General features: G+C 49.8%; 53 protein-coding genes and 2 riboswitches (1 of these 55 only partly in view). Of the genes, 19 read left to right on the plus strand and 34 right to left on the minus strand.

Annotated features, from left to right (window positions below; all coding sequences use genetic code 11):
* Positions 1-133 precede the first annotated feature (133 nt).
* Complete coding sequence (locus CZ379_RS22530; protein WP_110933666.1) at positions 134-2194, plus strand: glycosyl hydrolase family 18 protein; 2061 nt, start codon at positions 134-136, stop codon at positions 2192-2194.
* 89 nt (positions 2195-2283) lie between these two features.
* On the opposite strand, the gene CZ379_RS22535 is transcribed toward CZ379_RS22530, so the two are convergent.
* The 3 genes from CZ379_RS22535 to CZ379_RS22545 form a co-directional block, all read right to left on the minus strand.
* A complete protein-coding gene (locus CZ379_RS22535; protein WP_110933667.1) occupies positions 2284-3279 on the minus strand; it encodes a zinc-dependent alcohol dehydrogenase family protein in 996 nt (331 codons plus the stop codon).
* Between the two features lie 88 nt (positions 3280-3367).
* Positions 3368-5335 carry a serine hydrolase domain-containing protein gene (locus tag CZ379_RS22540; RefSeq protein WP_110933668.1) on the minus strand — a complete coding sequence of 656 codons (1968 nt, stop codon included), beginning with the start codon at positions 5333-5335 and terminating at the stop codon, positions 3368-3370.
* 17 nt (positions 5336-5352) lie between these two features.
* The gene (locus tag CZ379_RS22545; protein WP_110933669.1) at positions 5353-5925 is read right to left on the minus strand and encodes a TetR/AcrR family transcriptional regulator; all 573 of its coding nucleotides are present in this window, start codon (positions 5923-5925) and stop codon (positions 5353-5355) included.
* 401 nt (positions 5926-6326) lie between these two features.
* Between CZ379_RS22545 and CZ379_RS22550 the strand changes: the two genes are divergently transcribed.
* Entirely contained in the window at positions 6327-6920 is a 594-nt protein-coding gene (locus CZ379_RS22550; RefSeq protein ID WP_110933670.1) for a 50S ribosomal protein L25, read from the plus strand.
* A gap of 69 nt (positions 6921-6989) precedes the next feature.
* On the opposite strand, the gene CZ379_RS22555 is transcribed toward CZ379_RS22550, so the two are convergent.
* A complete protein-coding gene (locus CZ379_RS22555; protein ID WP_110933671.1) occupies positions 6990-7556 on the minus strand; it encodes a GNAT family N-acetyltransferase in 567 nt (188 codons plus the stop codon).
* Between the two features lie 172 nt (positions 7557-7728).
* On the opposite strand from CZ379_RS22555, the gene speD reads away from it, so the two are divergent.
* Entirely contained in the window at positions 7729-8538 is an 810-nt protein-coding gene (speD, locus tag CZ379_RS22560) for an adenosylmethionine decarboxylase (RefSeq protein WP_110934515.1), read from the plus strand.
* 60 nt (positions 8539-8598) lie between these two features.
* Here the strand turns inward: speD and CZ379_RS22565 are convergent, their stop codons facing one another.
* From CZ379_RS22565 to CZ379_RS22580, 4 genes are all read right to left on the minus strand, one after another.
* Positions 8599-9894: a metal ABC transporter solute-binding protein, Zn/Mn family gene (locus CZ379_RS22565; RefSeq protein WP_234404981.1), complete on the minus strand. Its 1296-nt coding sequence runs from the start codon at positions 9892-9894 to the stop codon at positions 8599-8601.
* 30 nt (positions 9895-9924) lie between these two features.
* Positions 9925-10743, minus strand: coding sequence for a metal ABC transporter permease (locus CZ379_RS22570; RefSeq protein WP_110933672.1), 819 nt, complete (start codon positions 10741-10743; stop codon positions 9925-9927).
* Positions 10680-11396, minus strand: coding sequence for a metal ABC transporter ATP-binding protein (locus CZ379_RS22575; protein ID WP_110934517.1), 717 nt, complete (start codon positions 11394-11396; stop codon positions 10680-10682). Before CZ379_RS22575 ends, CZ379_RS22570 begins: the two co-directional genes overlap by 64 nt.
* Positions 11397-11502: 106 nt before the next feature.
* Positions 11503-12720, minus strand: coding sequence for a GTP-binding protein (locus CZ379_RS22580; RefSeq protein ID WP_110933673.1), 1218 nt, complete (start codon positions 12718-12720; stop codon positions 11503-11505).
* A gap of 205 nt (positions 12721-12925) precedes the next feature.
* On the opposite strand from CZ379_RS22580, the gene CZ379_RS22585 reads away from it, so the two are divergent.
* A complete protein-coding gene (locus tag CZ379_RS22585) occupies positions 12926-14029 on the plus strand; it encodes a permease (RefSeq protein WP_110933674.1) in 1104 nt (367 codons plus the stop codon).
* A 33-nt stretch (positions 14030-14062) separates the two neighbouring features.
* Positions 14063-14926, plus strand: coding sequence for a TIGR03943 family putative permease subunit (locus CZ379_RS22590; RefSeq protein ID WP_110933675.1), 864 nt, complete (start codon positions 14063-14065; stop codon positions 14924-14926).
* Between the two features lie 14 nt (positions 14927-14940).
* Here CZ379_RS22590 and CZ379_RS22595 read toward each other — a convergent pair whose 3' ends face one another.
* The 5 genes from CZ379_RS22595 to CZ379_RS22615 form a co-directional block, all read right to left on the minus strand.
* A complete protein-coding gene (locus tag CZ379_RS22595) occupies positions 14941-15348 on the minus strand; it encodes a NusG domain II-containing protein (protein ID WP_110933676.1) in 408 nt (135 codons plus the stop codon).
* 329 nt (positions 15349-15677) lie between these two features.
* Positions 15678-16472, minus strand: a complete 795-nt coding sequence (locus CZ379_RS22600; protein WP_110933677.1) for an ABC transporter ATP-binding protein — start codon at positions 16470-16472, stop codon at positions 15678-15680.
* The gene (locus CZ379_RS22605; RefSeq protein ID WP_110933678.1) at positions 16472-17389 is read right to left on the minus strand and encodes an ABC transporter permease; all 918 of its coding nucleotides are present in this window, start codon (positions 17387-17389) and stop codon (positions 16472-16474) included. The genes CZ379_RS22600 and CZ379_RS22605 overlap by 1 nt, the downstream gene beginning before the upstream one ends.
* 31 nt (positions 17390-17420) lie before the next feature.
* Positions 17421-18485, minus strand: coding sequence for an ABC transporter substrate-binding protein (locus CZ379_RS22610; protein ID WP_234404982.1), 1065 nt, complete (start codon positions 18483-18485; stop codon positions 17421-17423).
* A gap of 314 nt (positions 18486-18799) precedes the next feature.
* Positions 18800-20185, minus strand: a complete 1386-nt coding sequence (locus CZ379_RS22615; RefSeq protein ID WP_234404983.1) for a copper amine oxidase N-terminal domain-containing protein — start codon at positions 20183-20185, stop codon at positions 18800-18802.
* Positions 20186-20470: 285 nt separating this feature from the next.
* Positions 20471-20514: riboswitch (PreQ1 riboswitch) on the plus strand.
* A gap of 140 nt (positions 20515-20654) precedes the next feature.
* On the opposite strand from CZ379_RS22615, the gene queC reads away from it, so the two are divergent.
* The 5 genes from queC (at position 20655) to CZ379_RS22640 (ending at position 24169) form a co-directional block, all read left to right on the plus strand.
* A complete protein-coding gene (gene queC, locus CZ379_RS22620) occupies positions 20655-21323 on the plus strand; it encodes a 7-cyano-7-deazaguanine synthase QueC (RefSeq protein WP_110933680.1) in 669 nt (222 codons plus the stop codon).
* Positions 21320-21814 (plus strand): 6-carboxytetrahydropterin synthase QueD, encoded by a 495-nt coding sequence (gene queD, locus CZ379_RS22625; protein ID WP_110933681.1) that lies wholly within the window; start codon positions 21320-21322, stop codon positions 21812-21814. Before queC ends, queD begins: the two co-directional genes overlap by 4 nt.
* The gene (queE, locus tag CZ379_RS22630) at positions 21807-22547 is read left to right on the plus strand and encodes a 7-carboxy-7-deazaguanine synthase QueE (RefSeq protein WP_199925737.1); all 741 of its coding nucleotides are present in this window, start codon (positions 21807-21809) and stop codon (positions 22545-22547) included. Before queD ends, queE begins: the two co-directional genes overlap by 8 nt.
* A 44-nt stretch (positions 22548-22591) precedes the next feature.
* Entirely contained in the window at positions 22592-23089 is a 498-nt protein-coding gene (gene queF, locus CZ379_RS22635; protein WP_110933683.1) for a preQ(1) synthase, read from the plus strand.
* 108 nt (positions 23090-23197) lie between these two features.
* Positions 23198-24169: a 2-hydroxyacid dehydrogenase gene (locus tag CZ379_RS22640; RefSeq protein WP_110933684.1), complete on the plus strand. Its 972-nt coding sequence runs from the start codon at positions 23198-23200 to the stop codon at positions 24167-24169.
* A gap of 160 nt (positions 24170-24329) precedes the next feature.
* Here CZ379_RS22640 and CZ379_RS22645 read toward each other — a convergent pair whose 3' ends face one another.
* Both CZ379_RS22645 and CZ379_RS22650 read right to left on the minus strand, forming a co-directional pair.
* The gene (locus tag CZ379_RS22645; protein WP_110934518.1) at positions 24330-24569 is read right to left on the minus strand and encodes a hypothetical protein; all 240 of its coding nucleotides are present in this window, start codon (positions 24567-24569) and stop codon (positions 24330-24332) included.
* Between the two features lie 61 nt (positions 24570-24630).
* The gene (locus CZ379_RS22650) at positions 24631-26154 is read right to left on the minus strand and encodes an MDR family MFS transporter (protein ID WP_267890524.1); all 1524 of its coding nucleotides are present in this window, start codon (positions 26152-26154) and stop codon (positions 24631-24633) included.
* Between the two features lie 346 nt (positions 26155-26500).
* Between CZ379_RS22650 and CZ379_RS22655 the strand changes: the two genes are divergently transcribed.
* A complete protein-coding gene (locus tag CZ379_RS22655; protein WP_110933685.1) occupies positions 26501-27586 on the plus strand; it encodes a M24 family metallopeptidase in 1086 nt (361 codons plus the stop codon).
* A gap of 202 nt (positions 27587-27788) precedes the next feature.
* On the opposite strand, the gene CZ379_RS22660 is transcribed toward CZ379_RS22655, so the two are convergent.
* The gene (locus CZ379_RS22660; protein ID WP_110933686.1) at positions 27789-28490 is read right to left on the minus strand and encodes a queuosine precursor transporter; all 702 of its coding nucleotides are present in this window, start codon (positions 28488-28490) and stop codon (positions 27789-27791) included.
* 223 nt (positions 28491-28713) lie between these two features.
* On the opposite strand from CZ379_RS22660, the gene CZ379_RS22665 reads away from it, so the two are divergent.
* Positions 28714-30402 (plus strand): methyl-accepting chemotaxis protein, encoded by a 1689-nt coding sequence (locus CZ379_RS22665; RefSeq protein ID WP_110933687.1) that lies wholly within the window; start codon positions 28714-28716, stop codon positions 30400-30402.
* A gap of 74 nt (positions 30403-30476) precedes the next feature.
* On the opposite strand, the gene cobS is transcribed toward CZ379_RS22665, so the two are convergent.
* From cobS to cobD, 11 genes are all read right to left on the minus strand, one after another.
* The gene (gene cobS, locus CZ379_RS22670) at positions 30477-31298 is read right to left on the minus strand and encodes an adenosylcobinamide-GDP ribazoletransferase (RefSeq protein ID WP_110933688.1); all 822 of its coding nucleotides are present in this window, start codon (positions 31296-31298) and stop codon (positions 30477-30479) included.
* Complete coding sequence (locus CZ379_RS22675; RefSeq protein ID WP_110933689.1) at positions 31295-31930, minus strand: bifunctional adenosylcobinamide kinase/adenosylcobinamide-phosphate guanylyltransferase; 636 nt, start codon at positions 31928-31930, stop codon at positions 31295-31297. Before CZ379_RS22675 ends, cobS begins: the two co-directional genes overlap by 4 nt.
* Positions 31927-33006, minus strand: coding sequence for a nicotinate-nucleotide--dimethylbenzimidazole phosphoribosyltransferase (cobT, locus tag CZ379_RS22680; protein WP_110933690.1), 1080 nt, complete (start codon positions 33004-33006; stop codon positions 31927-31929). The genes CZ379_RS22675 and cobT overlap by 4 nt, the downstream gene beginning before the upstream one ends.
* 159 nt (positions 33007-33165) lie before the next feature.
* Positions 33166-33951, minus strand: a complete 786-nt coding sequence (locus CZ379_RS22685) for an ABC transporter ATP-binding protein (RefSeq protein WP_110933691.1) — start codon at positions 33949-33951, stop codon at positions 33166-33168.
* Positions 33948-34994, minus strand: coding sequence for a FecCD family ABC transporter permease (locus CZ379_RS22690; RefSeq protein WP_110933692.1), 1047 nt, complete (start codon positions 34992-34994; stop codon positions 33948-33950). Before CZ379_RS22690 ends, CZ379_RS22685 begins: the two co-directional genes overlap by 4 nt.
* The gene (locus CZ379_RS22695) at positions 34991-36007 is read right to left on the minus strand and encodes an ABC transporter substrate-binding protein (protein ID WP_110933693.1); all 1017 of its coding nucleotides are present in this window, start codon (positions 36005-36007) and stop codon (positions 34991-34993) included. The genes CZ379_RS22690 and CZ379_RS22695 overlap by 4 nt, the downstream gene beginning before the upstream one ends.
* Positions 36008-36201: 194 nt before the next feature.
* Positions 36202-36456: riboswitch (cobalamin riboswitch) on the minus strand.
* A 69-nt stretch (positions 36457-36525) separates the two neighbouring features.
* Complete coding sequence (locus tag CZ379_RS22700; protein ID WP_110933694.1) at positions 36526-37482, minus strand: TRM11 family SAM-dependent methyltransferase; 957 nt, start codon at positions 37480-37482, stop codon at positions 36526-36528.
* Positions 37483-37646: 164 nt separating this feature from the next.
* Positions 37647-38249 (minus strand): histidine phosphatase family protein, encoded by a 603-nt coding sequence (locus tag CZ379_RS22705; RefSeq protein ID WP_110933695.1) that lies wholly within the window; start codon positions 38247-38249, stop codon positions 37647-37649.
* 123 nt (positions 38250-38372) lie between these two features.
* A complete protein-coding gene (cbiB, locus tag CZ379_RS22710; RefSeq protein ID WP_110933696.1) occupies positions 38373-39344 on the minus strand; it encodes an adenosylcobinamide-phosphate synthase CbiB in 972 nt (323 codons plus the stop codon).
* Positions 39341-40264, minus strand: coding sequence for an adenosylcobinamide amidohydrolase (locus CZ379_RS22715; protein ID WP_110933697.1), 924 nt, complete (start codon positions 40262-40264; stop codon positions 39341-39343). Before CZ379_RS22715 ends, cbiB begins: the two co-directional genes overlap by 4 nt.
* The gene (cobD, locus tag CZ379_RS22720; protein WP_110933698.1) at positions 40261-41355 is read right to left on the minus strand and encodes a threonine-phosphate decarboxylase CobD; all 1095 of its coding nucleotides are present in this window, start codon (positions 41353-41355) and stop codon (positions 40261-40263) included. Before cobD ends, CZ379_RS22715 begins: the two co-directional genes overlap by 4 nt.
* 252 nt (positions 41356-41607) lie before the next feature.
* Here cobD and CZ379_RS22725 point away from each other — a divergent pair, with 252 nt between their 5' ends.
* From CZ379_RS22725 to CZ379_RS22735, 3 genes are read left to right on the plus strand one after another with little or no spacing between them, the layout of a single operon-like run.
* Positions 41608-42612 carry a lipoate--protein ligase gene (locus CZ379_RS22725; RefSeq protein WP_110933699.1) on the plus strand — a complete coding sequence of 335 codons (1005 nt, stop codon included), beginning with the start codon at positions 41608-41610 and terminating at the stop codon, positions 42610-42612.
* A 21-nt stretch (positions 42613-42633) separates the two neighbouring features.
* Positions 42634-43626, plus strand: a complete 993-nt coding sequence (locus tag CZ379_RS22730; RefSeq protein WP_234405075.1) for a DMT family transporter — start codon at positions 42634-42636, stop codon at positions 43624-43626.
* A gap of 50 nt (positions 43627-43676) precedes the next feature.
* On the plus strand, positions 43677-44480 hold the full coding sequence (locus tag CZ379_RS22735) for a Cof-type HAD-IIB family hydrolase (protein WP_110933700.1): 804 nt from the start codon (positions 43677-43679) through the stop codon (positions 44478-44480).
* A 47-nt stretch (positions 44481-44527) separates the two neighbouring features.
* Here CZ379_RS22735 and CZ379_RS22740 read toward each other — a convergent pair whose 3' ends face one another.
* The 7 genes from CZ379_RS22740 to CZ379_RS22770 form a co-directional block, all read right to left on the minus strand.
* A complete protein-coding gene (locus tag CZ379_RS22740) occupies positions 44528-45349 on the minus strand; it encodes a carbohydrate ABC transporter permease (protein WP_110934520.1) in 822 nt (273 codons plus the stop codon).
* A gap of 78 nt (positions 45350-45427) precedes the next feature.
* Positions 45428-46303 (minus strand): carbohydrate ABC transporter permease, encoded by an 876-nt coding sequence (locus CZ379_RS22745; protein WP_110933701.1) that lies wholly within the window; start codon positions 46301-46303, stop codon positions 45428-45430.
* Between the two features lie 39 nt (positions 46304-46342).
* A complete protein-coding gene (locus tag CZ379_RS22750; RefSeq protein ID WP_407668711.1) occupies positions 46343-47647 on the minus strand; it encodes an extracellular solute-binding protein in 1305 nt (434 codons plus the stop codon).
* 278 nt (positions 47648-47925) lie between these two features.
* Positions 47926-49473 (minus strand): response regulator transcription factor, encoded by a 1548-nt coding sequence (locus CZ379_RS22755; RefSeq protein WP_110933703.1) that lies wholly within the window; start codon positions 49471-49473, stop codon positions 47926-47928.
* Between the two features lie 22 nt (positions 49474-49495).
* Positions 49496-51265, minus strand: a complete 1770-nt coding sequence (locus tag CZ379_RS22760; protein ID WP_110933704.1) for a sensor histidine kinase — start codon at positions 51263-51265, stop codon at positions 49496-49498.
* A 245-nt stretch (positions 51266-51510) separates the two neighbouring features.
* On the minus strand, positions 51511-52293 hold the full coding sequence (locus CZ379_RS22765; protein ID WP_234404984.1) for an MBL fold metallo-hydrolase: 783 nt from the start codon (positions 52291-52293) through the stop codon (positions 51511-51513).
* A 187-nt stretch (positions 52294-52480) separates the two neighbouring features.
* Positions 52481-53545, minus strand: coding sequence for a sulfate/molybdate ABC transporter ATP-binding protein (locus tag CZ379_RS22770; RefSeq protein WP_110933705.1), 1065 nt, complete (start codon positions 53543-53545; stop codon positions 52481-52483).
* Between the two features lie 321 nt (positions 53546-53866).
* Here CZ379_RS22770 and CZ379_RS22775 point away from each other — a divergent pair, with 321 nt between their 5' ends.
* From CZ379_RS22775 to CZ379_RS22790, 4 genes are all read left to right on the plus strand, one after another.
* Positions 53867-54916 carry a LacI family DNA-binding transcriptional regulator gene (locus tag CZ379_RS22775; protein WP_110933706.1) on the plus strand — a complete coding sequence of 350 codons (1050 nt, stop codon included), beginning with the start codon at positions 53867-53869 and terminating at the stop codon, positions 54914-54916.
* A 116-nt stretch (positions 54917-55032) separates the two neighbouring features.
* Positions 55033-56286, plus strand: coding sequence for an ABC transporter substrate-binding protein (locus tag CZ379_RS22780; protein ID WP_110933707.1), 1254 nt, complete (start codon positions 55033-55035; stop codon positions 56284-56286).
* Positions 56287-56385: 99 nt separating this feature from the next.
* Positions 56386-57276, plus strand: a complete 891-nt coding sequence (locus CZ379_RS22785) for a carbohydrate ABC transporter permease (protein ID WP_110933708.1) — start codon at positions 56386-56388, stop codon at positions 57274-57276.
* A 2-nt stretch (positions 57277-57278) separates the two neighbouring features.
* On the plus strand, positions 57279-57671 hold the start of the coding sequence (locus CZ379_RS22790) for a carbohydrate ABC transporter permease (protein WP_110933709.1). The gene runs 426 nt beyond the window's last position; the window shows 393 of its 819 coding nt (coding positions 1-393); the start codon lies at positions 57279-57281; its stop codon lies beyond the right edge, outside the window.

The following is a 57671-nucleotide window of genomic DNA, read 5'->3' on the forward strand; positions in this document are numbered from 1 at the left end:
CCCCCCCCCCCCATTGACACCTATATTTGGATGATTTGCTGATCACTTTGTGAAGGAGGTGATAGACTCATAGATTTGCCGTTTTGCATGGTATATGCACTAAAAAACTATGAGAAAGAGGTGGATTTAAGTAATGACACTGCGTAAACAATCAATTTCAAAAGGTAGTATTGTCCTGTTGGCACTTGCCCTGATTCTATCCATGTTTTCCTTCCTGGCCTATGGAGGGCAAAAAGCGGAAGCGGCTTCGGATTACAAAATCATCGGGTATTTTCCATCTTGGGGGGCTTATGGCAGGAACTATAACGTCACGGACATGGATGCCAGCAAAGTAACGCATATCAACTATGCGTTTGCGGATATTTGCTGGAATGGAAGACACGGAAACCCAGACCCTACCGGGCCAAACCCGGTTACGTGGACCTGTCAGGACGAGGTCGGAACGATCAACGTTCCGAACGGCACGATTGTGCTGGGCGATCCCTGGATCGATGTCCAAAAATCATTCCCTGGCGACACATGGGATAAACCGATAAAAGGAAATCTTGGACAGCTTATTAAGCTGAAGCAACAAAATCCGAGCCTGAAGACGATTATTTCCGTCGGCGGCTGGAGCTGGTCGAACCGCTTCTCCGATGTAGCTGCAAGCGCTCAGACCCGCGAGAATTTCGCCAATTCGGCGGTCGATTTCCTGCGCAAATATCAATTTGATGGCGTTGACCTGGACTGGGAATACCCGGTTAGCGGCGGCTTGGCCGGCAATAGCGTCAGCCCCGCGGACAAGCAGAATTTTACGCTGCTGCTGCAAAAAATCCGCGAAAAGCTTGACGCCGCAGGCGCACAAGACGGCAAAACCTACCTGCTGACGATCGCCTCGGGTGCCGGCCCTTCATTTGCGCAAAACACCGAACTCGGCAACATCGCCTCGATTGTTGACTGGATCAACATCATGGGCTACGACTTCAATGGCGGCTGGCAAACGGTCAGCGCGCATAACGCCCCTCTCTATTATGATCCTGCTGCTGCTGCCGCAGGAGTGCCTAATGCTGCTTCATTTAACACAGCAGCTGGTGTTCAAGGCCACTTGGACGCAGGCGTTCCGGCCAGCAAAATCGTACTGGGCATGCCGTTCTATGGCCGCGGCTGGGCCAACTGCGGCTCCAGCGGCAACGGTCAGTACCAAAGCTGCTCAGGAGTGTCGAACGGAACATGGGAAGCCGGCCTCTTCGATTTTAGCGACCTGGAAGCGAACTATATCAACAAGAACGGATATACCCGATATTGGAACGACACGGCCAAGGTGCCGTACCTGTACAACCCCTCAAGCCGTATTTATATTTCGTATGATGATGTCGAATCCTTTGGTCACAAAACCGACTTCATCAAGAGCAAGGGCTTAGGCGGAGCCATGTTCTGGGAGTTCAGCGGCGATCGAAACAAGACGCTTTTGAACAAGCTGGCGAGTGATTTGTCCACCGGTTCGGGAGGCACGGATACTACGCCGCCAACGGTGCCGACGAACCTTCAAGTGACTGGGAAAACATCGTCAAGCATAAGCCTTTCATGGACCGCCTCTACCGATAACGTGGGCGTTACTGGCTATACGGTCAGCTATGGCTCCAACGAGGTGAACGTCTCGGGAACAAGCACTACGATCGGCGGGCTTACACCGAATACGGCTTATACCTTGACGGTGAAAGCACGGGATGCGGCGGGCAATGTATCCGCTCCTAGCAGCCCGCTCTCCGCAACGACGGATCCGGCCTCAAGCGACACAACGCCGCCGACAGCGCCGGAGAATCTTCAAGTGACTGAAAAAACTTCGTCGAGCATTAGCCTATCTTGGATCGCGTCTACCGATAATGTTGGGGTAACAGGCTACACGGTTAGTTATGGCTCGAATGAAGTGAACGTTTCGGAAACGAGCGCTACGATCAGCGGACTTGTCCCAAATACAACGTATACGTTCACCGTGTCAGCCCGTGATGCGGCGGGCAATGTATCGGATAGTGCATCGGTGACGGAGACGACCGAAGCAGGCAGCGGAAGCGCGGATCCTTGGGCGCCCAATGTCAGCTACAAGGTGAACGATCAGGTTACCTACGGAGGCAAAACGTACTATTGCATCCAGCCCCATACATCCCTGCCAGGGTGGGAACCAGCCAACGTCCCTGCATTATGGGGATTGCTGTAGAATAGAAGAAAAGCAGACCAAAGCAGCAGCCAAAGAGGTGATCTCTTGGGCTGCTGCTTTTTTTTATCTATCAAACTATCATTTCAATATTACATAAGAAAGCATTTCCCTTGATTGCCTTCATTGCCTTCATTGCCTTCAGCTGCACGCACGGCCTCGCTTATCTTTGACAGTTCAAAGCGCGACCGCGGCGGCGGCAACAACAGCTTCTTCGCTTGCACTAAGGAGATCAGTTCCCGGAAGGTTCCCTGCCAGCCTTGGACGCTGACCGTCTCATTCCAATGCCGAAGATGGAACATGGTCGCCCTTGCATTCGTTTTGCGCTTTATTTCAGCCCAATCCAAAGGAACCCCCGACAATAGCCCCAACGTTACGAAAATGCCAGTTGCGCGTACGCAGCAAGCCAGCTTCGTGCCAAGCTCTCCCCCGACCATATCGACGGCTGCGTTCGCACCAAGGCCGCCGGTCAGCTCCATTAGGGCTGGCAGCAGAGCAGTATCCCTCGTATTGATCACAGAAGCTGCCCCGAGCTGAAGCAGCTCCTTCGCGTGCCGATCATTCCTCGTCACGGCGATGAGTCGTAAGCCGAAATGCTTGCATAGCTGCGCAAAGATCCGGCCAAGCGATGAGCCGCAAGCGTTGACAACAAGAGTGTCTCCGGGCTTCAGCCCCAATACACTGCGACAAATCACCCAGGCGGTAACCGGGTTAATATATAGCTGTGCCGCGGTATCATCCGCGACGGAATCCGGGAGCGGCACAGCCCATGACGCCGGCGCCTTGACGAATCGCTGCCATGTGCCTTCCCCTCGCAAGGGCAACACGCGCTGCCCGATCAACTCTTCAGCGACGTCATCCCCTACAGCCTCAACGATACCAACGCCTTCATAACCGGGAATGCTAGGCAGCGCAATTCGATGCGAATAAGCTCCCCGAATTGGAATGAGATCGGATGGATTAATAGGTCGTGCCAACATTCGCACAAGCACCTCCCCGCGCTCTGGATCGGCAATGCTCCTATGCTCGACCTTTAGGACATCGCTAGGACTTCCAAATTTGTGAAAAGTGATATATTGGTTATTCACGCTAACGCCCCTGTCCCGCTTTATCCTGCCGCGGTTGTTCACTTCTACGTCATCCGAAATATACTATCATTCATTAAATGTAAATTTATTATGAAATGAGCTGCCAGTACATAAACAGCAATAACACGATCCAGGCCGAGGCAGTAAACAGAGTATAGTGAATACGCCCGGAAATTTTCCAATATCTCTTCCACAAAGCAAATAAAGTGAAAATAATCAAAGCTGCCCCGATTACGATCATAAGCCATGGAAGCACATCCAGCACAGGATTCCACGAAGGTAAAATGCCAAGCGCGGCATTTGGCAGACCGTATACCGGGTCAATTTGGCCGTTCAGGGCGACTCCGACCAGGCTGGCGGCAGTCAGCACGCCGAAACCAATCGCTGCTCCTACTCCCGCATTGGCCCATCTAGGCTGCTGAATACGGGAACGTCTCATCTGGCGATATATCGCTCGAAGCATCCAAAATATAAGGGAAATGATAATAAATAGTAGAGCGGCAATCAAGGTCAGAAATGTAAAGGAACTCGTGCCATACCAAGGAGCTTTTGAATAAGTCATCGGGCCGTCGGACATCAGCATCGTATTCCCCATGGGGTCGGTGCCAAACACGATCGTCTTGAAGGCGCCATAATAATCCTGAGTCCGGTGCTCCCTGAGATTGCGGTAGATGCCGGGTTCTATTTCCACAAAGCGATTGGCTTCTCCTGCATGGTTCACAATCAAATAGCCCTCTTTATCCAACTGCACATGAATGAGACCCATCGTCAAGCTCAGAAATCGCTCCGAGGTCGTAAAGCTGCGGCGGTTCTGCTGGTATTCCCCGACATATTGACGGGAGCGCTCCATCGTACCTTCGGGAGGCGTGAGACTTGGATCATGCGTTGCGGCTGTCGGATAGTATTGATCCATAAAGGCTTGAAAAAGCCCGGTATGCGCAAGGTAACTGCCCCCGCTGAAGGAGACAAATAATCCCACCTCGTGCTCGGGAATTAAATACAGCCCCGTATCAAACAGCATGGTGCTTCCGCCATGAAAAAGCGTTCTCTCCCCGTTGAAGCTGCCCTCTATAAAACCAAATGCAGTCCCGCTCAGCAGCGGATGTTGGGTAAACTGCTGATTCTGCATGGTGCGAATCGTTTCGTCGGCAAGTATCCGCCCTGCCTGACCACGTCCCCCTTGCAGATAGGCCAGCATAAACCGGGACATATCGGAGGCCGAGCTGCTCATGCCGCCAGCGGGCTCCGGCACATATTCAAATCGCCCCTCCTTGTATTCTTCTTGAACAAAGCGATAGGCCCGAGCCATATCGGGCTGCAATTGTGCCGGGAGCGGTTGGCGAAAGCTGCTATGTTTCATCCCCAGCGGGGAAAAAATATGCTGTTCGATATAGTCCGCGAAGGGCTGACCCGATACTCTCTCAACAATGTACCCGGCCAGAGCTGTGCCGTAGTTGGAATAGGCCGCTACCTCTCCTGGTGGGAATGCCCGCTTCGGCATATAGGCCTGCAAATAATCGGCAAGGGGAAGCTTTTGCTGCTCTTCCAGCCTGAAAATAGTGTCTGGATAATCCTCGAATCCGGCGGTATGCGTCATCAGATGAGTTAATGTGATAGGCGCAAGCTGCTCTTGGGATGAGGCATGATGGAGCTGGCCGGGAATTTGAAAATCCAAGTATGTACGGATATCCGCTTCCAGATCCAGCTGCCCCTGTTCCACAAGCTGCATGACGGCGATCCATGTGAATAGCTTCGAGGTTGAACCTATCCGAAAAAGCGTACGCTCTGGATCAACGGGAGTTTGCTCCTGCAAATCCGCATATCCGTAACCTTTGCTGACAACAACGCTTCCATCGGCCACGACGGCTACAGCGGCGTTCGGGATGTTGAATCGTTCCATTTGTATTTTCATTTCTTGATCGATAAAAGCTTCTACATCTGTATCTGCAAAATTTGCCTTACTCTCCTGATCGCCAGCCTGAACAGCCCTGCCGGGAAACAGCACCATGCCAAGCAATAAACTGAATAAAGGAACAAAAGTCCACAGCCTCCGCATATCGAACCTCCCTGAAATCAAAATCCTTGTCGCAAGCGAGCGCCTGCAATCACATCAGCAGCAGCACTGTCCAGCATCGCAATGGCCTGCTCTTCGCTGAAGGAATCGGGAAGCAATCCGTTTGCGATCATGACCGACAGTCCTAATTGGAATATTTTCATTTTTAATAAAATAAGTCTTAATTCCTCGTCTGTGAAGCCGGCTAGATCAGAATCTCCCCTCATCTGCTCGACGAGGAGCGTAGCCATATCTTGATCTGAATCCTTCATGTGATCGTTTCTCTTCATCACCAGATCCCTGAACAGCACACTGTATTCTTTAGCAAACCGCAAGCTGGCTACGCCAATGTCATGAAAGGGATTGCCCGTGTCCTGTTCCCGCAGTATTTCCCTGCTAAGCTCGGAAATTTTACCGATGACGGCCTGAATGAGCTCTTCCACGCTTGTAAAATTGACATAGATTGGAGCAATGGAGCTGCCCAGCCGGTTGGCTACTTTTCTAATGGTGATTTGATCCAGCCCTTCCACCTTGGCAATTTCAAAGGCAGCCTGAATAATTTCTTCTTTGGAAAATTTCGTTTGAGGCGGCATGGCCTGCTCACTCTCCTTTCGCCACCATGTATAACACACGATACATATCACTTGATATATTAAACGCAGATGATGGTAAACGTCAATATTTTCCTTTAAAAAAACGATAATCTTCTTAATAGGGAGTATAATACTGGAAGTTGAGACAATTTGATGAATTACAGCTAACAGTTGTCGACATACCACCGGGTTTATGCTATCGTAAAATAACTAGGCATTTCGCTCCGCCGGAGCGAGATGCCTTCATGTATATACGCATCTATTAACATTTAATGTAACCAAGGCGGTGATGTCATGGTGCTCTTTATATCCCCCGAGCAGGGGGCGAAATCAATGTTCACTGACGGATAGAGATTTTGGGAGCACAAATATTATTGTTGAAATATAAGGAGTGTTTTGTGATGAGAGCATGTTTTGTAGCGGAACAAAGATCACCATTGAATAAGTCGGGTCTTAAGCGTCTACGCAATGAAGGGCGTCTTCCAGGCGTAGTTATGGGATTGAACAAGGAAAGTGATATGATTCATATTTCATCGCTTGAGTTTCAACGCTGGGTTAGAGGCGGGGGATCGGGACTATTGGAGGTTCAAGTAGGAGACTCTAAGAAAGTCCCTGTACTGCTCGAAGGATTACAGCGGGATGCGGTCACACGTGAGTATATTCATGTAGACTTCCTGCGCGTCAGAACAGATGAACTTGTTCGTACGAGAATAACGCTTGATTACGTTGGTACCCCTAAAGGTACGAAGCTGGGCGGCATTGTACAAACGCAGAGCACATTCATCGAGGTCGAAGCATTGCCTCAAAATTTACCATCATCCATCACTGTTGATATTAGTGAACTGGAAATTGGCGATTCACTTCTAGTTGGAAATATTGAGCTTCCTCCTGAAGTAACGTTACTGTCTTCAGATAACGAGCTCCTGGTTTCGGTAGTTACTCCGAGAATTCAAGCGGAAGATCTCGAGACTGAGGAAGAATCAGCGGAAGAATAACATAGATTGGCAAGTGATAACAGCGCGCCCAGCGTTATGCTGAGCGTGCTGTTATTTTATTATAATGTATTAAGAATATTCCCCTTTCAGGATACCGTATATCTCAAGATCAATTACGCCTTTGCCGGACCATAGATGCGCTTGCCGCAGGACGCCTTCCTTTTTGAAGCCGTTCTTGAGCAGCACCTTCTTCGAGGATTCATTGGATGGCATCACATCCGCCTGGATTCGGTTTACGTGAGCGATTTCAAAAAGAAATCTAACTAACCTCTGAACCGCTTGTGTGGCGATCCCTTGTCCCCAATATGACTCTGACAAAAAGTATCCGATAGTTACCATGTTCACCTTCTGATTGAAATCAAAGGCCTCCAAAATACCTACCAATTTGGTGTCATCCTGTCTTCGGAAAATACCCCATTTAACCCGGGTACGCTTCGTAAAATCCCGTTCGAAATGTCCGATCATCGATTTCACCGTCTCTTTATTATGCTTGGGAATAATTCCGCAATATTCGAACACGTTGTCGTTGCTATAAATGGAATATACCTCATCAAGATGACTGAGCTCGATCTTCTTCATGATCAGTTCGCTGGATTCCAGCACCGGAAATGAGTCAAAAATATCGTAAAGCTTCATTGGATCTCCCCTTTTCCAATTAAAGTACCTCCATCCAATTATAATCTTTGGGCAATTGATCGGCAAAAGGTTTTGGTCAAGCTGGGAGTTTTCCTTCGATCGTTAGGGATGAGGAAGAATGGGTATAAAGATAATTAAAGCATCAGCATATTTTATTAAAATGGAGGATACTATGAAACTGACACCCGAGCAGCGAATAGAATTGCATGAATTCAACAATTTGACGAAATCTTTAAGCTTCAATATGTACGACATTTGCTACACCAAAACAAAAGAAGAGCGTCAAGCCTATATTGAATATATCGACGAGCAGTACAATTCCGAAAGGCTCACCCAGATTCTGATGGCCGTTTCCGACATTATCGGGGCTCATGTACTCAATGTGGCGAAACAGGACTATGTTCCGCAGGGAGCGAGCGTAACCGTCCTTGTATCCGAGGGGCCCGTCGTAGAAGTGCCTACGGAATCTTTTGAGGAGTCGCCCGGTCCTTTGCCGGACAACGTAGTATTGCAGCTCGACAAAAGCCATATTACCGTCCACACATATCCTGAATATCATCCGAATGAAGGAATCAGCACGTTTCGGGCGGATATCGATGTCTCGACTTGCGGCGAGATTTCCCCCCTCAAGGCGCTCAATTACTTAATCCACTCCTTTGACACGGACATCATGACAATCGATTATCGGGTTCGCGGGTTCACACGGGACATTAACGGGCAAAAGCTGTTTATTGACCACGAGATCAGCTCCATCCAAAATTATATCCCCGATGAGGTCATCGATGCGTACCATATGATTGACGTAAACGTATATCAAGAGCATATTTTCCATACAAAATGCAAGCTAAAAAAGTTTGATTTGAACAATTATCTGTTCGGCTACACGAAGGACAAATTGAGCAAAGAGGAGCAAGCTGAAATCACCGATCGGCTCAAAACCGAAATGGATGAGATTTTCTATGGCAGAAATATCTCATCCTAGTGGCTAATTAGGGCTAGTCAATTACTGTCATTGCTGATCAATTCGCTGGCGTTCCCTATCCTACTCATTAAGTGCTGTCTGTAGTGCCGCCAAATTTTGGCGCATGATGGCGATATAGTCCATATTATTGTTCAAGTCTTCCTCCGTCACCCCTTCGAGAGTGTGAAGCACAGCAGCCTTGGCGCCGATTTCTTTCGAGATCGTTTCAGCTACTTTGGAGGATACCAGAGTCTCAAAGAAAATAGTCTTCACCTTATTTTCACGTGCAAATTTGACGATCTCCGCCATTTTTGCCGCTGACGGTTCCAGATCCGGCGACAGCCCTGCGATCGGCACCTGTCTAAGTCCGTATTCTCTCGCCAAGTACCCGAATGCTGCATGCTGCGTAATAAAATCCTTGCGTTTAGCCGTAGTCAATGTGTCTCTGAATTCCTGATCCAATGCCTCCAGCTTGGCGACATATGCATCCGCATGCTGATTAAACTGTTCTATATGCTCTGGGGCGGCCTGGGAAAGGCCAGCTTCAATATTGCGGACTTCCTTAATCGCCAAAGCCGGAGAGAGCCATACATGCGGATCCAGCCCGCCATGGCTGTGATTATGGCCGTCGCTGTCCTCTGCATGCGCATGATTGTGTCCTTGACCATGGGCGTGATCCTGCGTATGATCGTGTTCGTGACCATCGCCGTCCCCTGCATGCTCATGCGCATGATTGTGTCCTTGACCATCGGCGTGATCATGCGTATGATCGTGTTCGTGACCATCGCCGTCCCCTGCATGCTCATGCGCATGATTGTGTCCTTGACCATCGGCGTGATCATGCGTATGATCGTGTGCCTCACCTTCAGCATGCCCATGCTCTCCGTCATCATGGTGATCATGTGCTTCCATTTCTTCAATGATATCGAGTCCATGACTGGCTTCGATTGTGATGAGCTTGTCACTACTGACAGCAGATAGAACCTGCTCAACCCAGCCCTCCATGCCAGCGCCATTATAGATGAATACATCGGCATCCTCCAATTTTGCAATATCCCGCGGCGCAGGCTCCCAATCATGCGGCTCAACGCCACTCGGGACGAGCATTTCCACCTCAGCCAAATCTCCGGCAACCTGTCTCGTAAATTCATACATGGGATAGAAGCTTACCTGAATGTTCAGTTTGTTCTCCGAACCGGAGGTACGAACGCCCGACGATACAGCTTCCGATTTTTCAGCACCGTTAGAACCGGAATTCCCCTTTGCCCCGCAAGCCGATATCACCATCATAATGGCAAGCAGCAATGAGGCGGCAGCGATTCCTTTACTCCCTATCCTTTTCCTTGTATTCCTTGCTCTGCTTCCTGATTTATTCACAGACTCCACTCTCCTTCAATATTTTCAATCTTATTTAGATTTGGCCCGCCATCTCCTTAACTTTTGCGCAAGCATGGCTGATAATAGCAAAAACAACAGCATTAGCGAGATCGTTCCGCCCGGCGGAATACTAACGTAATAAGAAATAGTCAAGCCGCTGAAAATCCCCACCCATCCGACCAAGACCGAAACCAGCAAAGCCATCGCGAACCCGCTGGCTACTCGGAGCGCGAGAGAGGCTGGCAGAACCATAAGCGCCGATACGAGCAGAACGCCGACGATCGGCATCGCCGCCGCTACCGTCATCCCCGTTAACACGGCAAATGAAAAGGATAACCATTTTACTTGCAAACCGCCGATTTGCGCCGTTTCTTCATCGAAGGTCATATTATAGAGCGATCTTCGCAACACAAAAAAATAGGCTACGCCGGCTAATGTTACTCCGCCGATCCACCACAATCCCGTATTATTCACCGCTACGATCGACCCGAACAAATAGGAGCTGAAGCTTTTGCTTAAATTGCTCTGCAGACTCATAAGAACAATGGCAAGGGCAAGTCCAGAGGTCATAACAATCGCTACAGGCACTTCGCTGTATGTTCGATAAGCCCGTCTTAGTCCATCCACAAGTACTCCGCCTAACACAGCGGCAGCGATACCCGTAATGACTGGATGTAGCCCAAGAATGGAACCAAGTGCTACTCCCGCCAAAGAAACATGCGACAGCGTATCTGCCATCAGCGCCTGACGCCTGAGCATCAAATAGACGCCTAGAACGGGAGCGATTATTCCAAGGAAAGCTCCGGCCCAAAACGCACGCTGCATGAATTCGTACTCAAACATTGCCATCCCTCGCTCTCCTGCTGTTCCAGCGAAATAATGCGATCCAAATATTGGCCTGACTCCTCTAGTCCATGCGTAACCATAATCACTGTCATCCCGTGTTCGGATACATAGTGGCGCATAAGGTGGTAGAAGCCCATTCTTGCCTGTTGATCCATTCCCGCCGTAGGCTCATCCAGAATAAGCACGTTAGGCTGTCCCGCCAAAGCTCTGGCGATACATATTCGCTGCTTTTGCCCTCCCGAAAGCTCCCCGACTTTACTCTGCCGGTACTCCCACATGCCCACCCGCTTTAAGCTCTGCTCGACGATATCGTGCTGCTCCGCCGTAAATCGCTTGAACAGCCCTAGCCGAGAATAGCAGCCCGACCTGACCAATTCCAGCACCCGGCTGGGAAAGCCGCTATTGAAAGAAGCCACGTTCTGCGGTACATAGCCGATATTCAAGCTTTGACCCTCTAACGCTTCGGCATAGATTCGCACTGTCCCGCTCCACGGCTTAAGCAAGCCGAGCAGCAGTTTCAGCATCGTTGTCTTAGCAGCTCCATTAGGCCCGGTAATTCCGACAAACTCTCCTTTGTAAATATCCAGAGAAATACCGCTCAGCACAGGGGTATCCCCGTAGCCGAACACGACATTTCGCATGGAAGATAAAATCATTCTATCCCCTTCTTTATACGTAATAATTACGATTAATAAAAACAACACTACGACCATGCAATTTTCCTATCTGGCTTCGCAATAAAACGTATTTTTCGATCTCTACCTAGTCCATGCTGGCGGCCAGGTATTCCTCCTCATTGATCCAAGGAAGCGGGTTATGAAAGACAGCCCAATCCAAGTTCATCTCTTCTTCCGTCAAAAGACAACGATCCAGCCATTTCTCTACTTTCGGACGGTTCATATCAATGCCAATAAAGACAATTTCGTTGAGCCGATCCCCCCATACTTCATCCCATCGCCGTAAAATCTCCGGCTCGCTGCGAAAGACCTCCTGCTGCTCCTCCTCGGAAAAGGAAGCCAGCCACCGCCCGGCAGGCCCAAACTGAATCGATGATCCAGCCTGACTTAAGCTCGCCGCCAAATCCGCCTTTGCCGCGATCCAGACTAATCCTTTTGCCCGTACGACCTCCTCAGGCCAATCGCCCATAAACCCAGCCAGCCGCTCAGGATGGAATGGCCTAGCTCTACGATATACGAAGGAGCTGATGCCATATTCTTCGGTTTCAGGGGTATGGCTTTCTTGCTGCAGCTCCTTAATCCAGCCGGCGGATGTGCTCACCCGTTCGAAATCAAACATACCCGTATTCAATATTTCTTTAGGATCAATGCTGCCATTCTGCGTTCTAATGATTTTGGCGGTCGGCTGCAGCTTCCGCAATACGCCCTCCAGCTCATCCAGTTCCTCGTTTAAGACTAAGTCGCATTTATTCAACAGCAGTACATTACAGGTCTCGATTTGGTCGATTAACAGATCTACGACATCTCGCGTATCCCCTTCCCCGCTGGCCTCGCCCCGCTCCAGCAGCGTCTCTCCACAAGAGAAATCATGCCAGAAACGATATGCATCCACGACGGTCACCAGGCAATCAAGCCTAGCCAGGCTGCGAAGATCTATTCCTGTCTCCGTATCCTCATAGGTGAATGTCTGAGCAATCGGAATCGGCTCACTTATGCCGGTAGATTCGATAAGTATGTAATCAAATCTCCCCTCCTTCACCAGCTTCTGCACCTCCTGCAACAAATCATCGCGCAAAGTACAGCAAATGCATCCATTAGACATCTCCACCAGCTTCTCTTCCGTGCGCGATAAATTAGCTCCTGCGCCCACTAGCCCTGCATCGATGTTAATTTCGCTCATATCGTTGACAATAACGGCAACCTTCAGCCCCTGGCGATTGTTCAGCACGTGGTTTAACACCGTAGTTTTCCCGGAACCCAAGTACCCGCAGAGTACAGTAACCGGTATTTGTTGATCCGTCATTCCTTATCTCCCTTCGTTCATCAATATGATCCAGCACGATTAATCGTAATTATTACGATTAGCAAACCCTAATATAATACCCTGGCTGCCATTTGTCAATCGAGCACGCCCATTAAATATCATGAAATTATGTTCTGAACCCCGATTTTCATTAATAGTAATTATTATGATTAAGCTAAACCTATGAAATATTAAGGAGATTGCTATGAACCAAATGAACCCATCGCGGTGGCTTCCATTTCTGCTTCCCGCCGCCTTTGTAGCGGCCTGCCTCATCGTTATCGTTCCCCCTCTGCTGGCCTCGGTTTCGATGGACTTTAATTACATACAATTGTTCAAGACAAACTTTATCGGCATTTTGCTGGAGGCACTCCCTTTCGTGCTCATCGGGGCACTGCTCTCCTCACTTGTGCATCATTATATTTCTGAAGATACGTTAAGCAAATGGATTCCGAAAAATCCTGTCTTCGGCATTTTATTCGCTTGTACGTTGGGCTTAATATTTCCTGTATGTGAGTGTGGAATGATCCCGCTAATTCGCAAGCTTATTCAAAAAGGAATGCCCGTATATATCGCAGCCGTGTTTATCCTAGCAGGCCCTATCGTCAATCCTGTCGTATATGGCGCTACTTATATGGCCTTCCGCCTCCATCCTGAAATGGTATATGCCAGAATGGGACTAGCATTTCTTGTCGCCGCCGTGATCGGCTGGATGATCTATGCCACTTGGAAAGGTAGCCCGCTTAGAGCTAAGTCCCTTCCCAATTCTTCTATTCAGCACCGTAATCACCTGCATGCTTCCCAGCACAATCACCGCCAAAACTATCAACACACGCATTCTCTTGATCACACGCGCCTTGACCATCATCACAAGCACAAGACTGGGCATTTCGAGCAAAGGAGGCGGGTGACCTCCATATTCGTGCACGCGGCTGACGAAGTATTCGATATGGGAAAATATTTGATCATGGGCTGTCTCATTACTGCCGCTATTCAATCCTTCATTCCAAGGGAAAGCCTGATCGCTATCGGCGGCGGTCCAGTCAGTTCCTATGTTTTCATGATGGGATTCGCGTTTTTATTGTCTCTATGCTCGACCTCTGACGCTTTTGTAGCCTCCGCGTTTACACATACGTTTTCTTCTGGCTCCCTGTTAGCCTTTCTCGTGTTCGGCCCAATGCTGGATCTCAAAAACGTCCTCATGCTCTTATCCGTCTTCCGCGTCAAATTCGTGCTTTATTTCGCTTTTCTCATCTGCACCGTCGTATTTATCGGCTCGGTAGTCGTGGGCAAGCTTTATTTAAGTTAATGTCCATTACTTAAACGAAGGAGGTTTACAGAAATGAAGGAGACCCCAAGAGCACAGCGGCGGCAGCAGCTAGCAAAAAGCTTTATTCTGCTCGCCTTTGCCTTGTTTATCGCCCATCTAGCCAAGAATGGTGCACTTCATTATTACATCGCTCCAAAAATGGAGCCTTGGATACGCTATAGCGCCATTCCATTAGCCATTATGTCCTTGTGCCTCGCCTGCCAGGCACTACTTAACAGGGACAGCACTGCTTGCGGCTGTGAACACCATTCGCCTAGTTCGAAATTGAAAAATACCGCCGTCTACGCACTCTTCCTTTTTCCACTCCTGCTTGGCATATTTTTACCAGATCACGCCATGGGAAGCATGGCTGCTGACAAAAAGGGCATGCTGCTCACCTCTCCCCTCTTGAACTCGGAGCATCTTAATGACGTATTCATATCTCCGGACAAGTACAATACGGAATTCGCTGAGCTGGCCAAGAAATTATATTCTGCCGAGGTCATTGAAATTAAACCGGAAATTTATTCTGAAACGATAGGCGCTATCGAGCTATTTAAGGACAAATTCAAGGGAAAAACCGTTAAACTGAGCGGCTTCGTTTATAACGATCCCAGCCTAGACCAAAAGGAGTTTATTGTTGGAAGATTTCTTGTACAATGCTGCACGGCGGATGCCTATCCTTTTGGCGTCGTCGTCCATTCCGCTCAGCCTTCCCTCCGGTTCGAACGGGATGCCTGGATTGAAGTGCAAGGAATACTGCAGACAATCATCCGTGACGGCAGGGAAATTATCGCGGTCTCGGCGGAGGAATTACGCGAGATTCCTCGTCCTGACACTCCCTACGTATATCCGAATGATCATCCGCTCGAAGCTTGGGATTCAGACATAAATTAACGAGCTTCACTGTATCAGCGTACGTAAGCATCTACCTCCTCCTCGTCCAGCTCTGTCGTTCCGTCGTTTATGATTTCTACGAAAATTCGGTTAGGCACACATACAATCGTCTCGTTAGGTCTGGAAACAAACCCCATGGCCATCGATATTTTCTTAGGACAATCCGCGTAAACCATTTGAATCCCATCATTATATTTTCTAAGAATGTTATGTCCCAATGCCGTTTTAATCTCAATTTCCTCTTCTTCTCCGCTTAGAGGAATGGTTCGGTAAAGCTCGCCGTCGACCGTAATAACCGCACTCAATTCATGTGGGTTGTACGTCCGGTTCTGCTCAAGAACATGGCGAGCCCCCAGCCAAATGAAACCAACCGCGAACAGCAGTACGATCAATCCAATATCGCCTCGTTTCAACTTAAGCATGCCTGTCTTCTCCCTCATCCTTTTAGTATAATTTAGAATTCAAATTCTATATTCGAGCACCATTCAGTAATCTGTAATAATTACGATTTATCATAAATAAATATTAAAAATTCCCCCTCCGGTTTGTCAATCTCTTTTGATACAGCTATCTACTAACGTACTGACCCTCTGCAACTAAAAAAAGCTGCTGCACCATTACGCAATGCGTAGTGATACAGCAGCTTCTCATACAAAACTGCGAATGCCGAGTTCTCCCGACAGCTTGTCCTTTTATCTCAACTATAAACAATTATTACACCCGTGCTCGCTTCGTATAGTTGTAGTTACCTTTACCCGAGCACGACACGGTCGTCGGATAGCTTATGACCGCTGATTCTCTCGAATTCGCCAATCAGCTCTTCCATCGTCAGCGTCTTCTTCCTTGCTTCATTGACATCGAGAATGATACGGCCTTTATCCATCATGATGAGACGATTGCCGAGACGTATGGCCTGCTCCATGTTATGCGTCACCATCAGCGTCGTCAGCTTCATCTCCTCCACGATGCTCTGCGTAAGCTTCGTCACGAGTTCGGCACGAGCGGGGTCTAGCGCGGCGGTGTGCTCATCCAGCAGCAAAATTCGCGGCTGGGTGAAGGTTGCCATCAGCAGGCTAAGCGCCTGGCGTTCTCCTCCAGACAGCGTACCGACCCTGGCCCGCAGCCTATTCTCCAGCCCGATGCCGAGGCGGCTAAGATGATTGCGGAACATGTCGCGTTTGGAGGAATTGATGCCAAGGCCCAATCCTCTTCTTTTGCCCCGCGAATACGCCATCGCCAAATTTTCCTCGATCGTCATATTCGGCGCCGTTCCCGCCATGGGGTCCTGAAAGACACGGCCGATCCAGCGGCTCCTCTGGTGCTCAATCAAATGGCTGACTTCGCTGCCCGCAATGCGGACTTCGCCAACGTCAGGTTTAAGCACGCCGGAGATCATATTCATCAAAGTGGACTTCCCTGCGCCATTGCTGCCGACTACGGTAACGAAGTCGCCTGGATGCAAATGCAGGCTGACATTAGCGAGCGCAATCTTCTCATCCGGCGAACCGGGATGAAACAGCTTGGATACATTTGATAGCTGCAGCATTAACGCCCACCTCCGAAACCTACATTTTCACCAAGCGATTCCGCAACTTCTCTTGAACGTCTCCGACCAAGCGACCGCTGCTTCGATGCGCGGCGCACGGATGGAAGCACCAATGCAACGATGACGATCACTGCGGTAATCAGCTTCAAGTCCGATGACTCGAACCAAGGGATGCGCAGAGCCAAAGCGACGACCACACGGTATACGATCGAACCAATAATTGCAGCCAGCGTAGCAAAGAATACGGTTCTCGCCCCAAGAATCGCTTCCCCGATAATGACGGAGGCAAGGCCGATGACGATCATGCCAATCCCTGACGTGATGTCGGCAAAGCCGGACTGCTGGGCAATCAGTGCACCCGACAATGCGACAAGGCCATTCGACAAACTTAGGCCAAGGATAATTGTGTTATCGGTATGCGCGCCAAAGCTGCGAATCATTTGCTTATTGTCGCCAGTTGCCCGTAGGGCCAGCCCGAGATCCGTTTTGAAGAACAAATCCAGCAGCAGCTTGATCGCAATAACAACGAACGGCATCAGCAGCAGCGGGGAGATGGAGCTGAAGATCGTTCTTTCGCCAAGCAGCGCAATGTTCGGCTTGCCCAAAATCCGCATATTAATCGAGTACAACGCGATCATCATCAATATCCCGGACAACAACCCGTTGATGCGGCCTTTCGTATGAAGCAATCCGGTAAGCATACCGGCGATAATCCCGCCAAAGCAAGCAACCAGGGTAGCCGTTACCGGATCTGCTCCCTTGGTTATCATAACCGCAGCGATCGCGCCGCCTGTCGTAAAGCTACCATCCACCGTTAGATCCGGAAAATCCAAAATCCGAAAGGTAATATATACTCCAAGCGCCATCAACGCATAGAGTAGGCCGGATTCAAGAGCTCCGATTAACGAGTTTACCATGATGAGTACCTCCTAAATGATTGAAACCAGCCTATTCCAGCAAGTTGTTCTCCTTGTCGTTAACCATGTCTTTCATAGCGTCCGTAACCTCGATTCCTTGCTCCGCAGCAGCCTTGAGGTTCAGGATCAGGTCAAGCTTGTCGGGGAAGGTTACCGCCATATCGCCGACTTTCTTGCCTTCCTTTAACACTTCAACAGCCATTTGACCGACTTGGTAGCCATGATCGTAATATTTGAAACCGACTGTGGCAAAAGCACCTTTCTCTACCGTATCGCGGTCGCTGGAGAAGAATGGGATATCATGCTCATTCGCAATTTGAATGACAGTGCTTACCGCCTCGACAACCGTATTGTCCAGTGTCGTATACAGAGCATCAGCGCGGCCGACGAGCGACTCTGCCGCCTGCTTCACTTCGGAAGTATTCGTTACCGGCGCTTTGATCAGCTTGATGCCATGCTTCTCAAGCGCTTTCTCCGCATGATCAGCCATAATGACGGCGTTCGGCTCGCCTTGGTTAATGACGACGCCCACTGCCTTCACATCCTTGAAATTCTCAGCGATAAAATCCATCAATTTGACAATTGCTTCCGGATTCGTATCGGACGCGCCCGATACATTGCCGCCCGGCTTTTCCAAGTTGTCAACCAGCTTGGCATCCAATGGATCAGTAACGCTGGCGAACAGAATCGGCGAGCTCTTAACCTGGCCTACAAGAGCTTGAGCTGGAGGCGTAGCAATCCCCAGAACAAGATCGTATTTATCTCCGGCAATTTTTTGCGCAATCGTCAAGTTATTGGTTGGATCTCCCTGCGCGTTGTTATAATCGAGCTTCAAGTTCTCGCCCTCCACGATGCCTGCATCCTTCAGTGCGGCAAGGAACCCTTCGCGAGTTGCATCGAGAGACGGATGCTCGACGATTTGCGAGATCGCAATTTTGTAGCTCTCCTTACTTGTGTCCGCCGGAGCTTCTGCTTGTGCATTGCCTTGGTTAGACGCAGCTCCAGAGTTGTTGCCCCCGGCATTATTGCTGCCGCAGCCGATCACCGTAACTAGCATAGCTACAATAGCCAAGAGTACCCCTAATTTCTTTTTCACTTCGATAACCCCTCTCTCAAACAATAATAGATCCCCCATAAAGATTTAGGCCACGAAAGCATGATCTTGCTAACGCTTTCCCAGGTGAAAGTGTTAAAGCGAAAAATCATGACTGGCTTCTCTTTTTGAAGTAAAGTATTATTCCTATCTTAAATGGAGGTTTATTGTACGTCAATTATTAAATCACGGTCAATTTTTCGTTTGCGGGAATCTGCGATATGTGAAAAAAAGGACTGCTCGCTTATTGGGTAGAATAAGCTGCAGTCCCTCTTCAAATATCCATGTATGAAGCACAGTTCGTTATACTCAAGCAATTAATCGCGAGTTACTGTAATCCATCCGTCGCCGTCTACTTGCACCTTCGCTCCTAGAGCCTCAGCGATAAAGCGCAGCGGCACATAGGTCTTGCCGTCTTCATGAATAAATGCCGGCTCGGATAACGTTACTGCCTTCCCGCCTACTTTCGCTTGCTTGGAACCGACAGTCAGCACGATTTCCTCTTGCGTAATATCGTCAATGATCGTGATCGTCTTCGTTTCCTTATTCCATTTGATCTCTGCGTCCAGCTCAGCGGACATATAACGGAGCGGAACAAAGCTTGCGCCGTTCTTCTTAATCACCTCATAATAGTCGCCCGGATAGCCGATCAATACATCCTTGGAAGTGATCTGCATCTCTTCCTTCAGCAGCTTATAAATGATAGAACCCGGTTCAAAATTGCGCAGCACCTGTCCCGGAGTAATTTCTTCATCGGTAACTTCCAGCTTGCCTGTGCTTAAATTCACCTGATCCACGGCTACATTTCCGCCGATATTCCACATTTCGGCTTCGCTGCGCACCGTGAATGACTTGACTGGCACACCTTCACTTTGAGGGATAGCTACCGTAAGCTCCATGTTCTGCTTGCGCGTGTTCAGGCTGCTATCGAAGTACATATCCATTTTCAGCACAGTATCTTTGCCGAAAACAGTATGCAGTTCAGGCATTTCTTCGAACATAGCGTCAAACTGCTGATCGTATTCCTTCAGCGCCTCAGCCAACGCTTCTTGAACTACGCCATACATTGCGGCAACAGCAAACTCTTTAGAAGAAGCCGGGCCTTCGCCGAGCGCGTCACTTCCAAATTGAGCGCTAAGAATCGGATAGAAGGCATCATAGAACGCCCCAATAAGCTCCTTCAAGCCCTCTTCGTCTTTAGCCGCATTCGTTAAAAGCGGCTTCACGAGCTTCACCAGCTCATCACCGCGAATTTCCGCATGCAGTTGTGTCAAGCTAAGCGATTCATCGTTGACTTTCTCCTGCACCTTTTTCACGGAAATCGTGGATGGATTCGGCATATGCTTCAGCAGGAAGCCGACAGCCTTAACACCAAATTCTTGCGCCTGCTCATTGTACTGCTCCAGATCAATATAATCTAAAGACGCATCCTCCAGAGATATGTACAGCGGCTGCTTTGCTCCTTCAAGCTGGATGGCCATCCCTTTCTTATCCATGGAAATATGGTATGGCAGCTTCTCGCCGGAGTAACCGATCGAGCCTTTGATCGACATCGTGGAAGCATCCTGAATCTTAGCATGATCAACAATCAAGGATAAAGAGTTGATTAGTTCGATTATCTCCTTATCTTCTGCAGATACTTTATCTGCTGGTATAATTTCAATCGAAACCGATTGTCTGGATTCGCTAGCTTGAACCTCCAAATTTTTCAACATAGCTTTGTTGATGTCAAATCCCCCTACCGCCTAGCATCCCGTTAGGATAACTAGCAGCAGCACTAGCGGCAGTGATAGCCATTTGCTCATTTTCTTCAAAATATTACCTCCCCGTAATGATATATTCTATTATCCTGTATCCATCTCTCCTTGTAAATAAGAGAAAACAACTAGTTGACATCTCTTGGCACAACAGCTTCGGCTTCATTTATGCTATAATGGCATCGAAACTATCAACACAACATAATTGAAGAAGATCCATGCTATCTCAGCATGGAAGAGGTTCGCGAACTCCCTCTATAAAAAACTAACGGCGCTCTGCGCCCTTTTTGCCGTGCCCTTTTGCGGGCTGCGGTATGTTTTTTCATAGTGTTCCAGTTCAAGAACTCTCTTTCTTCTATGTAAATGGTGCCGTACGCACCCTTTAACTAAATTCAGAAGAAGAGAGGTTTTTTTTATGCTTCAACACGAGAAGGCCGTCGTCGTATTCAGTGGCGGCCAAGATAGTACCACCTGCTTGTTCTGGGCTTTGAAGCAATTCCGTGAAGTCGAGGTCGTGACCTTTGATTACGGACAGCGCCATAAGCAAGAAATCGAGTGCGCCCGCGGAATAGCCGAAGAGCTCGGGGTCAAATTCCATCTGCTCGATATGGGGTTATTGGCTCAATTAAGCCCGAATGCGCTGACTTGCCATGACATGGACATCGTCCACGAGGACGGGGCGCTGCCCAACACCTTCGTTGAAGGCCGCAACCATTTGTTTCTCAGCTTTGCTGCCGTTCTTGCCAAAGGAGTTGGAGCAAGGCATATCATCACCGGCGTATGCGAAACGGATTTCAGCGGCTACCCGGATTGCCGGGACGCCTTCGTCAAATCGCTGAACGTAACGCTGAACCTGGCCATGGATCACAACTTCGTTATCCATACCCCGCTTATGTGGCTCGATAAAGCCGCCACCTGGCAGCTTGCCGATGAGCTTGGCGCCTTTAATTACGTCCGAGAACGGACGCTTACCTGCTATAACGGTGTAATCGGCGATGGCTGCGGAGATTGTCCTTCCTGCAAGCTAAGGCTTGCCGGAATGGAGGCCTATCTTGAAGCACGTGCAAAGGGGGAGATGTCATGAGCTTCGTTCCTGGCGAATTTCGTATCGTTGACAAGCTGCAGAAGCTGGGAGAGGACATTCCTCGTTCCCAGTTAAGATACCATGAGAGACGGGTGCTGGTGAGCAAAGAATTCACGTTTGATGCCGCCCACCATTTACATGCCTATGAGGGCAAATGCAAAAACTTGCATGGGCATACTTATAAAGTTGTTTTCGGCATTAGCGGCATACCGGATGAACTTGGCCTAACGATCGATTTTGGCACGATTAAAACGATCTGGAAGCAGGAGATCGAAGGATATCTCGATCATCAATATTTAAACGAGTCGCTGCCGCTGATGAATACGACGGCGGAAAATATGGTCGTATGGCTGTACGAGCAAATGGAACAGGCGCTTCAGTCCGGCACCTATCGTTCACCTTCTCTACAGGCCAGGACGGAATTCGTCCGCCTGTACGAAACACCAACCAGCTACGCTGAAGCGAGACGGGAGTGGATGAGTGGTGAGTAATCATCAGCAGCCTATCCCTGTCCTGGAAATATTCGGGCCGACCATTCAAGGGGAGGGCATGGTCATCGGCCAGAAGACGATGTTCGTCCGCACCGCGGGCTGCGACTACCGCTGCTCCTGGTGCGATTCCGCTTTTACCTGGGATGGCAGTGCCAAGGATGACATCCGGCTGTTAACAGCCGAGGATATCTATGCCGAGCTGCGCTCTCTGGGGGGAGACCGATTCTCCCATGTTACGCTTTCTGGCGGCAATCCTGCCCTCCTGGGAGGACTCGGTGCGCTAGTAACACTGCTTCATGAGAAAGGGATCATCGTGGCAGTAGAGACGCAAGGCTCCCGTTGGCAGGACTGGCTCGCGGAGGTCGATCAGGTAACCCTGTCTCCGAAACCGCCGAGCTCGGGCATGACGACCGACTGGGACGTGCTTGACGAGGTAGCGTCGAAGCTGTCGACAAGACCTTATCCTCTAGATCAAAGCCTTAAAGTCGTCGTCTTTGATGATCAGGATTTAGCCTATGCCAAAAAAGTCCACGTCCGCTATCCGCATATTCCTTTTTACTTGCAGGTGGGCAACCCGGATGTGAGCAGAATGGATATTCAGCATCATACCGCTGATCTTCTGGAGAGATATGAGCAGCTAATCGACCAAGTTGTCTCCGCACCGGAATTGAATGATGTGCGTGTGCTGCCCCAGCTCCATGCCCTAGTTTGGGGAAATAAACGCGGCGTGTAGCTTTTTGTAAGACTAGAAACGACCTAATATCAGGAGGATTTATAATGACTGGAAGACAAAACGATGAGCTTCAGGATCTAACGCTGCTTGGCAATCAAAAAGTGCAATATTCCTTTTCCTATGATCCCGGCATTCTCGAAAGCTTTGATAATAAACACCCCTACCGCGATTATTTCGTGAAGTTCAATTGCCCGGAATTTACGAGCCTGTGCCCGATTACGGGCCAGCCTGATTTCGCTACGATTTACATCAGCTATATTCCCGACATTAAAATGGTAGAGAGCAAATCGCTTAAGCTGTACTTGTTCAGCTTCCGCAACCATGGCGATTTCCATGAAGACTGCGTAAACATCATCATGAATGATCTGATTAAGCTGATGGATCCAAGATATATCGAGGTCTGGGGCAAGTTTACGCCTCGAGGCGGCATTTCAATCGATCCATACTGCAATTACGGCCGACCAGGGACCAAATACGAGAGCATGGCTGAGCAGCGGCTAATGCAGCATGACATGTATCCGGAGAAAATCGATAACCGTTAAACCATATTCATAAACCGAATACCGGAGATTCAAACGGCTGCAATCTGTTACAATATATAAATAGTTGAGTTGAAATGATTGCAACCTATTCCGGAGGGAGAGACTGCCTTGAAGCCGAAAGTATTCATTGCCCGCAACGTTCCTAAAGAAGTGGAAGATTATATCGCTGAACATTGCACTTATGACAAATGGGATCGCCCCGAGCTCATCCCGAGAGACGCCCTGCTGGCCGGTCTGTCCGATGCAGAGGGACTGCTCACCTTTGGCGGTAAAATTGATGCTGAGCTGCTTGATCACGCTCCGAAATTAAAAGTAGTCAGTACGATGAGTGTAGGCTACAATCACTTTGATCTTGCGGCGATGAAAGCCCGCGGGGTTATGGGAACCAATACGCCCGATGTATTGAATGAAACCGTGGCCGATTTAATATTCGCGCTGATTCTAGCTTCGGCCCGCCGGGTTACCGAACTCGATCGCTATGTGAAGGATGGACAATGGAAGCGCGGCAACAACCAGAATCTGTTCGGCCTGGACGTCCATCACAAGAAGCTGGGAATCATCGGTATGGGCGGCATCGGGGAAGCCGTCGCTCGCCGGGCGAAATGGGGCTTTGAGATGGATGTCCTCTATCATAACCGCAGCCGGAAGCCAGCCGCTGAGTCGGAGCTTGGAGCCCAATATTGCTCCATGGACGAGCTGCTTCAAGAAGCCGATTTCATCGTGCTGATGACGCCGCTGACCCCGGAAACGCAGCGCCTGATCGGCGAACGGGAATTCGGGCTAATGAAGCCATCAGCCATCTTCATTAATGCGTCCCGAGGGCAGACCGTAGATGAACAAGCACTCGTCAAGGCATTGGAGCAAAGAACAATATATGGCGCAGGCTTAGACGTTTTCGAACGGGAGCCTATTTCCCCGGACAATGCTTTATTGAAGCTGCCTAATGTCATTACCCTGCCTCATATCGGCTCGGCAACGAGTAAGACGCGATTCGACATGGCCATGCTCGCGGCGCAAAACATGGTTGCTGCCCTTAGCGGCCAAATTCCGCCGCAGCTCGTCAAGGAACTGCGGACTTAAGTAAGGCTTGAGCAGGTAATGCAACTGTAAGGTAAACATGAATTCCCAGATATTCAAACTTCTCTGGACTATGTTACCCTGGCATTTGCATACAATGAAAAAGGGATGGATTAGGGGGCAGCCCCCAATCCATCCCTTTTTTTCTGTTCATGCCATCCGTTTACTTCTCTTCAAATCCGGTAAAGTATTTACCTTCGCTGGAGGATCGGTGCTTGGTAGCATCTTTATCTCTTTCCTCCTGCACCTCGAGCTTCAAATCCTCGACGGGAATCGGATCAACATGCATCTCGCTCTCATGCAGATCAAATAAGCTTGGCTTGCCCGTCGGATATTGCTCGGGGTGATTCCTATCTTTTGCCTGATTAGCTTCCAAACTAGCGTCACGTTTCGATTGGGCCATGATCATCACCTCGCACACGTTGTTATCTCTTTATACCTCAAAAGTGCATAAAATAAACGTGCTACGATGATTGCTCCGATTGGGGCTTTCGCTTGCCCTGAGGGGAAATTCGATCATTCGGCATCAGCAATACGACCAGAACGGCTAGTCCAGCAGGAATTAGCGCCCACATAAAGGTATGGGCAATGGAGGAGGATAAAGCCGCCGTTATTTTCTCCAAAATCGGCGGCGGAATTTGCACCCTCTTCTCCGGGGATAACGCTTCCCTCATATCACCGAAGGCTTCCGCGGATACTCCTGCTCCACCAAATGCCTGCCTCATTTCCTCCGCAACTAAATTTCTTTGTATAATCCCAAAAATCGTAATTCCCAAAGTCATTCCAAGAGAACGCAAGAAAGAGTTGGTTGATGTCGCCGCCCCGCGCTGACGCATATCGAAATGATGAACAGCAGCCATGCTCAGTACCGAAAAGGAGTAGCCCACCCCGAACCCAGTCAGGATGCTGTAAAGCGTAAGCAGACTCTGGGTAGTTTCATTGGATATCGTGCTTAACGCAAATATCCCACTCACAAAACAGATTACGGAAATCATCATAATCATTTTATACGACAGCCGCGTAGACAAGAAACCACCCAGCATGCTGCCTACAACTGATCCAATCATCATGGGCATGAGAATCAGGCCCGAGTTCGTCGCCGAGCCGCCGAATACGCCCTGCACATAAATAGGGATGAACACCGTCGCCACAATAAACACGCTGCCATAAAGAAGAGCGAGTGCGCTGCTCGTCGCGTAGAGTCTATTTTTGAACATATTAAATGAAATTATGGGCTCCTCCGCCTGCGTCTCTATGAACAAGAAAGCTATAAATAATACGGTAAAGCCGGTAAACAAGCTTAGGATTACGGTTGATCCCCAAGGATAGGTTTCTCCGCCCAATTCCAGCGCAAACATCAGGCACACGACGGAAGCGACCAGTGTAAATGCTCCGCCCCAATCGATGCGCTGTTTGGAGCGCGATAGGGATTCGCGGTAGAACACGATAATTAATCCAAGGCAGACTAGCCCAATCGGCACATTGATCAGGAACACCCAATGCCAGCCCAGCTTATCGGTAATGTAAGCACCGAGCAAGGGGCCAAATATACTGGAGGTTCCGAATACCGCCCCGAGCAGCCCCGTCATTTTTCCGCGCTTCTCCAGGGGGAAGATGTCATAAATTATCGTAAAAGCAATCGGCATCAGCGCTCCGCCGCCAATCCCTTGAATGGCTCTATAAATGCTCAACTGCGTAATGCTCTCGGCCATGCCGCACAGTACCGAACCGACTAAGAACGTTATAATCCCGAATATAAAAAAACGTTTGCGTCCGTACATATCAGAGAGCTTGCCAAAGATCGGAGTACCGGCCATTACGGCAACCATGTACGCCGAGGTTACCCATACAAACTGCTCCATATCGCCAAGCTGCGATACAATCGTGCCCATTGCCGTTGTAACGATCGTATTATCCATCGCGGACATCAGAATCGCCAGCATCAAACCAATTAAAATGAGAGATGTGTTGTCCTTCTGTTTCGTAATCAAATAGGTATGCCCCTTTAACTTATTCAAATTATTAATATTCACTTCTGTTGTTTATTTTATTAGAAACAGACGGAAAGTAAAGCTTCCGACAAAATATTGTAATACGACAAAGTACGAGCATTCGCTTACAAATATTGTAATAATATGATACAATTAATCCGTGATCACAGCCTCATCCGGTTTTAGCTTGGCATAGATTATCCATATATAGGAGGATGTCCTGAAAGAGGACGTCTTTTTTCTTGAAAATATTTATTACTATAATAGTACCCGCGGACGATCTAAATTTCAGCTTTTACCCTATAATAAATTAATAAGTTTTAAAGAGAGGGAGGTTCATCATATGAACTCCAAATGGACCATACTGGAACAAAAAATGCGGGAGGTAGGCATACAAACGTTAATTATTACCGATCCCAAACATGTCTATTATTTGACAGGCTTTCTAAGCAACCCTCACGAACGGTTTCTGGGGGCTGTATTCTCCATGGGCAAGCAGCCCTTCCTGCTCGTTCCCGAGCTGGACGAAGAGAATGCGCGATCTGCTGCCGACATCACCGAAATCGTAACGCACAGTGATACGGATAACCCTTATGAAGTATTAAAAAGCAATCTCAAATGCTCTGTCGGGACGATCGGTTTCGAAAAGGAGCATATGTCAGTCGCCCGATTCGAGCAGCTGCAGGAGTCTCTGTCCTTTGCCAGATATTTAGATGTCGGGCCATGGCTTCGCCAGCTTCGCAACCGCAAGTCCGAAGAAGAAATCAACAAAATTCGGCATGCCGTAGCCCTCATTGAACAAGTACTTCAGGAGACTCTGCCCCATGTTAAAGCAGGTATCACGGAAAATGAACTTGTCGCAGAAATTGAATATCTGATTCGTAAAGTAGGCGCCGAAGGACCCGCCTTCGATTCCATGGTGCTAGCTGGGAAGAAGACCGCCCTCCCCCATGGGGTTCCGGGCAATCAACCGATTTCAAATGGCGACTTGCTTATGTTCGACATTGGGCTGTATGCCGGCGGATATGCATCGGATATTACGCGCACCTATGGCGTTGGCCATTTGGCCGAGCCGCTGCAGCAAATTTATAATACGGTTCTGGCCGCCAATGAAGCCGCAATCCAGGCCATTAAGCCAGGCGTTTCCTATGCCTCGATTGACAAAGCAGCCCGCGACGTCATTGCGGAGGCCGGATACGGCTCCTACTTCATTCACCGGCTCGGTCACGGCCTTGGTATCGACGTACACGAGTTCCCTTCCGTCCACGGCGAGAACGAACTGCTCCTGGAAGTAGGCAGCGTATTTACGGTTGAGCCGGGAATTTACGTTCCTGGACTTGGCGGCGTCCGCATCGAAGACGACGTCGTGGTAACGACTTCGGGAGTAGAGGTGCTGACCACACTTCCCAAAGAGCTTACTTATTTATAACACGGCGGCCAACCTGAAGCAGGGGCTGTCCGGAAAGTCAGGCAAAACTGACTGCTGGACAGCCCCTGTTTGTAGTTATGGTGCTTGGGGTGCTGCAGACTCTGGGCTGCGAGTCGCTGAGCTGCTGGGCGAGTGAGCCGCGAGTCTCCGGGATGCGGGTGGAGCCCCGTACGCCCAGATCGTGGAGCCACCGAAGCCCCGGCTACCTCGTTTGTGCTTCCTCCCTCTCTTCTTCCTGATGAAAATTTCTCGCGATGTATAGAAATGGAGTGCCTGCGGCGGTCAAAACAAATTTGATGATATACGTCGTCAGCAAAATTTCAATCCATATTTGCAAGCTGTATTGTCCCGCAAAAGCAATTGTGCAGAAAATCAGCGTATCCACAAAGGAACTGATCAGTGTGCTGAAATTATTGCGAATCCATAACTGCCCCCGGCTTGGATAGAACTTTCGAATCCAAGCAAACAATCGGACATCCAAAAATTGGCTGACGAAGTATGCCGTTAGGCTCCCGAGCGCAAGCCGCGGCATCCATCCGAAGATACTCTCTAAAGAAGCTTGAGCCAGATCCCCAGGCTGAGGAGTAAATACCAGTGCCATCTGCATCAGGATCGTCGTCATAATCAGGGTAAAGAATCCAAACCATACCGCTTTCTTCGCTTCTCCCCGCCCGTATTTTTCATTAAGCAAATCACTGGTCAAATAAAGGCTGACGTACATCGTATTACCGAGGGTCATGACAATTCCGAACATTTCAATTGTCTTTACCACTTGAATGTTGGCAATAACCGTAGCAACGCCAATCCACGCATAAAGCCCCTTTTTTCCAAACCAGCGATAGCATATCAAGAAGAACGCAAAGTTCATGAGTACGAACAGTACGCCCCACCCAAAGTTGTGCATAAGACTTCCTCCCTATTTTTTGATCCATATAAATGTAAAAAGCGTGAAAACTTTATGAAATAAGGAAAGTTTTCAAAAATCCCTATTTTCAAATGGGAGAACTTGCTATAATATAAGACTAATGAACCAATGGTTAATTAACTCGCTTAGGTTAATGGAAGGAGGCTATTAATAATAGCGATTGACCTATAAGGAATTCATAAATTTAGGAGGTTATTATGTCATGCTCGGAATCAAGCATTCAATCAGCCGCAAATTCATGACAACCTTTACCGTCGTCATCGTCTTATCTTCGCTATTGTTCAGCATCAGCTTTTATTTCGTCTCCATGGGGATCATCAACAAAAACGTTCTGCCTCAGTTTGACAAAGTACTGCATACCAGCACGCAAGATATATATCGCGGTCTCGATACTACAATGTCCCACCAACTGCTCAAAGGGGGAGAACATTCCCGATTTGGCGTAGAAGCGTACTTAACGAAAAGCGTGGAGGATTTTCAATTACATACCGTTTATCTCGTTCAGCTTCAAGATGATCAGGCTACCGTCATTGCGACCAGCTCCGGCTCTACCTTACAGACCTCCGACACCATAGCTATCCAGGATGCAATGAAGCAAGCGTCCGCAGGCAAACTAGCAATTAGCGACTTATATCAGGACCAATTCGGCTACCATAAGACTGCTTATTTCCAAGTTCCAGGGAGCGAGATGCTGCTTGCCGTCGGAATGGATGCTACCTTTATTAAGGAAAAGCAAACGGAAATACTATGGATCTGCCTCGGCATTACTGCCGTAGTTATATTTCTTGGTATTACCGCTGCCTATATTGTCAGCAAACGAATTACGCAGCCGATCAGGAACCTGGCACTGGTTACGGAGAAAATGGCGCGTGGCGATTTTCGTCAAACGATTCAGGTTCAAGGTCATGATGAGATGGCCCAGCTAGCGGCAAGCTTCCGGACGATGACAGAGCAGTTGAAAGGGATGATCGCCAATGTCCTTCATACCTCCCAGACGGTCGTTAACACTTCGGACAGCTTGCTTACTTCCGCGCAAACCTTTGAACAATTGATTTACAGTTCGAATGAAGCCACGCAGCAAGTGGAAGCAGGCAGCTCTACGATTGCCTCTACAGCGGCTGAAAATGCGCGAGCTATGGAAGAAATCTCTGCTGGCATACATTATATCGCCTCTTCCTCGGCAGAAATCACCGAGAAAATCGGCCAAGCAGCGGATAAGGCAATATCAGGCAACCAGATCGTCCATGATGCTGTTGATGAAATGCTTCTGGTCGAGGAAGCTGCGGTGGAATCCATGAACCATATTTCGCTTATGAACGAACGCTCCGCAGCGATTGCCCAAATCGTTGGAACGATCATGGAAATCAGCAAGCAGATCAACATTTTGGCGCTTAATGCTGCCATTGAATCAGCCCGTGCCGGTGAACATGGGAAAGGCTTCGCAGTCGTGGCCGAGGAAGTACGCAAGCTCGCTGAGCAATCCCGCACCGCTACGGACGAAATCGGAGACTACCTCCTCGCGATTCAAGAGGAAGCAAGCAACTCAGTACGTGCTATGCAGCGGGTCAGTGATGAAATCCAATCGGGAACGTCTCGCGTTAAGAACGCAGAAGAAGCTTTTTCTCAGCTGTCAGAATGGATTCAAAGCATTAACTTGACCGTACAATCCATCTCTTCCTCCACCCAGCAGGTCTCTGCGAGTGCAGAAGAAGTGACGGCTTCTGTGGAAGAGGCTGCTAATATCACCGCCAATTCACTCGAAACGATGGAGGAGATTGCTCATAATTCCGCAAAACAAGCGGATGAAATCAAAGACCATGCCGATTCCGTGCGCAGTCTGCACGAAGGCGCACTCTCTTTACGAGAATCCGTCCGTCAATTTATCATCTGATGAATCCGTACAAATTATGAGCGATCACAACGCAATGCCGTGCTATTCGAACGATAGCACGGCATTGTTATTTTTCATCCTGCAAAAATAATGACAGCCACCAACAGGATTACCGCCTCTAATCCTTCATTTAAAGCGCCGTACACATCCCCGGTTAACCCGCCTAGCCTCTTGCTGATTCTTCCAGCCGCTAGTGTGCCGATGAGCCATACCGTGCAGGGTACGATAAGTTGATAAACAAGGAAGAGCATCCAGGAAGCAGGCGTAGCCTCCCACCAAACTGCTAGCGTTAATCCCAGGGCCGATAGCAATAAAGCGACTAATGTGGAGATGACGATATCACCCACCGTCTGCCCATGGAAGCGTTGCGCGAGTCCCTCCCCTTTCCGTGCCGTTGGCCAAACTTTCAATGCATAGGTCATAAACCAGCGGCTCCATATCGTTGCCGTCAACAGCGCGGCGCCTATGTACACAAAACCTGAGCCGATTAAGGTTAAAAGGAGAGACATTTTGAACAGAAGGAGCAATATGCAGGCGATGACCCCCATTGCGCCGACACGGCTGTCTTTCATAATCTCCAGCATCTTCTCCCTGCTGCGATAGCTGAGCAGCGCATCCGCCGAATCCATCCAGCCGTCAAGATGCAGGCCGCCGGTCAGCCATATCCAAATCGCAAGCGTAATAACCGCAGCGGGCATCGGCGGCAGCAGCCAGGCAGAGACTGCTGCCGCCAAGCTGAGTACAGCGCCTATAGCGAAGCCGACGAGCGGGTAATGCTTAACGCTGCGACGTAGAAGCTCTGGCGTAAAATCAACCTCAAGCGGAACAGGAATTCGCGATAAGAACTGAAACGCTGCCGCAATCGGCCGATCCTTGCTTCTATTGTTCCCGTTCATAGCTTGTACTCCCTGCTCTTTAGCTCGATCGGAATGCCTGCCGTAACGAGAAACACCTGCTCCGCTATTGCGGCTAAACGTCGATTCATAACGCCGGCCAAATCCCGATATAGCCGCCCCAACGGGTAGGCGGGAACAATTCCGCTTCCCACCTCATTGGTCACAATCACAATTGTTCCGCTATAACTCGCGACTGCCTCCAACAGCAGATCTATTTCCCGTATTACCTTGGCCTCGCCATCTGCTTGCTCGCCTATAGCGAGCAGAACATTAGACAGCCAAAGCGTCAAACAATCGATCAGCACGACGGGCGCAGCAGAGACTTCTGGCTCCTCGGTATACACTGCTATCGGCTCGGTATAAGCGGCTACCGGATTGGAATACACTTCTGCCGGCACGGTATCGCTCAGCTTTCGCAGCAAGCCGCGAAGTTGGAGCGGCTCCTCGATCGTCTCCCAAGCATAATCTGCCGAGGCTCGATCCTGACGATGCAGAGCTATTCGCCGTTCCATTTCGGTATCGTAGGCTTGAGCTGTGGCGATATAATACGCCCTGTCGGCATGCTTCATGCACCAACGCTCAGCGAAGCTGCTCTTTCCGCTGCGGGCTCCGCCCGTCACCATGACGATCATCTCGTATCCACTCCAGCCGATGGCTCGCCTGAGGAAATTCCCGCGCTTTCGAATGTAGCCATTTCGTTCATAATCCGGCAGGCACCGTCAATCAAATGGAGCGCAAGCGCCCCTCCGGTTCCTTCACCGAGCCGCATATCGAGCTCAAGCATCGGAGAAAGGCCGAGCTCCCGCAGCACCTGAATATGCCCAGGCTCCTGCGAATGATGAGAAGCAACCATATAATTCACAGCCTCTGCACATAATCCCTTGGCGATTAAGGCGGCCACGCTGGAAATAAACCCATCGATAACGACGGGACAACGGTGGGCTGCTGCACCTAATATGACACCGGTCAAGCCAGCGATTTCTAGGCCGCCCACCTTGGATAATACATCCAGCGGATCCTGGGCATCCGGTTGATTCAACGCTATGGCCCGCTCGACTACAGAGGCCTTGTGACGCAGTGTCGGCTCATCGATGCCCGTGCCCCGTCCAACGCACTCCATAGGAGCAATGCCCGTCAGTACGCTCATTACCGCAGCGCTGGCAGTTGTGTTGCCAATCCCCATTTCACCTGTCACAAACAATGTTGTGCCTTTATTCACAGCTTCTTTTACGACAGCGATCCCCGCCAATACCGCAGCCTCTGCTTCAGCACGGCTCATCGCTGGACGGACAGCCATATTTGCCGTACCCATTCTAATCTTCCGAACAAGCAAATCCGGATGGCTTAATTCGGCGTTGACCCCGATATCCACACATAGCACATCAGCCGCTGCCTGACGGGCAAATACATTAATCGCTGCCCCGCCAGCCAAGAAATTCAGTACCATTTGCGGAGTAACTTCAGCAGGGAACGCACTAATCCCTTCCTCGCATACTCCATGGTCTGCAGCCATTACAATGATCGCACGCTTATCAAAGCTCGGCCTCACTTGTCCCGTGATTCCAGCAAGCTGAACCGCCAGCGTCTCCAGCTTTCCGAGGCTGCCCGGAGGCTTGGTCAAACGATCCAAATGCTCCGCCGCTGACGCTGACGCCTCCCCCTGCAGCGGCGATATTAATTTGATGACATCCAAAATGGAATTTCCCATTCCTCTATCCCCTTTCTAAACCCAATGTCTCTTCCGCACGACGCCTTATCACTACCTGCCACTAACTAAAGGCGCTCTTTCGTAAACGATTTGCCTGACGCATAAGCCTTGAGCTTTATTTTCATAGCCTCGAGCTAAGTGTCTGGTAGATCTCATGTCTCATGTCCCTTGCTCGTTTCGCAGCAGCAGCTGAGGAACATGGCGATCAGGATGAATCACGGAATAAGAGTCCACTTCAAAAAGCGACTTCACTATTTCCGGGGTAATAATTTCACTTGGAGCTCCCTTGGCTACGACCTTTCCCTCTCGCAATGCAAGCAGCTTATCACAATAAAGTGCAGCCAAGTTCAAGTCGTGCATCACCGCGATGACGGTTAAGTGTTCAGCCCGCTGCCAGCTCGAGATCAATTCCATAAACTGCATTTGATAGCGAATATCGAGGTAAGTCGTCGGCTCATCCAGTAGGACGACCTCCGGCTGTTGTGCCATCACTTTGCCAAGAGCGACCCGCTGTCTCTGGCCTCCGCTCAATACATGCAGCGGCTTGTTCTCCAGTCCCTGCAGATCTAGGCGGCTTACGATCTCGTTAAGCAGAGCCTCTGCACCGTCTCCCGCTTCTTGTCCCCGCCAATTTTGAAAAGGAAATCTGCCCATCTCCAGCACCTGTCGCACTGGAAAAGCCATCGGCGGCAAACCATCCTGCTGAAGCACCGCCAGTTTCCTTGACAGTGCTTTACGACCATAGGAAGGAAGAGGCTTGCCAGCCAGCGAAATTTCCCCAGCCTCCGGTTTCTCGACGCCTGACAAGATATTCAACAGCGTCGTTTTCCCGCTGCCATTAGGCCCGATGATGCCCCAAAAGTCTCCCCGCTGAACATGCCAATTGATTCCCTGCAATACCGTTTGCCGACCATAGGTCTTCATAGCGCCTTCTACCTGAATCATTGCAGTTCCTCCATTCTCCGCTTCTTATTACGGTATAGCAAATAAGCAAAGAATGGAGCGCCGACAAATGCTGTAACAACACCAAGCGGTATTTCTGTTGGCGCAAGCACTGTCCGGGCCGCAAGATCGCTCCACATCATAAAAATCCCCCCGCCAAGCGCAGAGAGCGGAATAATCACTCGGTAGTCCGGCCCCGTCATCAGTCTGATCATATGCGGAATAACTAGCCCAACAAAGCCGATGACCCCAGAGACGGACACAGCCGCCGCGGTCAACAGCGTAGCAACCAGCAGCACAAGCACCTTCGTGCGATCGACGTTCAGCCCGGAGTGTGCCGCCTGACGTTCTCCCAACGCAAGCAGGTTCAAGCTGCGTGCGCTGCTCCACAGCAACAGCATGCCGAGGAGCAAATACGGGAAAAGGATGATCGTATACGACCATCCGCGCAAGCTAAGACTTCCCATTGTCCAGTACAATATTTCGTTGACTGTTTTTTTTGACATGGCAGTTAGAAACGATACGATCGCGCCAAGAAAAGACTGCATGACTACACCCGATAAAATGAGGCTCTCGATTGGAATTCTCCCGTTCTCCCTAGCTAGCCACATTACGACAAACAAAGTGCATGCACCTGTTAGAAAAGCTACGATCGGCAGCGTAAATACTCCGATTAAAGAAAATTGCCAGCCGAAAAAAATAAGTGTGGCAGCGCCAACCGCGGAGCCCGAGGAAACGCCTAATGTGAAAGGATCTGCCAGCGGATTGCGCAGCACACCTTGGAATGCGGCACCCGCCACCGCGAGCGAAGCGCCGACTAACATGCCGAGCAGAACCCGCGGCAGCCGAACCTGCAGTATAATCTGTTCTGCCGATACATCCCAATCCGGCGTAATCATACCGCCGATTCCTGGAAGCCGTTGGAGCAAAATACCGATAATCTGGCCGGTCGGCAGAAAGACGGAGCCAACGCCGATACAAATCAGCAATGTAACAGCCAGAAGTATCAAGCCCGCCGCTGCGTATCCTGCCAATTTCTTCGTCATTGCTGGATCAATTCCGGATAAATGGCTTTGGCAATTTCAATCAAGCCCTGAGTAACACGCGGGCCGGGACGGCTTAGCAAATTATCATCAAGGCCGATGACGCGGTCTTCCTTCACAGCTGTAATTTGATCCCAGCCGCCGCGAGCCTTGATCATCTCGCCGATCGTTTTATTATCCTCATAGAGCACGTTTCCGCCAAATAAGATTACATCCGGGTTGGCTTTAATGATATTTTCTTCGTTGATTTCATTCCAGCCTTCGAGATCCGATGCTACGTTTTCGCCCCCGGCTAGCGTAATCAATTCATCCATGAACTCGCCTTTACCGACGGTCCAGCCTGGCGAAAATTCGATATACACTTTTTTTCGCTGATCCGAGGTCAAGGATTTCACGGCATCCAGTACGAGGTCGCGTTCTTTTTCCATTTGCCCCACCACTACCTCGGCTTCCTTTTGCCGGTCAGTAATCTCGCCAATTGCTCTGATATTGGCCATTGTTTCATCCAATGTGTTCGGGTTGGTTTGATAGACCTTAACTCCAAGATCCGTTAAGCTTTGGACGGTTGCCGGGTCGATCAGACTGCCTACGACCACGACCAAATCCGGCTTTGCAGCGATGACGGCCTCTACGTTAACCTGAAATCCGCCCATTCTTGGCTTATCCTTTACAGCTTCGGGGTAATCATCGGTGTCGGATACGCCCACGATCTGCTCATCAAGGCCTAAAGCGAATAATCCTTCTGTCTCGGAAGGGGCCAGCGATACGATTCTTTGCGGCGCAGCTTCAAAAGTAAACTCTGCTCCCGCCGTGTCCGTCACGGTGAGAGGATAGGTCGTTTTTTGCGTATCGGACGAGGAGTTTTCCTGCTCTCCCTTTCCTGTTTTCGTGTTCTGCTCCTGCTGGGCAGGTGTATTTGTAGGGTTATTTCCTGCCGTATCCTTGCCGCAGCCTGCAACCGCTACGAGCATGATCGCTAATATCCAAATCCCCCAAAAATGCCTAAACTTGTTCATCCATCTCTCTCCTTAAAATAGATCTGATAGTTTGCTCATGAATTACAGAAGCTAAATGGAATTTGTCCGAAAACAAGAAAAAACCCATCCGTTCAGGATCGGGTTACGTCTACAAGATTATACACACAGCTCAACCATCCGGCTTGTCCAGTGCATAATTCTCTCAGCAGAACGTCTTCCTTTCCTCGAAGGAACGTCTCTTATTCCCGTGGGCAGGTCTCCTGACTCCAGGTTGCCGATGCAGCTCGCCTTCCCATCCTCGCAGCCTCACTCCAATCCATGCTTACTACGCTGGATAGCCGTGATTCTACGAACGACAGTGGCATTTATGAGCCTCATCCCTGTTTACAGTGGCGGGACCGTGCCGGAATTGCACCGGCTTCCCTTTTAACCCGAGGCGTCAGCTGTGGATCAACTGCCGATTCGGGACCTACGGTTTTTTTCCATTCATTCACTAAGTATTCATACATTTGCGTCTGTATTGGATTATAGGTGAAAACCGCCCTGCTGACAATCATTTATACTCTCCGCCGCGGCTCACATAACCAAATATGTCTAATGAAAGAACTTTTGCTGACCGTACCGTAATCATGAATTGCAAGTCCCGATCGGTTCAATTCTTCCTCAAGCTGCTCCGTCGACACAATGACGGCTCTTCGGCTAAAGCGCTCAATGCTGCTCAGCATTTGCCGGCGTTCCTCCGAAGGAAGGACGGAACATAAATTATATGGCATATCGACAATAGCTGCATCATATAGCTCATCCACTTCATTCAAGTCGCCAAGGCTGACCCGGCTATCGTCATACCCGAAATGCCGTAAATTCACTCTTGCTCCTCGAACAGCCAGCGGATTAATATCCCTGCCTACGATATCGATCTCCATGGACAACGCCTCAATCATCGCATTTCCCATCCCGCAGCAAGGATCGATCACCTTCATGGCGTGGGGATCAGGAACCGCTATGTTGACCAAGGCTCTGGCCACGAGCGTGCTAAGCCCGGTAGAATAATTGCGCGGCTTATGTTTATGATGAAGCCATACCGGCTCCGCTTCATGGCAAATACCGAGCGACCAATGTCCGTTAATCGACATCAAACCATAGGTAACTTCCGGTCTGCGCATCTCCGCTTTGCCGTGAATTCGGCTTCCCACCTGCCGTTCGATGTCGCGCTGCTCCTCATAGCCTCGCACATCCCCCTGCTTCAAATAGATAACTTTAAAAGTTCTATCATTTAACTGCAAGCCAGCCGCCTGAGCTGCTATGCTTTCCAAGCTTTCTCCGGTAAATAATACGTCCATTCGATAAGATATAAAAGGGCTGCGACCCGGATCAATTCTCCTCTGCGTTTCCACATACCCAACGCTTCCAGGGCGTTGACCGAATAAAGCATTCAACTCCATTTCACACAGCCGCCGCTCATTGTCATGGCAGGCGTAAGTATAAATATATTGACCGATACCTTGCTCACACATTCTGATTTTTGCCCCACCTTCATCTTCCAAGATTACGCAGTCCAGGTCTCCGTGGCTAATAACGCCTTGCCAATATCCCTACCAACATTTGCACTGCTGTGGCTATTTTACTTTCACAGCTATTGTTGCTTGCGGCAGCTAGTGTTGTTAATGTCCGATCTCTCCTATATCTGAAGCCTCAGTATTCCGCCAGCGTCGATATGCGTATCCCAAAAACCCTTTTCGGGACGAAGCATAGAAGCAATAAGCGAGATGACACCGCCATGGGTAATTGCCAAAATCCGCGGCTTCTTGCCAGCATCTCCGCGGCCAAGATAATTCGCTAAATTCGCCCACTCCTGAACCATCTCAGCGACCCGCCGTTCAAATGCTTCCCATGCTTCCCCCTCCGGCGGGGTGACCGATTGCGGATCGTCGATCCACGCGCGATAATGCGGATTTGATTTCAACTCCTCGTAGGTCTGGCCTTCCCACTGCCCAAAATTCATTTCCCGCAGCCGCATCTCATAAATGGCCTGCCCGGCAAGATCCGGTCTAACCCGCTCAAGTGTCTGACGGCATCGCAAAAGGTCACTGCAGTATATAGATGTAAAGAAAATGCCCGCCAGCTTCTGTTCAAGCGCGCACAATCCGGATGCTTCATCATCTAGCAAGGCCATGTCCGAATGCCCTTGATATCGCCGCTCCTTATTCCAGCTCGTTCGTCCATGACGGGCCAGCCACAGCTCTGCTGTATGTTCCTTTTGTTGTTCTTTTTGTTGTTCCAAGCCCTGTCACCTCCAGAACTGCTTCATCAGTTATCGGAATTTGCACCGCGCAATGCTTCAGGTTCGCGGGTTTACCATCCTATGATGGTGGTCAACGACATTCTTCCCTATCGTCCGCTGCTCTTATATCCAATTAAACCCGCCGCTCAAAACTATTCCAGCCAAGGTTCCGATCACCACAAAGGCACTCGATACCCAATAGAGCATCCGGCTCGTTTTTGGAATGTCGCCGGCCTCAAGTTCACGGGTCTTGTCCCCCATATATGAGCGAAAAGAAACTATGCCTTGATACGAATTCTCGCCACCGAGCCGAACTCCCAGCGCCCCGGCAACAGCCGATTCCGGGTATCCACTGTTTGGGCTCGGATGAGACGATGCATCGCGGCGTACCAAGGCGGCAGCCCTTTTGGCATCAAAGCGCAGAAACCATGCCGCCGCAATGAGCAGCAGAGCCGTCAAACGCGCGGGGATATAGTTCGCAATATCATCCAGCCTGGCCGACGCCCAGCCGAGATCGATATATTTCTCGTTCCTGTAGCCGACCATTGAATCGAGGGTGTTGACGGCGCGGTAAGCCATTGCCAGGGGGGCGCCGCCCAGCACCGCGAAGAAGAGCGGCGAAATGACGGCGTCGACGATATTTTCGGCGACCGTCTCCACCGCGCCGCGCACCACGTCCGGCTCTTGGAGATGTGCGGTATCGCGCCCAACGATCATGCCGAGCGCGCGGCGAGCGGCGGGCAAATCCCCGCGGCGCAAATGGCCGTACACCTCCATGCCGGCTTCCTGCAGCCCTTTGGCCGCGATGGTTGTGGCAATCAGCGCGGCTTCTGCCAGCGCGGCAAGCCACGGGCTGACCTGGGCCAATAGCCATAGCACGGCCCAGGTGAGCGCAAAGCTGCCGCCAACGACGAGCAGCGGCAGCAGCAGCCCCGCGGCCCGATAGGCGCGGGGCTTCGCCAGGCGGCGAATTGCCGCCTCGATCGCGGTTATCGCCTTCCCCATCCCGACGACGGGATGGGGAAGCCAACGCGGATCGCCAAGCAGCCGGTCGAGCGCGTACGCGACCGGCAGCACCCACCACGCAGCCGTCATTTCGGCCCTCCGGCCGCGGCCAAAGACTCGCGAACCGCGTCGTAGACGAGGCGGCCAATGGCGCCGCCAAGGTCGGTCGCGGTTCCCGCGTAGGCGTGCAGCAGCGGCCACTTGGCCCGCTGGCTGACGCCCAGCATGACCGCATCCGTCGTTGTGCCGGTTGCGGTCAGGCCAATCTCGGCATCGCGTACGCCGAGATCGCTTAGCGCGGCTGCCTTCGCCTCCGTCGCCGTGATGATGGCGTTCACCATAGCCGCGGGGGTCATTCTGCCGTCAACGACGAGCATAATGTTGATCGTGCCCGGCGTCCAAGAGGCGGGGAACGTCGTCCGCCTCACGCCGGCCCGGGCCGCGTTGGATACGCCTGCGGTCACGCAGCACAGCACGCCGTAATCGGCGCCCTGCTCCTCCACGATTGCGGTGTGCTGCAGCTGCACCGCCGTTAACAGCCCGGCCGCCCCCTGCTCAGGATACCCCCAATCCCGCAGCAAATTCCGAATGTCCCGCTCCGGATCTTCACAGTGATAGAACCGATCGACATAAATATTCACGAATCTTTGCAGCGATTGCATTCCGCCGCCGTATACCGCGCTTCCTAAGCTATCCATCCGTTCCGGCGCTTCCAGCAGAATATGCCGCTCCTTCCGGTACAGCTTCAACCCCGGCCATATTTCTGCATGGTAGACCGTCTGACCCACTTGATCCTTACCGCGAAATTGACTTGCTTCATTCACTGGAGTTGGTTTGGCCTGAGCATTTGGTTTGGCCTGACCATCCAATTCCGTCCGATTCTCCTTACTAGCCTCGCTAGACTTACTGGTCTCACTAGCTATACTAGCTCTACTAACCTCACTGACCTCTCCAGCCTCACCAACGTCCACAGCTTGTTCCGCTTGAACATGCAAAAAAGGGGTCGTCATCCCTGTCCGCCTCCAATCACCTGCTCCATTTCCCGGATCAGGATGACATTCGCTCCCCGATCCTTCACCGCGACGCGGATATGGCTCTCGCCAAGTCCCGGGTACATCGCGCAGCTTCGCACAAGCACGCCGCGCCGTCCAAGCGCCTCCTGCATGCTGCCGGCGGCCCACGGCTCCGGGAGCTTCAGAAGCAGGTAGTTCGCTTCCCCCGGTGTCACCTCGCAGCCCAAGCGTACAAGCTCCGCCCGGAGATACTCCCGTTCAGCCGCAATCGCGGTGATCGTCGCCGCCTCGTATTCCGATCCCGCATGTAGGCTGAACTCGCCTGCCCGCAGCGCCAAAATATTTACGCTCCATGTCACCTGCTTGCTCCTCATCGCGGCCACCATATGGGGGTGTGCGATGCCATAGCCGAGCCGCAGACCGGGGATCGCATAGAATTTCGTCATCGACCGAACGAAGATCACATGCGGATACGTCTCCAGCTCGGGCAGCAGCGATTGGCGACGTTCCGCAGGAATAAAGTCGATGAAGGCTTCATCGAACACAAGATAAGTCTTATGCCGCTCCGCGGCCTTCGCAAGCTGCCGCAATTGTTCCACCTCATATTGCACTCCGTTCGGGTTGTTCGGCTGTCCAAGAAACACAAGGTCGCTTGAAGCAATCAGCTGCACAATCTGCGTGGGCTCGGCGCGGTAGTCCCGCTCTGCGGTGCCGTAAACCGCGTGAACCTCAGCTCCAAATTGCCGAGACAGCGTTTCATATTCCGAGAAGCAGGGCTGCACAACCCCGACCTTGCCTGGTGCCAGCGCCAATAAAATAAGGGCCATGATTTCCGCCGCTCCGTTGCCTATGCAAATGGCCTTCTGCTGAATTCCGTGTCGCTCGGCCAATAAGGCAAGCAGCGCCCGATGGCCCGGATCGGGGTAACGAATGATTTCAGGCAGCGCGGCCCGAAGCGCCTCCAACATGCCCGGCGGTGGCCCGAGCGGATTAATATTTGCGCTAAAGTCGGTGAATTGCCCCGGCGCAAGGCCGTATCGCAGTGCTGCCGACTCTACATCTCCTCCATGTCCGTACACTTCCAACATATCGCCATTCCTCTTTTCCCATAAACAATTAATATGTTTTGGCTGTTTTTCGCCCGTAAGTTCAATGCCCTCATTATGAGGTGAATTCCTATCTTCCGTCAATGTCGGCTGAACGCATGATTGCCCATTAAATGTAAAATGCTTACTGCCGCGTTTTTTCCTTTGGTTTCGGTCTTAATTGGTTTACAATAATTACGGTAGGATATTTCAAATTTACTTTTAAAAATATAGATCTGTAATGGAGGAAGAGTCATGCTGTTTATTGATAACCAGGGAATTACCGATGCCTCGGTCAATTTGGCCATTGAGGAGTACGCGCTGAAGCATCTTCCACTCGAAGATGACAGCTATTTGCTGTTCTATATTAATGCGCCGTCGATTATTATCGGCAAGCATCAGAATACGATCGAAGAGATTAATTTGGATTATGTCAAGGAAAACAACATCCAGGTCGTGCGCCGTTTGTCCGGCGGCGGAGCGGTCTACCACGATCTGGGCAACTTGAATTTCAGCTTCATTACCAAAGATGACGGGCAGTCCTTCCACAACTTCCGCAAGTTCACCCAACCGGTCGTTGAAGCGCTGCAATCTCTCGGTGTCAATGCGGAGATGACGGGCCGCAACGATTTGCAGGTCGGCGAGCAGAAAATTTCCGGCAACGCTCAGTTTTCCACACGTGGACGCATGTTCAGCCACGGTACGCTCATGTTCAACCTGAATCTGAACGATGTAGCCGCTTCCCTGCACGCCAATCCTGAAAAATTTAAATCCAAGAGCACCAAATCCGTACGCAGCCGGGTAGCGAACATTATTGACTTTTTGGAGCAAAAAATGACGATCGAAGAGTTCCGTGCTGAACTGCTCCGTCATATTTTTGGCATGGACGCAGACAAGGTTCCGCAATATCGCCTGACCGAAGATGATTGGAGCAAGATTCATGAAATTTCTAAGGAACGATATAAGAACTGGGATTGGAATTTCGGGCTGTCCCCGGAATCCAATGTGAAGCATTCGAAAAAATTCCCAATCGGCATCATTGATCTGCGCATGGATATTAAGGATGGACATATTCAAGGCATTAAAATTTACGGCGATTTCTTCGGTGTCGGCGACGTCGCGGATATAGAGGACAAGCTGCGCGGGGTACGCCATGAGGAAGAAGCGGTTCGCCAGGCGCTGGAAGGCATCGACATCAAGCACTATTTCGGCAACCTGGAATTTGATGATTTCGTGGGTTTGGTCTTCCTGAAAGAGTAGCCGTTCGTGAAAAAAATAAATATGCCGCGTTCACGCATTGCCGACCTGAGCCTGCTTGCCGTCGCCATGATGTGGGGCTGCACCTTCCTGATCGTGCAAAATGCAGTGCAGGCGCTCCCGCCGCTCGCCTTTAATGCGATTCGCTTCATTGGAGCCTCCCTGCTGCTGGCGCTGATTACGACGCTGTTCTACCGCAAGGATTGGCGCCGGTTCAATCTGCGCTTGCTCGGCCATGGCGTGCTGCTGGGACTGTTCCTGTGCGCGGGCTATGGCTTCCAAACGGTCGGCTTGCTCTATACGACGACTTCGAATGCCGGATTCATCACCGGCTTGTCCGTCGTACTCGTGCCGTTTCTATCCGTTGTCCTGTTCCGGCATAAGCTGTCCGTATTCACCTGGCTCAGCGCCCTGCTGGCTGCTGCCGGGCTATACCTGTTAACGTTCACGAACGGTAGTTTTTTGTTGAATCGCGGCGACGTCCTGATTCTGCTTTGCGCCTTCGCCTTTGCGCTGCATATCGGCTTTACGGGTCTCTACGCTCCCCATTACCCGGCTCTGCTGCTAGCTACGGTTCAGCTTGGGGTGACCGGATTGTTCAGTCTGGTCGCCTCCCTAATGACCGAACATACCGGAACTTTCGCTCAAACGACAGAGCTGCTTCTGCGTCCCGAGGTGCTGCTGGCGCTTCTCGTTTCCATCGGCCCAACCAGCGCCTTTGCCTTTTGGATTCAGACCGTTTGTCAAAATTACACGAGCCCAGCGCGGGTTGCCGTAATATACGCGATGGAGCCGGTATTCGCAGCAATTACGGGCGTGCTGTTCGCCAGCGAGCGGTTGGGCTGGTCTGCGCTGCTGGGCTGCGGCTTTATTCTTACCGGAATGCTTCTTGCCGAGTTAAAGGCAGGCCAAAGCTCGGATGATGGAAACAAGAATGATGGCGGACATTCGAACTCTTCATACCAAGCAGCAAGGGAAGAGGATATTCCCTCTCTGCCTACGGAGGGCGCTACTTAAGTTCGAGGTTACTGCTTTCAATCATAACAAGAAGAGGAGACACCTACACGATGTACAAACTTATTGCAATTGATATTGATGATACCTTGATTAATGATGACAAAGAGGTTACTCCGGCAACGCAGCAAGCGTTGGAAGAAGCTATTGCTGCGGGGGTAGTTGTTACGCTGGCCACCGGGAGAGCCTACTCCTCCGCCCAGGCGATTGCACGCCAAACCGGTCTTAATGTACCGATCATTACATACCAGGGCGCCTACGTGAAGAATCTGCTCGATGAAAAAGTGCTGTACGAGCGCTATTTCCCTCTGGACGCAGCCAGCAAGCTTTTCGATTATTGCGTGGAGTACAATTTGCATCTGCAAACGTATATCGATGATAAGCTCTATTCCCGAGAAGAGAACCAAAAGCTGATCGATTACACTTCTCTCAACAACACGGAATACTTTATCGAGCCGGATTTTGCCAAGCTGGTAGCCCAGCCTACGCCCAAAATGCTCATTATCGACGAGCCGGATTATTTGGACGAAATCGCCCCGGTGCTTCGCGAGCTGCTCGGGCCGACGGTGCATATTACTAAGTCCAAGCCAAACTTCCTTGAATTCATGCATGCCGAAGGAACAAAGGGGCATGCGCTGAAGTTTATCGCCCGTCATTTCGGCTGCAGTCTGGAGCAGACGATGGCGATTGGGGATTCTTGGAATGATCATGAGATGCTCGAAGCCGCCGGACTTGGCGTCGCTATGGGCAACGCGATCCCCGCGCTGAAGCAAATCGCCGATTATGTGACTCGGAGCAACAATGAAGACGGCATCAAGCATGTGATCGACAAGTTTATTTTTAACCGGGAAGCTTAAATGGAATAAAAGAAGGGGCAGCTTATGGGCTGCCCCTTGCCTTTGCCTTAACCTTTAACCGAGCCTGCTACCATGCCCTTCATTATTTGATCCTGCAGGATCAAATACACAACAATCGTAGGGATGACGGCGATCGCCATGGCTCCCATCGTCAGACTGTAGTCCGTACCAAAGCCATCCGAGAATAAGGATAGACTCAAGGGCAAGGTCTTTAGCGCCTGTGAGTTAATGAATACTAGGGCAAAAGAAAAGTCATTCCAAAACCGCAGAAAAGCTAATATTGAAATAGTAGCGATGATTGGGGTACATAGCGGGAAGATCACCCGGCCAAAGATTCCCCACCAGCCGCTGCCGTCGATCATAGCTGCTTCCTCAATTTCCTTCGGAATGGAGGCCATGTAACCCATAGCCAGGAACACAGCCAATGGAAGCTCAAATGCCGTATAAGGCAGAATAAGCGCTCCGTAAGTATTTAGCAGATGCATCTCTTTCATCATAAGAAACAAAGGGACAAGCGTACTATGGATCGGTATAAGCAGGCCTGCCAGAAACAGGGCTACGGCTGTCTTCTTAAAACGAAATTCAAATCGTGAAAGCGCGTAGCCTGCAAGAAGACCAAGAATAAGAGTAAGGATGACGGCGGCTAACGTCACAAACGTAGAATTCAGCATCGCCCTTCCCATATTTCCAAGCTCCCACGCCCGGATAATGTTCTCTTTCATCCACACATTCGGCAGGGAGTAGGGGTTCTTAAAAAAATCCTCATTGGTCTTAAAAGCACTGATAAACAGCCAATACAAGGGATACAGCGTAAGAACGGCATATCCGAGCAAGGTTGATTTTCCGAGTACGGCTAATCCCTTTCCCATAAGCTTTCTGCCAGAGGAATCCACGGCAATTTTCGTCGCTCTGATCGTTCTGAGCTCCACTCTCCTTCCCCCTTCTCGTTATCCCGCTTTCCTTCGAGTCAGGATATAATTGATCCCGATCAATAAGGCGCTTATGATCATGATGATGGTCGACACGGCAGAGCCGTATCCATAACGATAAACACGGAACGTATTGTTATACATATAGGTCGCTAGCAGTTCTGTCGATTGCGCCGGTCCTCCTTGCGTCATCACCATCACATGATCGAACGCCTTCAGGCTTCCCGAGATGCAGAGTACCATGGTAACAATCACGGTACTCCAGATCATAGGCAGCGTTACGTAGAACAGCCTCTTTCTCCCGTATGCTCCATCGATATGAGCCGCGTCGTAAATTTCCGGCGATATATTCTGCAGCGCTGCAATAAAGATAAGCATATAGGGTCCGATATTGCTCCAGTTAATCGGAATGGTGATAGCGAAGATGTTTACATTTGGCACGGAAAGCCAAGCCCGGGTCCAAGACTCTAGCCCGACAGCCTCTAGTATAGTGTTGACCAATCCGAACTGCGGATGGTAGATATATCCCCAAATGAGCCCCACTACAACCGTCGAAAGCACCATGGGCATAAATACCGCCGAGCGGATAAACTTGGAGAAGAACGAATTCTTGACCAGAACCAAAGCTAAGAGAAGTGCGATAGGAATCTGCCCTATGATCGCCGATACAACCAGAATCAAGTTATTTCTAAGCGCTCTCCAAAAAATAGCGTCCTGAAGGATTTCACGATAGTTGCCTGCGCCGATAAATTTGGATGCTCCGATCCCCTTCCATTCGAATAGTCCATAGTAAGCGGACCAAAAAATGGGAACGATTACAAAGACCACAAACAGAATTAGTGCCGGGAGCAGGGCTAGCGCAATGAAGCTTCTACTCCGCAGAGCGGTAGGCATGAGAAGTCTACCTCCTTATGTCGACTCGGGATAGCCCTACTATGGGGTGACTGACCTGGCCTGTGCATCTTGGAGCTTCTTCGCGACACTTTCTATAGAACCTCCTGCCATAATCTCCTGGAGTCCGTTGTTGATCACTTCTGCAGCTTCTGCAGATAAATAGGCGTCATAGACGGGGGTAATATTGGTCTTCTTCACCAGGTTAAACGCCTTATAGTACAGCGTGCTTACCTTGGATTCATCAATGTCCGTATCGTACATCACCATGGAATTACTCTCGGCAATCGCCTTCTGTGCTTCCGGGCCGCTAACGGCATAAATAAGCTCGAGGGCTGCTTCCTTAGCTGCGCCTTCCGTCCGTTTGCTCAATGCGAGGCCGCCGCCTGCACCGCCGGAAATCGTATTCGCTTCTCCTTTGCCCCCCGGAATTGCCGGGAGCACGGTAACGTCAACGACCTTCATCTGCTCCTCGCTCGCCGAGGCTGCCAAATTGGTGAGACTCCAGGCGCCGCTGATCATCATAGCCGCATTTCCTTGAATGAAATATTGCTCAGCCTGCGTATTGTCTATGCTGTTGGCTCCCTCCTGGAAGGCCTTATGGTCAACCAACTGTTTAAAGTAACCCAGAGCCTCGATAAATTCTGGATCCGTAAACTTCGCGCCATTTTGGGCGGCAGCATTCTCAAACCATTCGGTTCCAGTTACACGGTCAGCGAGCGAACCAAGTATGGTCGATTGCGCTACCCAAGGAGCTTTATTCCCCAAAGCGATCGGCGTGATATTATTTTCGTTAAAAACGTTAATAGCGGTCATCATTTCATCCCATGTCGTTGGAACCTTTACGTTATACTGCTCAAACAGAGCCGTGTTGTAGTAGAGGATGGAAGTTGCCGACATTCCGATAGGAGCTGAGTAAATCTCGTCCGGATCAAATGTAAAGGGATCAAAGGCGCCTGCCAGAAACTTATCCTTCCACTCGGGGTACTGGTCAACAACCTCTGTAATCGGTTGCAATAATCCGGCCCGGTGCAATTCAGCAGAATGACTTCCTGCATAGACGAAGAATAAATCCGGAAGCTCGTTCCCTGCTGCAACCGTGCTTAAGCGCTGGCGGTAGCCATCCGGCGGAATCGCTTGCGCATCGAGTTCCACCTCAGGATGCTCCTCAGCAAACTTCTCGATCAATCCTCTTACGGTTTTGGCCCGCAAGTCATCTCCGGCAAAATTATGCCAAACCGATAGCTTTATTTTCTCGCTCTTCTTGCTGGCGTCGCCAGCCTTGTTACTGCCGCTATCCCCACAGGCTGCGAGAAGCATCGTCATCAGGAGCAGCAAAAGACTCATCTTTCTTAATGATTTCACCGTTATTCCCCCTTTGTTATACGGAACGAACCTATGAACTGCCTAGTCCATCTTGTAAAATAAATTCCTTGAGTGCGAGTTCACCAGTCACCTTTCACCACCAGGGCATATGCTTGCGTTGCTGCGTTTTCTCAGGCGGTATAGCCGCAGAGATGCCTTGTGTGCAAAAAGATGACGGTTCGAACCTGCTCTTTTTTAAGTATAAAGTGGAGGAGAACAGGCCCATAGGGGATATATTTCAGTTGATAGGGGGGCTTTATTCAGCTTTTACTTCGGTATTCCGAAGGGGTTAACCCCGTAAACTTTTTGAATAGACGATTAAAATGCTTGATATCCTCATATCCAATCTGGTAGGCCACTTCACTGATTTTAGCGGGCGTCTCTCTTAACAGAGTCATCGCTTTGCGCAGCTTGGCCTGCGTCACGAATTCAATATAATTCTGCCCGGTCTCCCGTTTGAATACCTCGCTAAAATAGTTCGGGTTCATATGTACATGCTTGGCTACCTGGCTCAGGGAGAGGCTTTGATCCAAGTGATCATGAATGTAGGCCAGTGCCCGCCGAACCGGACTCACTCCGGAAACCATCTGGCTGTACTGCTTCATCATCGATTCAAAATGAACCATCAGCGTCTGTTCGGGCCTGCTCGCTAGTGCAGCCTTATCTATTTCCTCCCCATGGGGCAGCAGGCTGGAATACCCGATGGAAGATGCGGCGCGTTCCAGCCACCGATAACCCGCGATAAGCAAGGAATGCAGGTAAGCCTGAACCGAGCCCGGCGTCGCCTGACTATCCTGCTTGATCCGCTCTAAAATCCTCTCGATCTCCGCCCGCAAGCCCTCCTTGCTGCCTGACCGCAGCAGGGAGGAAAGGGCGATTTCCTCCTCCTGCGTGCAGAATCTTCGCAGACCTTTGCGCGCACCTAGCTCGTCATAGCGTACGAACTGCTCATGGCTTAACAGCCAGGCATAGGAGTGCGCTTCTAAGGCTGTGTCGATGGCTTCGCGCATCTGACGAACATCCCCAATACTCCGGCCACAAGCGGCAAATGTCCGGCAATGCAGCGCTTGCTCAGCCTTTTGAATCGCTCGCACTACGGGATTCCAGCCTGAATGATCGGCTTCGATTTTTACTAACAGCAGTAACGCTTCATTCCATGGCAGCCACTCGCAAGGCAGCCATCCCGTTAACATGTCGCCCAGCTTGCCATGCAGAAGCTCAGAATTGCTCAAACCCTCGCAAGCCCCAGCCTGCGCTGAAATAATCCAGATCTGCAGCTGGTGTTTCCCCTGGATCGTTCGCAGGCGCGGATATCTATGCCACAGCTCCGCTGCCATTTGCTCATCTGGACTGGAAGCAGAGGTTAGCAGTTCTCTTAGAAAACTTCGATTTACAACAGCTTCCTTCGCTCTCCCTCGTTCGTCCGCCTGTCTTCGCTCTTCAAGCCGTTTTTTGGCCCGAAGGGCAGCTTGTATAATCTCATCAGGGCGACTTGTTTTGAGCAGATAATCACTGACTCCTTCCCGCAAAGCCTGCTGGGCGTATGCAAACTCGTCATATCCGGAGATGACGATCATTTCTGTGTTCGGGTATGCCTGCTTGACTTCATGAGCCATCTCCAGACCGCTTTTTCCAGTCATCCGAATGTCTGTAAAGATGATCTCCGGGCGTTCGTCAGGAATGCGCGATAGAGCCTCCTCTGCCGAGGCTGCCGGCTCCAGCACCGTAAATCCGCTAGCTTCCCAATTGATAACACTGCTCAATCCAGTGCGAATGATCACTTCATCGTCAACAATCAGTACTTTCATTCTCATCATCTCCTTGCCCTCGTTAGTTGCTTGCGCTCTCCATGCAAGGGATCGTAAACATGACCCGAGTTCCCTCACCCTCTGTACTATCTACTCGAAGCCCTGCTTCCTTGCCGTAATGAAGCACCAGCCGGTTATGAACGTTGCGCAGCCCATACCCGCCGTTTGCGAATTGCTCTCTCTTATGATCTGGATGCCCCGACAACTGAGTACGAAGCCATTTCAATCGATCAGGCGCGATCCCGATGCCATCGTCTAAAACGGTAAAATGAATGCTTTGCCCATCGCACTCCGCCGAGATTGTAATACAGCCCTTTCCTTCTCGCTTCAATATACCGTGCAGCATGGCATTTTCGACTAATGGCTGAAGCAGCAGCTTTAATGTGAACTGCTCCTGGATAGCCGTATCGACGTCAACCTGAAATACGAATTTATCGGGATACCGGATGGATTGAATGCTTACATAATTTTTGACATGGATGATTTCTTGCTCGATGGAGCAATATTCTCGACCATTATTCAGGCTGGATCTTAAAAAGTCGCTCAATGAGCCTACCATTTCTGCAATTTTGGCATCTTGGTTCATCAGAGCCAGCCAATGAATCGAGGATAGGGTATTGTACAGAAAATGCGGATTGATCTGGATTTGCAGGGCTTGTAAATCCGCTTCTTTTTTGAGCGATTCATTCCGCTTGACTTCGTCCGTTAGTTTGACAATGCGGGAGCTCAGCTTGTTATAGCTGACAATAAGCTGGCCGACCTCATCTATAGACTTCACAGGAATAGCAGGCATAGGCTCCTCAGGGCTATTATGCTTGAGAAAATTAGTCAGCTGGGACAACGGATTCGTTATTTTCTGGATCAGAAAAAGCACCAAAATGATTACAAACAGGATGGCAACCGAGACGGCTACGGCCGTTAAAGTCAGAAAGTAGCGGTTTTGCGAACGATATTCTTCCGAAGGGATGATCCCCGCCAGCTTCCAATTTCCACTGGACATCGTTTTATAGAGAATGGTTTTTTTCTCAACCCCTTCCCCATAGTCTATAAACCCGCTCACTCCATCGAATGGCCCTATGTCGGGATAATAATCCGAGAGTAGAAGATTGGTCTCCCATTCAGGGGGGCCAGCGAGAATCCGATTCTGCTCATCGAGAAGCAGCACAAACCCGCTTTTCTCCAAAACCGCCTGCCTGATTTGCTCGGCAATGACAGCTTGATCGAGATTAATTTGCTCCTTGCCAATCAGTTTGTATTTATCTGTACTACGTATCGGCCTGGCGAGCGTAATCACCTTGCGCACGCCATCGAAGGACCACTGCTGATGGACGCCCGACCACCATTTAGGGTGCTCCTCGTAGTAATTAGGATAAGTCTCAGTAATATCCTTGAAATCGGATCCAGCTAATGATTTATGAGAAATCGGCGGCTTGGCGCCTAATGGCTCGATAATAATATTCGCAATATAATCCTTGGAGAAAGCCAAATTCGTCAGGAAATTGGTAATTGACGTTTGTTGGACAAAATCCCCCTCAGGCGACCGCAAGTAATTCTGGACCCCATTGTGTCCAATTAAAAACAAAGACATATTCTCCACATCCTTGACCATCGTGGCCAAGTAAGCCTCCAGTTGACGCAGCGTATTCATCCCTGATATCTTGGCCTTTTCCTCGGTGAGACCTGCTGCTATATTATAAGAGAACAATCCAAGAAACAGCAGGGGAACTAGTGTAGCCACGATAATGAGTATCGATAATTTATGCTTAAGAGATTTTCCCAACCACCTTTTCATACCCTACACCCCGATCTTAAATTAAACATAACGGAATAAGTCCTGGAAAGTAAACGCTTCCAATTTAAAATTGAATTTTATTCAAGATATGTACTCCACTTCGGCCTAATGGTAACATATTCGCCGAATAGGGTATATCCCCACAGAACTAATCTCTTCTTAATAACATCGACCGCAATTCTCCAAAAAATTAGACTTTCACCGTAGTGTGAATCCCGTGCTGTACCGTAAAAAAAACCGTCCTGCTACTTCAGCAGAACGGTCATTCCTATGTCGGCTAACCCGACGTTGTCAGGCAGTCCATAATCACAGCGCAAATCGATATCATGGGACATATGAGTAAATAGTGAACGCTTCGGTCGAAGCTCCTGAAGGAGCTCTAGTGCTTCCTTCACGTCATACACGGAGCGGGTCGAGAATTCCGCCTTCTCCTCGTAGAAGCTCGTTCCCAAAATGAGCAAATCCAATCCGTGAAGCAGCCCTTTTTGCTCCTCGGGGAGCGCAATGGCATCGGAGCAATAAGCCCATGCATAACCTTGCTTAGTCAGACGATAGGCGTAGGAAAAGCCATTTTTGCCATGAAATACCTTCCAGCCCTCGATATGCCATCCAGCCAATTGCAAGCCCTGATCCACAGCATGCATATCAAGCTGATCCGGCAGCCAGGGATATTGACGCAAAATCATATTGATCACTTCCCGTGGTGCATACAGCTGTCCTCGCTGATTTAACCAGCGGCAGGAGTCCGCCCATTCCGGCAGCCCGCCGATATGATCAAAATGCGCATGCGTCACCAGAATATGCTCTACAAAGCGGTGGCCATTCCGCTCCATAGCATCACGCCAATCCGGGCCGCAATCGATAAGGAATGTCCCGTCTACACTCTCAAGCATCACGGACGAGCGATATCGTCGATTGATGCCCTGTTGCCTCGCCTCCTGGCACACCCCGCATTCGCAATATACTCTAGGCACGCCCATTGCGTCTCCGGTTCCCCAGAACGTTAGTTGATCTGCCTTTCTAATCATCCTTTAGTTCACCCCGTAGTCAGCAAGCTGTATAATATATAGTCTTTTCTGGTTACTTTTTCAAATATTGTTGACTGCATTACCCTCTGCTTCTTCAGTCAACAACAACCGTCCTTATAACATGGACGGTTGTTCATATTATTAATATTCATAGTAGAATAAAATGATTATAGCATGTGCACAGGATTTAAATCATCACGGTTAACGGCTCGCCCTTCAGTGGATTTTCCACAATCCAGCTTTTCTCATCATTGAACAAATATGCGCGATGCACAAGCACTCTAACCTCTTGTCCTGCGTGAAGAGTTTCCTTCTCCAGTGAGCGGAACGTCGTTAGCTTATGCCCGCCGACCTCCACTTCTACGAGCCATTCGCTTCCCCGGAAGTGCAGATGCTTCACAACTCCCGGCGCCGTAGCGGATTTAAGGGTGAATTCCTGCTCCGTTCCTACCTCAATGTATTCTGGACGGATGAAGGCGCGGATTCCCGAAGCCTCCGCTTCCTTCTCAAAGCCTTTCAGGTCGGAGGCCCTCTCCACCAGCGTAGATTGGCCGATAAACGAAGCTACAAACGGCGTATGCGGCTCTTTATAGATATTCCAAGGGGTTCCCTTCTGCTCCAGGCGGCCCTGGTTAATAATCATAATTTCATCCGCTACCTCAATGGCCTCATCCTGATCATGCGTGACGAAAATGGAAGTAATCCCAACGCGCTCAATCAGCTCTCGAAGCCAGGAGCGCAGTTCCTGCCTAATCTTGGCATCGATCGCCGCAAACGGTTCATCCAGCAGCAGCAGCTGCGGCTCCGGCGCCAAAGCACGGGCAAAGGCGACACGCTGGCGCTGTCCTCCTGACAACTGATGCGGATACCGCTGTTCAAAGCCTTTTAGCCCTGTCAATTCAACTAACTCCATGACCCGTTCCTTAATCTTTGCTTTGGGAAACTTCTTGATCTGAAGGCCAAAGGCTATATTATCGAATACCGTCATATGCTTGAACAGTGCATAGCTTTGAAAAACGAAGCCGATCCCGCGCTCTTGCGGAGCAAGCCCGTTTACCCGCTGACCATGAAATATAATTTCTCCCGAATCGGGCTGTTCCAGACCTGCCAAAATGCGCAAAATAGAAGTTTTTCCCCCGCCGCTCGGCCCAAGCAGACCGATGAGCTGCCCCTTCTCGATTCCAAAGCTAACGTCTTTTACCGCATGAAAATTACCAAAATGTTTGTCCAAGTTCCTTACTTCTACATGCATTTCAGGTCACACCCTTTCGCTCCACCGCTTCATATATTATTCTTATGAATTTACTCGGTATTATCCCATAAAAATACTTTACCAAACCCTGCCTTTACCGTCAATCCATTACGTTTCGTTAATTTCAAAGCATTTCAAGTTAATTGCCCTGATACACACTGATATCCACATTCAAATCAACTCCCATAAGGCATTCATAAAGCAGTTATAAAGATAATGAATCCCAAAATGATCAACGTTAATCATTTTTTATATGAAAACGTTGACATTACCTCACATTTTATTTTATGATTAGTTTCGAGAGCAGGGATGTGAAAGGTGATGAGCATGTCAAAAGAGTCTTACAACAAGGTAACTGTAAAAACGCTAGCGGAAAAACTCGGTTTATCAGTAGCTACGATCGATCGAGCATTAAACCAGAGGGGGAATGTCAAAAAGGCGACATACGACAGAATTATGCAAGCTGTCGAGGAGCTGAACTATTCACCTAACAAGTCAGCAAGCTATTTATCTAGAAACAGGATGATTTCTATCGCAGTTATTTTTCAAACGTATCCCATCTATTTCTGGGAGCAAATTGAGATTGGCGTAAACAACGCCCTTCAAGAGCTGTCGCATTTCGGTCTTCAAGTCGATATCATTCGTACAATGAATACCAACATTGAAGAGCAGATCGACAAAATCAACGAAGTCGTCGACAGCGGGAAATACGACGGCATCGCCATCTCCTCCGATGGTTCCTTCGAGATCGCGGAGCTGATTGACAGAGCTGTTAACAGAGGCATTGCCACCTGCACGTTCAACACTGACTCTCCTATTAGTAAGCGCTTATTTTACGTGGGCTGCGACTATCGAGACGCAGGTAAATTAGCCGCGGAACTGCTGTGCAAATTTATCGGCCGCAAAGGGAAAACAGCCTTCATCCTCGAGACGGAGAACATGTTTCAGTTCCAGCAAAAGATCCTGGGCTTTCGCGAGGTCATCGGGCGTTACGACAACGTGCAAATGATCGGCCCTCTTAAGCTGGATCGGAATAATATCGAGGTCTCCATGGAAAACTTAATGAAAGACCAGCTTTCGGAGGTAGACGGCATTTATTTGGCTACCGGACAGCTTGCCGCCATGGCTCAATATATCGAGAATTGGGGATTGGACGCAGCTCTGATCGGTCATGACATGACCCCGGAAGTGCATGAGTATTTGCAGAAAGATGTCATTACGGCGACGATTTGCCAGGATCCGCATAATCAGGGCTATACCGCCGTCAAGATGTTGTTTGATCATTTGACTCGCCCAACTGACTTTATTCCATCCTTAAACTTAAGCAAACTTGAAGTTGCTCTTCGTGAAAACGCCAATTTTTTTCTATGATTTTTTATATTTTTTCGTAACTTAACACCCTTTACACCAAAATGATTAACGTACATCATTTGTAAATCATTCCAATCATGTTTCAACTCATTTTACAAACAAAGGGGCTCGTAAATATGAAAAAAAAGGCATCACTCATCCTCATTGCTATGATGATCTTCAGTCTCTTGCTTACCGCGTGCGGAGGAGATCAACAAAACGCCGGCAAGAACAACGAAAATAACGGCGGAGCCAAAAAGCAAGTCGCGTTCTGGTATTATTTTGGCGGAAATGAAGAAACTGCGCTTAAAGAAGCGATTCAAAAATACAACAGCTCGCAGGATCAATTTGAGGTTATCGGGCAATATGTGCCATTCGGCGATATGAAAAAAAGGCTGTCTGTAGGTTTGATGGGTGAAGAATTGCCGGATATTGTAACCGTTGACAACCCTGACCATGCCTCCTTTGCCGCTGCTGGTATTTTCGAAGATATTACGGAGCGCGTTAACGAGTGGGGTCAAGGCAGTCAATACCTCGAAGGCCCGCTGGAATCCGCCAAATACGACGGCAAGCTCTATGGTCTTCCATTCACGAGCAACACTCTTGCTCTCTTCTACAACACCGATATGTTCAAAGAAGCCGGAATTGCCCAGCCGCCAACAACCTGGGACGAGCTTCGCGAAACAGCGAAAAAATTAACGGTCGGCGACCGTTACGGCCTCGGGTTTGCTGCCGTTAAATCCGAAGAAGGCGCCTTCGACTTCCTTCCGTGGCTTCTGTCCACCGGCGCAAACTACGACAGCATCGATTCTCCCGAAGCTGCCCGCGCATTCTCTTTCCTAACGGATCTCATTAAAGACGGCTCCGTCAGCAAAGAGGTCATCAACCTGTCTAACAGCGATACCTTGAAGCAATTCTCCTCCGGCAAGCTGGCCATGATGGTAAATGGGCCTTGGAACATTGCCGGCGTAAAAGCAGATGCTCCTACCATGAACTTTGCCATTGCCAAGCTGCCGATTGACAAGCAGGAAGCTTCCGTCCTCGGCGGAGAGAATATCGCCATAATTAAGGGCAATAACGTTGATGGAGCCTGGGATTTCTTGAGATGGTTGTCCGAGGCTGACCAGTTGGAATCCTTCCTTGTGCAAACCGGCTACTTCTCGCCACGCAAAGATGTAGCTGAGAAGTCCGACCACTGGAAAAGCGACGATCATTTAAGTGGATTTCTAGAGCAAATGCAATCTGCACAGCCACGCGGTCCGCATCCAAAATGGCCTGAAATTTCATCCATTATGCAAGAAGCGTATCAAAAATCGTTCTCCATGGCGATGGATCCTGCCGCTGCAGCAGCAGAAGCCGGACAAAAAATCAAAGGCATTATCAATCCATAACATAGCGCTATCAGGCAATAAAGACTCCATTTCTCCTTCTCCAACGCCTTTTAATTAAGGTGAAGGAGAAGGACAATCCCTTAGAAAGGGGCAGTCCTTGTGGAATTAAACAAAAGAAATCTGCTGATCAGTCTGGCCTATGTCGTGCCAGCGCTTATTTTCATGCTTGTATTAATCGGTTATCCGCTCTTCTACAACATCAAAATCAGCTTTCAGCACCTGGATCTAATGACGCTAAACAACCCCGATATCGCGTTTGCAGGTCTCGACAATTATCGGAAAGTCATCGGTCTGGACTCTTTTCATATCGCGTTCAAGAATACTTTCTTCTTTACGTTCTGGAGCATCTTCCTCCAGTTTACGATCGGCTTTGCACTCGCCTTGTTCTTCAATATGAAATTCCGGTTGGCTGGGTTTCTAAGAGGCTTGACGCTCGTGTCCTATCTTGTTCCGATCGTCATCACGGCGCTCTTGTTCAAATTCATGTTCAACCAAAGCGTAGGGATCATCAACTACGCCCTGCTCTCCATCGGTTTCGTGGATCAGCCGATCGAATGGCTGACTCATCCGGAGCTCGCTATGTGGAGCGTCATTATCGCCAACGTCTGGGTTGGAGCACCATTTAACATGATGCTTCTCTCTACGGGACTATCCTCGCTGCCTGACGATATTTACGAGGCGGCCTCCATCGACGGCGCGAACAAATTCAAGCAGTTCGTGTATATGACTCTTCCGATGCTTCGTCCTGTCATTATGGTTGTCATCATGATGGGCTTCATCTTTACGTTTAAAGTATTCGACCTAATCTTCGTCATGACCGCCGGCGGACCCGTAAATGCGACGGAAGTGCTTTCGACCTTGGCTTATAAGTTGTCCTTCGATCAGTTCAACTTCTCACAAGGCGCAGCGGCTTCCAACATACTATTCTTCATTCTGTTCATAGTCAGTCTGATCTACTTGCGCATGGTTCGCAGCGATGAGGTGATGTAAAAATGGGAAGATCAAAAGAGCTAATATTAAGCATTGTTGGAATCGTCATTGTAGGTGCCCTCCTGTTCCCTATTTATTGGATGATCGTCAGTTCGTTCAAGGTGCAAGGGGAGATTTTCCAAATGCCGCCGACGCTTATTCCGAATGAATGGTATGTGGAAGGCTACACCTCGCAGCTCAGCGGCGCCCTTGGAAGAAGCTTTATTAACAGTTTAATCGTAGCCCTCAGCTCGATGGCAATTGTCGTCGTCCTCGCTATTCCCGCTTCCTACGGGCTTGCGAGATATCCGGTACCCGGCAAGAAATGGATGATTCTTTTCTTCCTAGTTACGCAAATGCTGCCGGTAACCGTAGTTCTAACGCCGTTATTTATTTTGTTCAAAAAGATGGCCCTG

Source organism: Paenibacillus bouchesdurhonensis (genome assembly GCF_900155685.1).
Lineage (GTDB): Bacteria > Bacillota > Bacilli > Paenibacillales > Paenibacillaceae > Fontibacillus > Fontibacillus bouchesdurhonensis.

Excerpts from the sequence above, each read along its gene's own strand:
- CZ379_RS22530 (WP_110933666.1), top strand. The coding sequence starts at position 134 with ATGACACTGCGTAAACAATCAATTTCAAAAGGTAGTATTGTCCTGTTG.
- CZ379_RS22540 (WP_110933668.1), bottom strand. The coding sequence starts at position 5,335 with ATGCGGAGGCTGTGGACTTTTGTTCCTTTATTCAGTTTATTGCTTGGC.
- CZ379_RS22545 (WP_110933669.1), bottom strand. The coding sequence starts at position 5,925 with ATGCCGCCTCAAACGAAATTTTCCAAAGAAGAAATTATTCAGGCTGCC.
- CZ379_RS22550 (WP_110933670.1), top strand. The coding sequence starts at position 6,327 with ATGAGAGCATGTTTTGTAGCGGAACAAAGATCACCATTGAATAAGTCG.
- CZ379_RS22555 (WP_110933671.1), bottom strand. The coding sequence starts at position 7,556 with ATGAAGCTTTACGATATTTTTGACTCATTTCCGGTGCTGGAATCCAGC.
- speD (WP_110934515.1), top strand. The coding sequence starts at position 7,729 with ATGAAACTGACACCCGAGCAGCGAATAGAATTGCATGAATTCAACAAT.
- CZ379_RS22570 (WP_110933672.1), bottom strand. The coding sequence starts at position 10,743 with ATGGCAATGTTTGAGTACGAATTCATGCAGCGTGCGTTTTGGGCCGGA.
- CZ379_RS22575 (WP_110934517.1), bottom strand. The coding sequence starts at position 11,396 with ATGATTTTATCTTCCATGCGAAATGTCGTGTTCGGCTACGGGGATACC.
- CZ379_RS22580 (WP_110933673.1), bottom strand. The coding sequence starts at position 12,720 with ATGACGGATCAACAAATACCGGTTACTGTACTCTGCGGGTACTTGGGT.
- CZ379_RS22585 (WP_110933674.1), top strand. The coding sequence starts at position 12,926 with ATGAACCAAATGAACCCATCGCGGTGGCTTCCATTTCTGCTTCCCGCC.
- CZ379_RS22590 (WP_110933675.1), top strand. The coding sequence starts at position 14,063 with ATGAAGGAGACCCCAAGAGCACAGCGGCGGCAGCAGCTAGCAAAAAGC.
- CZ379_RS22595 (WP_110933676.1), bottom strand. The coding sequence starts at position 15,348 with ATGCTTAAGTTGAAACGAGGCGATATTGGATTGATCGTACTGCTGTTC.
- CZ379_RS22600 (WP_110933677.1), bottom strand. The coding sequence starts at position 16,472 with ATGCTGCAGCTATCAAATGTATCCAAGCTGTTTCATCCCGGTTCGCCG.
- CZ379_RS22605 (WP_110933678.1), bottom strand. The coding sequence starts at position 17,389 with ATGGTAAACTCGTTAATCGGAGCTCTTGAATCCGGCCTACTCTATGCG.
- queC (WP_110933680.1), top strand. The coding sequence starts at position 20,655 with ATGCTTCAACACGAGAAGGCCGTCGTCGTATTCAGTGGCGGCCAAGAT.
- queD (WP_110933681.1), top strand. The coding sequence starts at position 21,320 with ATGAGCTTCGTTCCTGGCGAATTTCGTATCGTTGACAAGCTGCAGAAG.
- queF (WP_110933683.1), top strand. The coding sequence starts at position 22,592 with ATGACTGGAAGACAAAACGATGAGCTTCAGGATCTAACGCTGCTTGGC.
- CZ379_RS22645 (WP_110934518.1), bottom strand. The coding sequence starts at position 24,569 with ATGGCCCAATCGAAACGTGACGCTAGTTTGGAAGCTAATCAGGCAAAA.
- CZ379_RS22655 (WP_110933685.1), top strand. The coding sequence starts at position 26,501 with ATGAACTCCAAATGGACCATACTGGAACAAAAAATGCGGGAGGTAGGC.
- CZ379_RS22660 (WP_110933686.1), bottom strand. The coding sequence starts at position 28,490 with ATGCACAACTTTGGGTGGGGCGTACTGTTCGTACTCATGAACTTTGCG.
- CZ379_RS22665 (WP_110933687.1), top strand. The coding sequence starts at position 28,714 with ATGCTCGGAATCAAGCATTCAATCAGCCGCAAATTCATGACAACCTTT.
- cobS (WP_110933688.1), bottom strand. The coding sequence starts at position 31,298 with ATGAACGGGAACAATAGAAGCAAGGATCGGCCGATTGCGGCAGCGTTT.
- CZ379_RS22675 (WP_110933689.1), bottom strand. The coding sequence starts at position 31,930 with ATGATCGTCATGGTGACGGGCGGAGCCCGCAGCGGAAAGAGCAGCTTC.
- cobT (WP_110933690.1), bottom strand. The coding sequence starts at position 33,006 with ATGGGAAATTCCATTTTGGATGTCATCAAATTAATATCGCCGCTGCAG.
- CZ379_RS22685 (WP_110933691.1), bottom strand. The coding sequence starts at position 33,951 with ATGATTCAGGTAGAAGGCGCTATGAAGACCTATGGTCGGCAAACGGTA.
- CZ379_RS22690 (WP_110933692.1), bottom strand. The coding sequence starts at position 34,994 with ATGACGAAGAAATTGGCAGGATACGCAGCGGCGGGCTTGATACTTCTG.
- CZ379_RS22695 (WP_110933693.1), bottom strand. The coding sequence starts at position 36,007 with ATGAACAAGTTTAGGCATTTTTGGGGGATTTGGATATTAGCGATCATG.
- CZ379_RS22700 (WP_110933694.1), bottom strand. The coding sequence starts at position 37,482 with ATGTGTGAGCAAGGTATCGGTCAATATATTTATACTTACGCCTGCCAT.
- cbiB (WP_110933696.1), bottom strand. The coding sequence starts at position 39,344 with ATGACGGCTGCGTGGTGGGTGCTGCCGGTCGCGTACGCGCTCGACCGG.
- CZ379_RS22715 (WP_110933697.1), bottom strand. The coding sequence starts at position 40,264 with ATGACGACCCCTTTTTTGCATGTTCAAGCGGAACAAGCTGTGGACGTT.
- cobD (WP_110933698.1), bottom strand. The coding sequence starts at position 41,355 with ATGTTGGAAGTGTACGGACATGGAGGAGATGTAGAGTCGGCAGCACTG.
- CZ379_RS22725 (WP_110933699.1), top strand. The coding sequence starts at position 41,608 with ATGCTGTTTATTGATAACCAGGGAATTACCGATGCCTCGGTCAATTTG.
- CZ379_RS22730 (WP_234405075.1), top strand. The coding sequence starts at position 42,634 with ATGCCGCGTTCACGCATTGCCGACCTGAGCCTGCTTGCCGTCGCCATG.
- CZ379_RS22735 (WP_110933700.1), top strand. The coding sequence starts at position 43,677 with ATGTACAAACTTATTGCAATTGATATTGATGATACCTTGATTAATGAT.
- CZ379_RS22740 (WP_110934520.1), bottom strand. The coding sequence starts at position 45,349 with ATGGGAAAGGGATTAGCCGTACTCGGAAAATCAACCTTGCTCGGATAT.
- CZ379_RS22745 (WP_110933701.1), bottom strand. The coding sequence starts at position 46,303 with ATGCCTACCGCTCTGCGGAGTAGAAGCTTCATTGCGCTAGCCCTGCTC.
- CZ379_RS22750 (WP_407668711.1), bottom strand. The coding sequence starts at position 47,647 with ATGAGTCTTTTGCTGCTCCTGATGACGATGCTTCTCGCAGCCTGTGGG.
- CZ379_RS22755 (WP_110933703.1), bottom strand. The coding sequence starts at position 49,473 with ATGAAAGTACTGATTGTTGACGATGAAGTGATCATTCGCACTGGATTG.
- CZ379_RS22760 (WP_110933704.1), bottom strand. The coding sequence starts at position 51,265 with ATGAAAAGGTGGTTGGGAAAATCTCTTAAGCATAAATTATCGATACTC.
- CZ379_RS22765 (WP_234404984.1), bottom strand. The coding sequence starts at position 52,293 with ATGATTAGAAAGGCAGATCAACTAACGTTCTGGGGAACCGGAGACGCA.
- CZ379_RS22770 (WP_110933705.1), bottom strand. The coding sequence starts at position 53,545 with ATGCATGTAGAAGTAAGGAACTTGGACAAACATTTTGGTAATTTTCAT.
- CZ379_RS22775 (WP_110933706.1), top strand. The coding sequence starts at position 53,867 with ATGAGCATGTCAAAAGAGTCTTACAACAAGGTAACTGTAAAAACGCTA.
- CZ379_RS22780 (WP_110933707.1), top strand. The coding sequence starts at position 55,033 with ATGAAAAAAAAGGCATCACTCATCCTCATTGCTATGATGATCTTCAGT.